Source organism: Bradyrhizobium sp. USDA 4354, assembly GCF_054060315.1.
This window is the reverse complement of sequence record NZ_JBSSDC010000001.1, coordinates 2,733,880-2,791,308: the sequence shown is the minus strand read 5'-3', so window position 1 is coordinate 2,791,308 and position 57,429 is coordinate 2,733,880. Positions and strand designations below refer to the sequence as shown.

Genomic DNA, 57,429 nt, shown 5'->3' with positions numbered 1-57,429 from the left:
TGGCCTCGCGGATGCTGATGGCGCTGGGCTCGGGGCTGTGCATGCCGACGGCACTTGCGGTGTCCGTGGCCGTCGCAGCGCCCGAACGGCGCGGGCGCGCGGTGGCGCTGGTCACCGCGGGGCTCACGGTTGCGACCGTGGTCGGCGTTCCCTTCGGCAACCTCGTCGGCAGCCTGCTCGGTTGGCGCGCGACTTTTGCCATGGTCGCCCTGATCGGCGCGGTCGCGCTCGCCGGCCTGTTGCTCGGCCTGCCCAAAGGCCTGCCGCGCAATACAGCCTCGCTCAGCGAACGGCTGGCGGTAGCGCGCCACGGCCACGTTGTGGTCGCGCTTCTGATTACGATGTTATGGGCGCTGGGCGGCTTCACGGTGTTCACCTATTTCGCGGTGCCGCTGCGCGGCCTCGGCTTCGACGACTCGCAGATCAGCCTTGCTTTGCTGGTGTTTGGCGGCGCGGCCGCGATCGGGAACATGCTTGGTGGCGTCCTGGCCGACCGGCTCGGCACGCTCGCGACCGCAGGCCTCGGGCTCGCCGGCATGGCAGGCGCCCTGATCCTGCATTCGCTGGTCCTGAAGCTGATGCCCGGCCAGGCGCATTACGCGGTGCTGGGCGCGATCTTCCTCTGGGGCCTCTCGGGCTGGGCGTTCTATCCGGCCCAGCTCGCCAGCATCATCCGGATCGAGCCGCAGGCCTCGATGATCGCGCTCTCGCTCAACGCATCGTCGATGTATCTCGGCTTCGCCATCGGTGGAGCGCTGGGCGGCGCGGTGCTGGCCACCCTGTCGCCGACCGACCTCGGCTGGATCGGCGGAACGAGCGTTGCGGCCTCGCTTCTGGTGCATCTCGCCCGTGGCTGGCAGGCCCGGCCAAAACCCGTCAAAATTGCCGGTTGATGGGCATTTTTCGGGGTTTCGCCGCCCCGAAAACTGGTCTAAGACCCACCCGCGCGCGAGGGAGACCCCGCGCTCTCGGCTTAGGGGACGCGCGGCAAGCGCGCCCTTTTTTTGTGCCCAAATTCCACTTCGGCGAGAGTTGATGCCCAAACGTACAGACATCACCACCATCCTGATCATCGGCGCCGGCCCCATCGTGATCGGCCAGGCCTGCGAGTTCGATTATTCGGGCACCCAGGCGGTGAAGACGCTGAAGGAGGAGGGCTACCGCATCGTCCTCGTCAATTCCAACCCGGCCACCATCATGACCGATCCGGAACTGGCCGATGCGACCTATATCGAGCCGATCACGCCCGAGATCGTCGCCAAGATCATCGAGAAGGAACGTCACGTCATTCCCGGCGGCTTTGCGCTGCTGCCGACCATGGGCGGCCAGACCGCGCTGAACTGCGCGCTGTCGCTGCGCCGGCAGGGCACGCTGGAGAAGTTCCACGTCGAGATGATCGGCGCCACCGCTGATGCCATCGACAAGGCCGAAGACCGCCAGCTGTTTCGCAACGCCATGGAGAAGATCGGGCTGCAGACGCCGAAGTCGCGGCTTGCCAACGCCTCCGAGCTGAAGAAGTCGTTCCGCGACAAATACCACGCCGAACGCGAGAAACTGTCAGGCGCGGCGCTCGAAGAGCTCGATCGGCAATGGACTCTCGGCGAAGGCGACCGCCGCAAGCGCTATCAGGAATATGCGCTGGGCCAGGCGATGATGGCGCTGTCCGAGATCGGCCTGCCCGCGATCATCCGCCCCTCCTTCACCATGGGCGGCACCGGCGGCGGCATCGCCTACAACAAGGAAGAGTTCCTCGACATCATCGAACGCGGCCTTGATGCGTCTCCCACCAACGAAGTGCTGATCGAAGAATCCGTGCTCGGCTGGAAAGAGTACGAGATGGAGGTGGTGCGCGACAAAAAAGACAATTGCATCATCGTCTGCTCGATCGAGAACCTCGATCCGATGGGCGTGCACACCGGCGATTCCATTACGGTGGCGCCTGCGCTGACGCTGACCGACAAGGAATACCAGATCATGCGCGACGCCTCGCTGGCGGTGCTGCGCGAGATCGGGGTCGAGACCGGCGGCTCCAACGTGCAGTTCGGCGTCAATCCCGAAGACGGCCGCATGGTCGTCATCGAGATGAATCCGCGCGTGTCGCGCTCCTCCGCGCTGGCCTCAAAAGCCACCGGCTTTCCGATCGCGAAGGTCGCCGCCAAGCTCGCCGTCGGCTACACGCTGGACGAGATCGCCAACGACATCACCGGCGGCGCCACGCCGGCCTCGTTCGAGCCGACGATCGACTACGTCGTCACCAAGGTGCCACGCTTCGCCTTCGAGAAATTCCCGGGCGCCTCGACCACGCTGACCACCTCGATGAAGTCGGTCGGCGAAGTCATGGCGATCGGCCGCACCTTCCAGGAAAGCCTGCAAAAGGCACTGCGCGGGCTCGAGACCGGATTGACCGGCCTCGACGAGATCGAGATCGAGGGCCTCGGCCGCGACGACGACAAGAATGCGATCCGGGCCGCGCTCGGCACGCCGACGCCGAACCGCATCCTTCAGGTCGCCCAGGCCATGCGGCTGGGCTGGTCGAACGAAGACATCTTCAACTCCTGCAAGATCGATCCGTGGTTCCTCGGCGAGATGCGCGGCATCGTCGAGATGGAGGAGAAGGTCAGGAAGAACGGCCTCCCCGGCAACGCCTTCGGCATGCGTACCCTGAAGGCGATGGGCTTCTCCGACGCGCGGCTCGCCGTGCTCGCCGAGACGACTGAGGCCGAGGTCAAGGCGAAGCGCCACGCGCTCGGCGTTCGCCCGGTCTACAAGCGCATCGACACCTGCGCGGCCGAGTTCGCCTCGCCGACCGCCTATATGTATTCGACCTATGAAGCGCCGTTTGCAGGAGCATCGGCGGACGAGAGCACGCCATCCGACAAGAAGAAGGTCATCATTCTCGGCGGTGGCCCCAACCGCATCGGTCAGGGCATCGAGTTCGACTATTGCTGCTGTCATGCCTGCTTCGCGCTGCACGATGCCGGTTACGAATCCATCATGGTCAACTGCAATCCGGAGACGGTGTCGACCGACTACGACACCGCCGACCGGCTCTATTTCGAGCCGCTCACCGCCGAGGACGTGCTGGAGATCATCGCGACGGAGCGCAGCAAGGGCACGCTGCACGGCGTGATCGTGCAGTTCGGCGGCCAGACGCCGCTGAAGCTGGCGCATGCGCTGGAAGCCGCCGAAGTGCCGATCCTCGGCACCTCGCCCGACGCCATCGACCTCGCCGAGGACCGCGACCGCTTCAAGCGCGTGCTCGACAAGCTTCGTCTCAAGCAGCCGAAGAACGGCATCGCCTACTCGGTCGAGCAGGCAAGGCTCGTCTCCGCCGATCTCGGCCTGCCGCTGGTTGTGCGCCCCTCCTACGTGCTCGGCGGCCGCGCCATGCAGATCATCCGCGAGGAGAACCAGCTCAACGACTATCTGCTCGGCACGCTGCCGGAGCTGGTGCCCGCCGACGTCAAGGCGCGCTATCCGAACGACAAGACCGGGCAGATCAACACGGTGCTCGGCAAGAACCCGCTGCTGTTCGACCGCTATCTGTCGGACGCGACCGAAGTCGACGTCGACTGCCTCTGCGACGGCAAGGACACCTTCATCGTCGGCATCATGGAGCACATCGAGGAAGCCGGCATCCATTCGGGCGATAGCGCCTGCTCGCTTCCGCCGCACTCGCTCGAACCTGAGATGATCGAGGAGCTGGAGCGGCAGACCCGCGAGCTCGCGCTCGGCCTCGACGTCATTGGCCTGATGAACGTGCAATACGCCATCAAGGACGGCGAGATCTACGTGCTCGAGGTCAATCCGCGCGCTTCGCGCACCGTGCCGTTCGTCGCCAAGGTGATCGGCACGCCGGTCGCCAAGATCGCCGCGCGCATCATGGCCGGCGAGAGGCTCGCCGACTTCAAGCTGAAGAAGGCGGCGCTCAAGCACGTCGGCGTCAAGGAATCGGTGTTTCCCTTCGCGCGCTTCCCCGGCGTCGACACGGTGCTTGGCCCCGAGATGCGCTCGACCGGCGAGGTCATGGGCATCGACCGCAACTTCGAGGTCGCCTTCGCCAAGAGCCAGCTCGGCGGCGGCACGCGGGTACCACGCAAGGGCACGGTGTTCGTCTCGGTGCGCGAAAGCGACAAGACGCGCATCGCCGACGCCGTCCGCGAATTGCACTCGCTTGGTTTCAGGGTGCTGGCGACCTCGGGCACCCAGCGCTTCCTGACCGACCAGGGCATCCCGACCGAGAAGGTGAACAAGGTGCTGGAGGGTCGGCCGCACATCGTCGATGCCATCACCAATGGCGACGTCCAGCTCGTCTTCAACACCACCGAAGGCCCGCAGGCGCTGGCGGACAGCCGTTCGCTGCGGCGCGCGGCCCTCTTGCATAAAGTGCCATATTACACCACTCTTTCCGGGGCCGTGGCGGCTGCGCAGGGCATCCGCGCGTATCTGGGCGGGGACCTTGAGGTTCGTACGCTGCAGAGCTACTTTTCGGAAACCTGATCGCTAGTGGCGGCGAAGCTTCCGCTAAGTGATTGGCGATGAAGCCACAATGGCCGCAGGAACTGTCCGGCCAGGTGGTGGTTCTGTTCCGGCGCTAAGCCCATATATCTGTCAATGTTCCGGCCGCCCCGCGTATCGGGCCCCGGAAGGACCGACGAATCAAGGTTGGTCGCCCCTCCCTGTTCTGGGGCGCACGACTGAAGGACGAGAGAGAAGATGGAAAAGGTTCCGATGACTTCGGCCGGATTTGCCGCGCTCGGAGAAGAATTGAAGCATCGCCAGTCCGTGGACCGTCCGCGGATCATCGAGCATATCGCGGAGGCGCGCTCGCACGGAGACCTGTCGGAAAACGCGGAGTATCACGCCGCGAAGGAAGAGCAGTCCCACAATGAGGGCCGCATCGCCGAGCTCGAGGACAAGCTCGCGCGCGCCGACATCATCGACATCTCGAAACTGTCCGGCGACACCATCAAGTTCGGCGCCACGGTGACGCTGGTCGACGAGGACACTGAGAAGAAGACGGTGTGGCAGATCGTCGGCGAGGTCGAGGCCGACGCCAAGAAGGGCCGCATCTCCATCACCTCGCCGCTCGCACGCGCGCTGATCGGCAAGAAGAAAGGCGCCTCGGTCGAGGTCAACACGCCCGGCGGCGCCAAGGCGTACGAGATCACCAAGGTGGAGTGGCGGTAAGCATTTGCCGCTGCTGAGACGATTTCAAAAGGCCGCGCGATGCGCGGCCTTTTTGTTTTGGCATGGTGCTGGGGTTTTGATGAACACACGCTCTCACCACACGTCATTGCGAGTGCAGCGAACTCTATCACCGTCACCCTGACGTGGCCGCTTCTTCAGCGGCCCTCGAAGGGCGACGGCCCAACTGTTGCCGCGCGCTGCTACATACGGGCCGTGCATCCTTCGAGGCTCCCCATGGGACGCGTTGCGTCCCATGCCTCGCGCCTCAGGATGACGGAGCTGATAGACCGCTTGGCGCGCCTATCTTCTTCCCTTCACGTCCAGCGGCACCGCCGCCTCGTATTTCGAATTGTGCAGCACCAGCGAGGTACGCACGTTGCGGACATGGGGCGCTGCGGTGAGGTGGGTGACGAAATCCTGGAAGGTCGCCATGTCGGGGGCGACGCATTTCAGGATGAAGTCGACTTCACCCGACAGCATCCAGCATTCCCGCACCAAGGGCTCGGCGCGGACAAACTCCTCGAAGGCGCGCAGGTCCGCCTCGGCCTGGCTGGACAGGTGCACGGCGGCGAACACGGTGACGTCAAATCCGAGCTTTCGCGCATCCAGCAGCCCGCGATAGCCGTGGATATAGCCCTCCTCCTCCAGCGCCCGGACCCGGCGCAGGCAGGGCGGCGGCGAAATGCCGACGCGCTTGGCCAGCTCGACATTCGTGATTCGACCGTCGGCCTGAATCTCGGCGAGAATTTTCAGGTCGATCTCGTCTAGGTTCCGCGACACGTGATTGGAACTCCTGCCCCTTGCGGCGGTATTGGGTGATTTGTCGAAATCCTCATAGCCCAGTCCATACGGTCGGCGCAATTTTATTGCGCGCGCAGCGCAATCGACTTTTGTTCCCTGTTGGAAAAATCCGCCGAGAGGGAATGCAATTCTTGCATGGCTCACCAGAAGGCTTAGATTAGCTCTGACATTTCAGCGCCTCCGCGAGGCCTCCCGGCACGTTCCGCGCCCGCGCTGCAAATCCCCCGTGAAAGGCGTCCATCGAAATGTCCGCTCCTGTTCATGCAAAGGTCGTCATTATCGGCTCCGGCCCCGCCGGCTACACGGCGGCGATCTACGCCGCGCGCGCGATGCTTGAGCCGATCCTGATCCAGGGCATCCAGCCCGGTGGCCAGCTCACCATCACCACCGACGTTGAGAACTATCCGGGCTTCGCCGACGTGATCCAGGGCCCCTGGCTGATGGAGCAGATGGAGAAGCAGGCGGTCCACGTCGGCACCAAGATCGTCACCGACCTGGTCACCAAGCTGGAGACTATGCAGCGACCGTTCCGTCTCACCTGCGACAGCGGCGACGTCTATCTCGCCGACAGCGTGATCCTGGCCACAGGCGCGCAGGCGCGCTGGCTCGGGCTGCCGTCCGAAGCGAAGTTCCAGGGCGGCGGCGTGTCGGCCTGCGCCACCTGCGATGGCTTCTTCTATCGCGGCAAGGACGTCATCGTGGTCGGCGGCGGCAACACCGCGGTCGAGGAAGCCCTGTACCTCACCAACCATGCCTCGCAGGTCACCATCGTGCATCGTCGCGATCACTTCCGCGCCGAGCGCATCCTGCAGGAACGCCTGTTCAAGCACCCGAAGATCAAGGTGATCTGGGACTCCGCCGTCGACGAGATCTGCGGCACCGAGAACCCGAACAAGGTCACCCATGTCCGCCTCAAGAACGTCAGGACCGGCGCGCTCAGGGACGTGAAGGCCGACGGCGTCTTCATCGCCATCGGCCATGCGCCGGCGACCGAGCTTGTTAAGGACCAGGTCAAGCTGAAACCGTCGGGCTATGTCGAGGTCGCCCCGAACTCGACCGCCACGTCGGTGCCCGGCCTGTTCGCCGCCGGCGACGTCGCCGACGAGACCTATCGCCAGGCCGTGACGGCCGCCGGCTTCGGCTGCATGGCCGCACTCGAAGCCGAACGTTTCTTGGCCCTTCGCGCCAGCGAGCGCGCGGCAGCGGAATAGAATCATGCCCCGAACACGCGACGGATTTACGGATATGGACTGGGACAAGCTGAAGGTGTTTCACGCGGCGGCGGAAGCGGGCAGCTTCACGCACGCGGGCGAGCAGCTCGGCCTGTCGCAATCGGCGGTCTCCCGCCAGGTCTCGGCGCTGGAGCAGGAGCTCTCGGTCTCGCTGTTCCACCGCCACGCCCGCGGCCTGATCCTCACCGAGCAGGGCGACCTGTTGTTCCGCACCGCGCATGACGTGTTCATGCAGCTGCAGGCGGCGCGCGCCAAGCTGACCGACAGCCGCGAGCGGCCGAGCGGTGATCTCAAGATCACCACCACGCCCGGCGTCGGCATCAACTGGCTGATCCCGCGGCTCGGCGAATTCACCGCGCTCTATCCCGAGATTCGGATCTCGCTGATCGTCACCGACGAGGAGCTCGACCTGTCGATGCGCGAGGCGGACGTTGCCATCCGTACCCGCAAGCCGACGCAGCCGGATCTGATCCAGCGCAAGCTGTTCGCGATGGGCTTCCACGCCTATTGCTCGCCGGAATACATCAAGCGCTTCGGCACGCCGCGCACGCTGGAGGAGCTCGACTCCCACCGCATCATCACGCTCAGCGACGGCAACTTCGCGCCGCATCTGCAGAACCGCAATTGGCTGATCGAAGCCGGGCGCAACGGCTCCGGCCCGCGCGAAGCCTATTTCAAGGTCAACAACATCCTCGGCCTCGTGCGCGCGTGCGCGCAGGGCCTCGGCATCGCGGCGCTGCCCGACTATCTGGTCGAGGAACAGAGCAAGCTCGTGCAGCTGTTCGGCGAGTCGGACTCGATCCAGCTCGACACCTACTTCGTCTATCCCGAGGAGTTGAAGACGGTCGCACGCGTGCAGGTGTTCCGCGATTTCGTGGTCAGCAAGGCGCAGCGCTGGCCGTCCTGATTTCCGCATGACTGACATGCGGCCTCGGCTGTTGCTGCATGGCACTCGGCAAGCCCATAATGTTTGCACGCTGAGCCTTCGCGTTGCGCATTTGTCCCCCTCCTCCAGTGGCGCGGGAGTTCAGTAATCCCTCTTGGAAGGTGATTGTGTCGGCCTCACGTGGCCAATACCTAAGCCGGGCCCTCGGGTCCGGCTTTTTTTCGTCAAGAATGGGCTTCGCCCTCCGCGTGTATTGACAGTTCCAGGCATACCCCGCATCATTTACACATGATCACGAAGTCGTGCGCAGTCGTCTCGAAAAAATGCCCCCATCCCGGGGCCTCGGATTTTTGCGCGCACTAGCTAGCTTCGTCATCGCTGCAAATCCCGAAAACCCCGCCGCCTGGACGGGGTTTTTTCATGTGCCTCCGTCTCAGGCTTTTTTCCCGAGAAGGAGATGGAACATGACCGGACTACGAGATCACTTGCATGGGCTGTGGCTGCCGCTGGTGACGCCGTTTCAGGGCGGCGCGCTGGACGAGAGATCGCTGCGGCGGCTGACGCGGCACTACAGCGCGCACAGCATCGACGGCTTCATCCTGGGGGCGACCTCCGGTGAAGGCATGACGCTGCGCGAGGCCGAGCTCGAACGTCTCGTCGCCGTGGTGCGCGAGGAGATCGCGGCCAGCGGCCGCACCGTGTCGATCTGCCTTGGGCTCTCGGGCGCGGACACCTCGCGCCTGCAGGAGCGCCTCGACGAGACCGCGGACTGGCCGATCGACGGATACCTGATCGCCAGCCCCTATTACGTGCGGCCGTCGCAACGTGGGCTGCTGGCGCATTTCGAGGCGCTCGCCGACCACGCCGCCTGGCCGCTCGCGCTCTACAACATTCCCTATCGCTGCGCGGTCAACATCACCAACCAGAACATGCTGCGGCTCGCCGAGCACAAGAACATCGTCGGCCTGAAGGATTGCGGCGCCAGCCGCGAGCAGTCGATCGCGCTGCTGCGCGACCGGCCGAAGGACTTTCGCGTGCTCACCGGCGAGGACGCCAACTATTTCGAGGCGCTCAGTGACGGCGCCGACGGCGGCATCGTGCTGTCGGCCCATGTCGAGACCGCGACGTTTGCAGCCGTGCATGCCGAGCTGAAGCGCGGCAACCACGACGCGGCGCGGGCGCGCTGGCACGAGGTCGCCGAGCTGACGCGGCTCCTGTTCACCGAGCCGAGCCCCGCGCCGGCGAAGTACTGGCTGTGGCGCAGCGGCCTGATCGACAGCCCCGAAGTGCGCCTGCCGATGGTGGAGGTGAGCAGCGAGCTCGCGGCCGCGATCGATCGCGAGATCGAGCGACGGACGAGGGTTGCGGCGTAGCGCGTCCACCCTCCCCTGGAGGGGGAGGGTCGGCGCGCGATCGAGCGAAGCGAGATGCGTGACGGGGTGGGGTGATCTCTCGACACGAGCGGTGCCGGACGCCGAGAGACCGTCACCCCACCCCGCTCGCGCTACGCGCGATCGACCCTCCCCCTCCAGGGGAGGGTAAGAGGCGACCGTGGTTAACGTCACCCCAATCCCTTTCGCAGCCGCCGCATCGTGCATCCACGGCTCGTTTACGCAATCGGGCCTATCGTTTCCGCAAAGGACCTTCCACAGAGGGGGAATGACCATGGGGCATCGCATCCGGCCGACGGCCGCGCGGCAATTCGCGCCGGCCGATCTCTTGCAGGGCATTCTGGTGGTGTCGTCGTTCGGGTTCTGGGCGGTGATGCTCGGCCTGATGCCGGTGCTGCTGTTTCGTCTCTGGCTGGTCGGCTGACGGACGGCGAGCGCGGGATGGTTAACCGTAGGTCACGGCTGTGCTCAAATGCGCAGGTCGCGGCGACCCGGAATCTTAAAGCATCCCGGCTAGCGTTGACGCCATAAGCGAAGAAATCGCGGAGGCGTTTTGTGAATAGTCATAATGAACTGGCGTCGCATTGCGACGCCGGACAGCAGGGCTTTACCACCGAGGATATTCTCTGGGCGACCGGCGTCTGGTCGGTGATCCTCACCTTGTCGCCGGTCATCGTGTTCTACATGCTGTTGGTAGCGTAAGGTTTCATTTCGTCATTCCGGGATGGCGCGATAGCGCCAGAACGCAGGTGCGCAATTGCGCACCGGGGAATCTCGAGATTCCGGATTCACCTTTCGGGCGCTCCGGAATGACAGTTGAAGCCGGAAACGCAAAACGCGCGGCTCGTCCGCGCGTTTTTCGTATCCAGGAAATGACCAATGAAAATTAAGCTGCCTGCTTGTGCATTGCGCCGGACGCCGACGCCGTGCCGCGAATGGCCTTGACCGAACGCTCGATCGCTGCCCAGAGCCTTGCGATCTCCTGAGCCGCACGGCTCTCGGCCTGATACTCGCGCGCGCCTTCGCCGTGGCTCAGCGCCATCAGCAAATCCGAACGGTTGGTGATCTGGCCGCCCCACACCGGAGCGCGGAATTTCGCCAGCGCTTCGCGGGCGATGGTGACGATCGGGCTTTCGGCCTCGTCACGGCGCGCCGGCGCACCGTTGAGCACGACCGCGTAGGGCTTGCGCGCGGCGCGGCACATCTGGATGGTTTCCTGCACCGCGTTGACGTCGAACACGCCGGGACGCGCCGGAATGATCACCATGGTCGCGTTGCGGATCGCATCGTCGACGACGGCCGACAGGTTCGGCGGCGTGTCGATCAACACCCATTCATAACCGTCGCGCTTGGCCGCGGAGACGATGCCGCTGACGGAGTTCACGGCAGCCTTGATCGGCGGCTCGTTGGTGCCACGCAGCTTGTGCCACAGCGTGAGCGAGCCCTGCGGATCCGCATCCACGAGCATGACCTGCTTGCTCGCCTTGATCTGCGCGGCGAGATGTGCAGCCAGGGTACTCTTGCCCGAGCCGCCTTTACGCGATGCAAAAACAATAACGTTCATACCTTCGGCCTCCAGATTGACCCCAGGCCGCGAAAATGAATCAGTGCGGTGATTCGGGAAAGAAAAATTTATCAGGGGTTGCGTTGGGGCCACGAAATAACAAGGCGTGTTGGCTTTTGAGTCACACTGCTTCGCAGCAGGGAGACACAGACCGCAACGAAACAGCGCTCGCCGGAGCGGTTTGTGCGCTTTTTGAGCAGCGGACGGGACAACACAACCTTGCCGGGCAAAGCTGCGGGCGACCCTTTTCCGTCACCGGCGCCCGTAACGGCCGCAAGCCTGCGCGGCGTTGCGCGAACAAAACGAGTCCGGTGGCTGTCGCGAGACCGATGTCACCGGCGTGAGGGGTTTCAAAACAGGAACGCGCTTCGCTCTGGGATCAGCCTTCGCTGGATTTCTTCTTCTTCGCTGCCGGCTTGGCGCTCTTCTTCGCGGTCGTTGACGCCTTCTTGGGCGCGATGTTGGTCGGCTTGCCGGCGCGCAGCTCACCCGGCTCGGGCCCGGGGCGGAAGAACACCCGGCATTGCGGCGAGAGCTGCGCCTTCTTCTTGATCATGCAGGCGGTGATGGCATCGACGTTCGGAACGAACTCGCTGCACAGCCGCATCGCATCCGGCGTGCAGGCCTGCTGCTCCTCCTGGGTGTAGGCGAAACCGGCGCGCGGCAGCGCCAGGACGGCCAGGGCAAGGAAGAGGCTTGCGACGGCCAATGACGTCTTGAAGCGAAATGCCGGCATCGATTCCCCCACATGTCGAGTCAGTGGGAATAGTGGGTGAACGGCGGTTCGTTGGCAACCGAGGGGAGATGCGAAAGGTCGGAGCTGTGCGGTCTGGGCAACAGGGTGGTGAGCTAGGTGATCCGGCGGCGCTCGAGGCTCGCTCAACCTCTACCGCTTGCGGGAGAGGTCGCGCTGAAGGCGCGGGTGAGGGCTCTCTCCGCGTCGGGGTCCTCGATTGTGGCGACACCCCCTCCCCAGCCCTCCCCCGCAAGCGGGAGAGGGAGCGCACCAGTGCCTGCGGCAGCGACAAACCTCTTAAACTGCGAAAACAACCCCATGCACAGTAGGCAACTCACTGCAAACACTCAGCATCCCAATTCTTAGGATTTGACGAAGTCGAATTTGACTCGTCGGGCAAAACAGGGGCATGATGGCATCATCAAGAAAATGCGCGTGGGGTGGTTGGCTTGTCTCCTGCGCTGTTGGCGGGAGTGGAGGCGACACATGGAGGGGAATGAGGCGGAGCTGCCGCTGTCGGGCGTGACCGTGGTCTCATTGGAGCAGGCGATCGCGGCGCCGCTGGCCAGCCGGCATCTGGCGGATTGGGGCGCGCGGGTGATCAAGATCGAGCGGCCAGGGGCCGGCGATTTCTGCCGCGACTACGATCATGTGATGAACGGCATGTCGAGCCAGTTCGTCTGGACCAACCGTTCCAAGGAAAGCCTCGCCATCGACATCCAGAGCGCGGACGGCCGCAAGGTGCTCGACGCCCTGCTGCCGCGGGCGGATGTGTTCATCCAGAACCTTGCGCCTGGTGCTGCCGAGCGGCTCGGCCTCGATGCGGCATCGTTGCTGCGCAAATTTCCGCGCCTTATCGCCTGCGACGTCTCGGGCTATGGCACTGGCGGCCCCTACAGCGACAAGAAGGCCTATGATCTCCTGGTGCAGTGCGAGGCCGGCGTGCTCGCCGTCAACGGCACCGAGGCGGAGCCTGCCAAGATCGGGCTGTCGGTGGTCGATATCGCCACGGGCATGTACATCCTCAATGGCGTGCTGATGGCGCTGTATCGTCGGGAGCGCACCGGCAAGGGCACGGCCTTCCAGGCCTCGCTGTTCGATTCCATCACGGACTGGATGAGCTATCCCGCCTTCTACACCGAGAGTACGGGCCGGCCGCTGCCGCGCACCGGCGCGAAGCATGCGACGATCGCGCCCTACGGCCCGTTTCGCGTCGGCGACGGCAGCACCATCTTCTTCGGCATCCAGAACGATCGGGAATGGCGGTCGCTGTGCCGCATCGTGCTTGGAGACGCCGGCTTCGCCGACGACCTGCGCTTCCGCACCAATCCGCTGCGCATGCAGAACCGCGACGATCTGCAGGCGCATATCGAGCAGCGCTTTGCGACGATGACCAGCGAAGAGGTGCTGCGGCTGCTGGATGAAGCCGCGATCGCCAACGCGCATCTGAACTCGGTGGAGGCCTTCCTGCAGCATGAGCAGCTTCGCGCGCGGTCGCGGGTGCAGACGGTGGGATCGCCCTGCGGCCCGCTGATGAGCTTCCTGCCCGCGCTCACCATTCCCGGCGTGAAGCCGCGGATGGATCCGGTGCCTGATGTCGGCGAGCACAACGAGTCCATCCTCGATGAACTCGGGCTGGCCAAGGAGACGTGACGATGGTCTCGCAGCGGCCGAGCCGGGCCTATCTGGCCGTCCCCGCGCATCGCGCCCGTCTCGTCGCCAAGGCAGCGGCTTCAAGCGCGGACGCGGTGTTCATGGATCTCGAAGACGCGGTGCCGCCCGCCGAGAAGGGGCTTGCGCTGGAGGAAGCCGCCGGCGCGCTGTCTTCGCTCGATTGGAGCAACAAGCACGTTACGGTCAGGCTCAACGCCGTCGACAGCCCGTTCATTGCAAACGAGATCCGCACGCTGGCGGCGCTGCCGCGACTGGATGCAGTGATCGTGCCGAAGGCGGAGCGCGCCAGCGACATCGCCGCCATCGCCGATCAGCTGCGCACGGCTGCGCCCAACCGCGTTGCGCCGGTCGCGCTGGAATTGCTGATCGAGACCGCGCTCGGCCTCGTCAATGTCGACGCACTCGCCGCGTGCCACGACAGCGTGGCCGCGCTGCATCTCGGCGTCGGCGACCTCGCGGCCTCGCTCGGCGCCCGCACCTCTGACATCGGGATTTCGCCCGATGGCTACCGCCACGTCGGCTCGGCGCAAAGCGGCTACGCCTCCGCGCCGCTCGACCTGTTCGCCTATCCCATGATGCGCCTGCTCGTCGCCGCTCGCGCGTGCGGCCTGCGCGCGATCGACGGCCCCTGCGGCGCCTTCCGCGATGCCAGGCTGACGGAGGCCAGCGCGCAAAAGGCCGCGGCGATGGGCTTTGACGGTAAGCAGGTGATCCATCCCGACCAGATCGAGGTGACGCTGCGCGCATTCACGCCGTCGGCCGCGGAACTGGCGCAGGCAAGGAGGGTCGTCGAGGCGATGGAGACCGCCGAGGCGCAGGGACAGGGGGCGGTGACGCTGGACGGCAAGATGATCGACTACGCCAATGTGCGGATGGCGCGGAGGATTATTGGGCTGGGGTCGTAGGGGCGCATGGCCACGTTGCTAATCGTGGCGCCGGTGTTTGCGCTGATCGCGGCCGGCTATGCGGCGGTGCTGTTTCGCTTCGTCTCGGAGAGCGCGCACAAGGGCATCAGCGAGTTCGCCTTCAGCATCGCGATCCCCTGTACACCTATAACGCCCTGAAATGTCGGACAAATCTTGGCCAACTGTTGGGGACTGGCCCGTCCAAGCGCTAGTACATCGCAATGCCGACGTGGCGGCCCTTTCAGTGGAGGAGCGATTTAGGGTCGTTGATGGGCGAAAACTTACCTGTTACGGTTGCACTCATTAGCCGGAAAACTTCAATTGGACGCCTATCTCGAAATTGCGAGCCTCGTGCTGCGTGAAGCGCGCGCGCCATTACCCCCGCGCGAGATACTGAGACGGGGCTTGTCAGCTGGCATAGTTCCCTCCTCACTATACGGAAAGACTCAGCACAAAACATTGCAAGCGCGACTGAGCGAAGACATTCTGTTGCGCCGCGAGCGAAGCCCTTTTTTCCGTACGAAACCTGGATATTTTTTCCTGCGCGAGTTTCTTACGGATCCAGCAATTCCATCTGAGTACCGGGTACCTATTGTCGCTCGACGTCGACGCCGCGAGCTAGCCTACCACCACGCTCTGGCATTCGACAAAGACACCGCCCAAGAGATCTGCGACCGCCCAGTCGTTAAAGCAAACGCCGTACTGAAGCTTCTGCATGCTCACCACTATCATTATGCCAAGAGTTCACAGGATCGAGCTCCCAATGATGTGTTGATTTGGTCGTTTGTGGTGGTGCTGCGCCGTAATTGTGCTCTCACCTACCGGCACGGCCGCTTTCGCGAGGATCGAGATACGTTTTTACAGAAGCGTTCAATCGGTTTCTTCTGTCCCGTCGTCCATGATGATTTGACACTGTTTGATCAGGATGACCACGGTATCGTAGCAAGCGGGATGCGCGCCCTTTCCGTCGATTTGCATCTCGATTCCGACGTTCAGTTGTCGCGAGCAGCCGAACTAAAGGCCTTCATCTGCACGAATGAGAATACTACGTCCAACCTGCTTGGCGTCATCGCCTTGCAGGCACCGGATTGGCTCGAACCGATTAGTCGTCGGCTCGCAATTAACGATCTGGCGTGGCACGACCTGCGAACTCAAACCAATCATTTTGAGGATTTCGACCCTTGGTCGCAGCTCATTTTGGAGAACACAAAGTTTGTATTAGAAGATGCTTTGCGGGGTTCATCGGATGCAACCCCGAAGGACTAGCAAGTACTTCGATCTGACTGAGTCTGCGTACGTCGAATTGCTCATTGGCGATAGAGACCCAGAGAGCAAGAAGATCGGTCTGCAGCGCCTTTGCAAATTATACCGGCAGGGTCTGCGGCATCGCGAGCCTGAACGAATAGCCATCCATTTGATGGGACTGCTGCACGACGACGCTCCCAAAGTGAAGCGTTGGGCTTTGAATGCGCTTGCCGCGATCGGCACGCGAAATAACGTGAGAGCCATCGTTGAGGCCATTCAACGAAATCGGAACGACCCTGACATTCTCGGAGCTGGAGTTTCCGCGCTGTGTGCGCTGCTCTCACCGGAAGAAGCCAAAAAGCAGTTAGAGCTAGCGGATCTGCCGATGGCCGGCGCGATCTTGATGGCTGCTGCCCAGCATAGCGGACACTTTCAGAGCAGACTTCGCATCGCCCGCGTTCGGGTCGACTACGCTGAGCCGACGGAACTGCGCCTTGCAGGTATCTTAGTTGGCTTAGATAGAGCTCCTGAACATTTGTTCTCGTTGAGTGCGGGCAACGACGAGGTCATTGGGGAACTAAACTCTCATCCAGATCCGATTGTTGCTCAGTATTCAGTCTGGGCAACATGCGAGAATCCAAATCTCGGAATCAAAAACTTGCGGTTGCCGCTGCACGATGTGGAGGAGAGACCGCCGAATGTCCGGAAGTATGTTTACCAGTTAGCTGTCAAAGACGTCCAAACGGCACAGGACAATTATGACTTCCTTGTTCTTGGCTCGGAGGACTCCGATCCCGAGGCGAGAGCTGGACTAGCTACGGGACTACGTAGCATCTATTTCGATGGATTGGAGACTCTTGTTACCGATTGGTTCAATGACGAAGACATTGATCGGGTCAAGCAGCGACTGCTGGAGCACATGGCTCGCAATGCAGACCACTGCGCGGCTTATGCACAGCCGGCTCTACGTGCCTATCAAGCAGCCAATCCCGGCTCGTTGACACGCGCCCGCCTTGAGGCGGCCGCTCGGAACACCTCGCTATACCCCGCGATGAAACGCATCGAATATGATGCCGATGGACAAGACTTATTCCAAATGGAAACGCAAACCGTCAATCAGTCCCTGGGAGCGCACGCACGAGCGCACGCAGCAAAAGTCCTTATCGTCACTGCGCTCTCTAAGGAAAACGCTGCCGTTCGCGCGACGCTTGACGAGGTCTCGTCGTTGGGACGACCCGATGACAGCAACATCTACTGTGTTGGGAGCTTCAACAAGGACGGAGACCGACGGACTGTCGTTCTCGCTTCGGCCGGAATGGGCAAGGTAAATGCGGCCACAGTCACGACCAACGCACTTAGGTCATTTCCTGACATCGAGTACATTGTGATGGTCGGCATCGCTGGCGGATGTCCTAACCCCGCGAAACCCGACGAGCACGTGCGCTTGGGCGACATCGTGTTCTCTAACCACGCGGGTGTCGTAGAGTACGATTACGTCAAGGAGACGCGCGAGGGGCGGCAAACAAGAAGCTCACCTCAACGTCCTTCCGCTAAGTTGCTCCAAGCCGCGAACCAGCTGACGACACTCGAGCTGATGCGGGAGCGACCTTGGGAGCCGATCCTATCACATGCACTGATAAAGTTGGGTGATCGATTTGCCCGACCAGCCTTAACGAAGGATGTCTTGCACGAGAACGGGATTGTCGTAGCCCATCCGGCAGACCCCGAGCGATCCGAAATACCGCGCGTACACGGTGGCGTTATTGGAACAGCGGATACCCTGCTCAAGCACGACACAACGCGCAATCAGCTTCGCGACCAGTTCAATGTGAGGGCCGTCGAAATGGAGGCAAGCGGTCTTCAAAACGCTGCGTGGTTGCAGGGAAAAGATATCTTTGTTGTACGGGGGATTTGCGACTACTGCGACGAACACAAAAACGATGACTGGCAAAATTATGCAGCGGTCGCGGCGGCTGCCTACACGCGTGCTCTCATCGAAGAAATGCCCATAGAGTGGTTCTAATCTCGTTCTCGTCCACTTTGTCCCCTCCTGGACTGCCGCACAAGACGAGTTCGCTGGAGCTCCGGTGAGATTTCGATGGAGAGCTCGAAGCGATGTATGCTCTAAGTCATTGCCTTCGCTGGTACAGTTGGGTGGGCTCGAACCACCGACCTCCTGTTCCACAGACAGGCGCTCTAACCAACTGAGCTACAACTGCATCCTGGCGAGCCGCGCCTCGGGACGCCCTGAAGGGCCGGTGCCGAGGGGGGCTGGACGGGGCGGAAACTAGGTGCAACGGGGGTTTTTGGCAAGGCCGCAAAACCCGATATTTGCCCCTCTTCAGCGCGAGAAAATGAGGTCGATCGGCTGGGCGTTGCTCACCTCTCCCCGGCGGGGAGAGGTCGGATTGCTCCTGGCGATGCGAAGCATCGTCCGGAGCGATCCGGGTGAGGGGCCGCGTCCCGCAGTGAGACCTGAACCCCTCACCCGGATCGCATCTGCGATGCGATCCGACCTCTCCCTCCGGGAGAGGTGGTCCGAGCCCTTGGCGCTCGCCGATTGAACCCAAGCCGCATCGCCCGCAGCGTCGCTTCCAAAGAAAAACCCGGGCCTTTCGGCCCGGGTTTCTCTAACTCAAACCGGCCTCACCGCTCAGGCGGCGGGCTGGTAGTACTTCGAGGCGCTGGCCTTGATCGGCTCGGCGGTCTCATTGGCGACGCGCTGGGTGAGCTCGACCAGCTCCTTGGCCTGGGACTGGAAGGTCTCGAGCTGCTTGCGGGTGTGGCCGGTCCACAGCTCCAGCGCTTCCGACGGCGACTTGGCGCCGAACAGCTGCTGGGCGAAGTCGAGCTGGGCGCTCGAATTGGCCTTCATGAACTCGACCAGCTTGGCGGTGTACTCGCTCGCGCCCTTGGAGGCCGAGGTGAACACGGCTTCGACGGTGCCATTGTGGGTTTCGGCGGCGTCCTTGAACTTGGCGTAGTTCTCGCGGGCCTGCGACACGCCCTTCTCGGCGAACGCACGCATCTGCTCGGGAACCTCGAACGGGATGATCGAGGCAGAAAACGGATCAGTCGCACCTGTCATGGTTGTCCCTCACGCTAATGTAAAAAAATGGAGTGAGCCTTCTGGCGCGCCCGCCGGCCCCGATTGTGGACCCCAAGCATTGAGCGGGAACGAAAGACTGGAAACGCGAAACAAACGAGATGGCTCGCCCAGCGCCAGCACTATGGCTGCCTATCATGTCAACATTGTGCATCGCAATGCGCCAGGCCGGTGCGCCGCGAAATTTAATCCCGGGGAGGGTGAGGTTCCGGCTAGGGGGAACCGGGGGTTGAGGTAGGCGGGTGTGGCGGCCCTTCACCTCTCCCGCTTGCGGGAGAGGTCGGATCGCGCGAGCGATCCGGGTGAGGGCTCTTTCTTCTGGGGGAGTCTTCGTCGTCGAGACACCCTCTCCCCAACACTCCCCCGCAAGCGGGGGAGGGAGCGCACCTTTGTCGGGACACTCAGCGCGTCTAACTCGCTGCCCCACCGCCCACGAATCCCTTGGATGCAAGATCGGCGTGGCTTGCGGGTTTGGGCACATTAAGGTTATCGCCGCTTGGGGGGCCTTCCGGGCTTGCGGCCGTGGACCTGCCCGCGCCTCTCGGGCGATACTAACCCTTTCTTAAGGCTGCCATTCCGGCAGCCGCCACACCTGATGCGCGAGCGACAAGCCGGCCTGATGACGCGTTCGGATTTCCAGTTGCGAGGGGTGGGCGATCCGCGGCTGGCCGTGCATGCGACCTCTCCCCTGCCGGCCTGGCTGTGGTCGATCGACGGCGCGCGCGTGCTGTGGGCCAATCCGGTCGGCGCAAGGTTGTTCGGCGCGGCGAATAGCGCCGGCCTTTCGGACAAGGTGTTCGGCCCGGCGGACAGCCATCGCCGCCAGGTTATCAGGCTGGCCCGCCAGCTGCCGGCGAACGGCAGCGTGCGGCTCGAACGGCTGCGCGGCTTCGGCGCCCGGCTCGGCACGCTGATGACCTGCGCCTGCGCGCGGCTCGACTTTGCCGATGGCGGCCATCTCTCTGAAAGATCTGGCCTGCTCGTCATCGCGATGGACCCGACGCTGCGCACGATGCCGCTCGTCGAGCGGCTGCATCGGCTGGTCGCCGGCGCCAAGGTGCCGATGGCGGCGTTCGCACCGGACGGACTGTTCGTCGGCGCCAGCGAGGCCGCCCGCTCCCTGCTCGGCTTCCGCGATCTCGGTGAGGCCGGCCTCGACCGTGCCCGCAGCGATGCGCTGGCAACCGGCCGCGCCGCGACGTCGATCGGCATCGGCCAGATGGTGCTGCAACGGGTCGGCGCGGGCGCCGATGTCGGCCTGGTCGCGCTGATCGAGCCCGGCGCCGCGCACGAGGCGCCCGCAGCCGCCGCGCCGAAGAACACGACGGACGCCGACGCGCCGGTTGAAGCCGCGCAGCGGGACGCCGCGGTGACGGGCGAGCCGTCGTCGCGGGATGTGCAGGCCGGGATCGCATTGTTCGACGCCTTCGCAGAGCCGGTCGACGCAAACGAAACAGCCGAGCCCGAAACAGCCGCGCCGATGACGCCCGCGCCCGAACCGGCCGTGAGCGAAGCGGCCGCGGAGGCTGTCCAAGACCCCCTGCCCGACCAGACCAGTGAAGCCACGGCCAAAAACTCCGGTTGAAAACCGCTGCTCAGCCCTTGTGTCGCCGCAGGCTGCGCCGATCACTGTCGGCATGGTCGAGCCGCCGTCGGGCCAAGAGTCGTCGGGCCAGGAGCCCTCGGGCGAGCAAGAGCCGCCCGCACCGCGTCAGCATCCGCTGCGCTTCCTCTGGCAGATGGATGCAGAGGGCCGCTTTGTGCTTCTCTCCGATGAATTCATCCGCCTGATGGGCGCGCATACGGCCGCCGGCTTCGGCCGCCCCTGGCGCGAGATCGCCGAGAAATTCTCGCTCGATCCGGAGGGGCGGGTCGCGCAGGCGCTGGAAAGTCACGACACCTGGGCCGGCATCACCGTGAACTGGCCGGCCGACGGCGGCGAGCACATTCCGGTCGAGCTTGCGGGCCTGCCGGTCTACGACCGGATGCGCAACTTCGCCGGCTTCAAGGGCTTTGGCGTCTGCCGCGATCTCGACGCTCTCAACCGGCTCGAGGCGCTCAGGCGCTTCGAGCTGCTCGCCGAACCGCCAGCGCAGCGGGGCCGTTCCGCTGAGGTCGCCGAGCCCGATGCGGCGCCGGAGGCCAAACCCGAAGCCGAGCCCGAAGCGGCGGCACCACCGCCTCCGCCGACCGAGCCATCCGAGCCCGAGCCGACAGTCGAGCCTGAACTGCCAGAGCCCACACGCGACGCGACTTCACACCCAACCGAACTGGACACGCCCGTGGAAACGCCTCCCAATGTCGTGCCGTTCCGCTCGCCCGGCGATACGCGCCCCCCGACGCTGACACCGGTCGAGAACAGCGCGTTCAACGAGCTCGCCCGGCAATTGTCCGAGCGGCTCGAACGCGAGCGTGAGACCATCGCGACTGACGCGGCCGAGCCGCCGGCGGAGATCTCAGCCGAGCCGGCAGCGTCCGAGCCGCCGCAGGCCGCAGCCGAATGGCTGAACGAGCCTGCCCCGCCGGCGCGCGGGATGAGCGCGCGCGACCGCACGCTGCTCGACCTCCTGCCGACGGGCATCCTGATCTATCGGCTCGACCGCCTGCTCTACGCCAACCCCGCCTTCCTCGCGCGCATGGGCTATGCCAGCGTGAGCGCGCTGGAGCATGCCGGCGGGCTGGACGCGCTCTATGTCGAGCCGGGCGTGTCGCCGGCCAGCAGCACGTCGCAAGGCGGCACGCCTGTCACGATCAGCGCGACGGTCGCCAATGGCGAAGTGCCGCTGGCGACGACCGAAGCGCATCTGCACACGATCGACTGGGACGGCGAGAGCGCGCATGCGCTGATCTGCGCGCCGCCGCTGGCGGCACCCATCGCCGCGGCGCCCGTCATCGCAGAGACGGTGGTCGCGGAGTCCGTTTTCGGCGAGTCCTTCCCCTATGAAGCCGAGTCCGCGGCCGGCGATGCCGATGCCGAGGATCTCGCCGCGATCCTCGACACCACGGCCGAGGGCATCGTCATGTTCGATGCCGAAGGCAACATCCACGCCTGCAACCGCAGCGCGGAAGCGCTGTTCGGCTATGACGGGCAAGCGCTGCTCGAGCAGAACCTGATGACGCTGTTCGCGCCCGAGAGCCAGCAGATCGTCGCCGACTATCTGGAAAGCCTGAAGAGCCAGGACATTTCGAGCCTGCTCGACCACGGCCGCGAGGTGCTGGGACGCGAGAAGAAGGGCGGCGTCATTCCGCTCGCCATGATCATGGGCCGCACGCGGCCCGACGGGCCGAACTTCTTCGCCGTGTTCCGCGATCTCTCCCAGAGCAAGAAGGGCGAGAACGAGCTGACCCAGGCCCGCCGCCTCGTCCACAGTGCGGCCAATGCCAAGGCCGACATGCTGGCGCGGATCAGCCACGAGATCCGCACGCCGCTCAACGCCATCATCGGCTTTGCCGAGGTGATGATCTCCGAACGCTTCGGCGCGCTCGGCAACGAGCGCTATGGCGAATACATGAAGGACATCCGCGCTTCCGGCGAGCGCGTCATCGCCATCATCGACGACCTCCTGGAGCTGTCGCGGATCGAGACCGGCAAGCTCGATCTCAATTTCGCCAACCTCAATCTCAACGACCTCGTCGAGGCCTGCGTCACGGTGATGCAACCGCAGGCCAATCGCGAGCGCATCATCATCCGCACCTCGCTCGCCCATGCGCTGCCGCAGGTGAACGTCGACGCGCGCGCGATGCGGCAGATCACCATGAATTTGATCTCGAACTCGATCCGGCTTGCCAGTGCCGGCGGCCAGGTCATCGTCTCGACCGCGCTGACCGATCGCGGCGAGATTGCTCTGCGCATCCGCGACACCGGCCATGGCCTGTCCGAGCGGGAGGTCGCCGCCGCGATGGAGCCGTTCCGCACCCCGCCGCCCGGGGACGCCGCCGACAACTCGGCGCTGAGCCTGTCGCTGACCAAGGCGCTGGTCGAAGCCAACCGCGCGCGGTTCAACATCAAGAGTGCAGGGAATTCCGGCACGCTGATCGAGGTGGTGTTCGCGCCGGCGCTGGCGCGGGCGTGAGGTGGTCTTAACCTCTCCCCGCTCTTTGCGGGGAGAGGTCGGATCGTCCCCGGCGATGCGCAGCATCGTCCGGTGCGATCCGGGTGAGGGGCCGGGCAATCTGGCGCCACGGCCGATGCGCTATCCGACATCTCCGATCGCCGTCGAGCGCGTCACACCTACGTTTCAAATCCCACCCGCGGAGACAGCCCCTCACCCCACCCTCTCCCCGCAAGAACGGGGCGAGGGAGCGAGAGAGCGTCGCGTCCCTTAATGTTCAGCCAATTCAAATCGCGGCTCCAAGCCCAAACAAAAAGGGCACGGCTTGCGCCGTGCCCCTTCGCATTCATCGCGCCTGATCTCAGTGATAGATCTCGAACAGGCCGGCGCCGCCCTGGCCGCCGCCGATGCACATCGTCACCACGCCCCACTTGGCCTTGCGGCGGGCGCCTTCCTGCAGCAGATGGCCGGTGAGACGGGCGCCGGTCATGCCGAAGGGATGGCCGATCGCGATCGAGCCGCCGTTGACGTTGTACTTGGCGGGATCGATGCCGAGCTGGTCGCGGCAATACAGGCACTGGCTGGCGAAGGCCTCGTTGAGCTCCCACAGATCGATGTCGTCGATCTTGAGGCCGGTGCGCTTCAAGAGCTTCGGGATCGCGAACACCGGGCCGATGCCCATCTCATCGGGCTCGCAGCCGGCGGTCGCCCAGGCGACGAAGCGGCCGAGCGGCTTGAGGCCGCGCTTCTCGGCATCCTTGGCCTCCATCAGCACCACGGCGGCGGCGCCGTCGGAGAGCTGGCTGGCATTGCCGGCGGTGACGAACTTGCCGGGGCCTTTCACCGGCTCGAGTTTTGCCAATCCTTCCATCGTGGTGTCCGGGCGATTGCATTCGTCGCGATCGACCACGTAATCGACGATCGACTCGGCCTTGGTCTGCTTGTCGACGACCTTCATCTTGGTCTTCATCGGGACGATCTCGTCCTTGAACTTGCCCGCCTGCTGGGCCGCAGCCATGCGGCGCTGCGATTCCAGCGAGAACTCGTCCTGGTATTCGCGGCTGAGCTTGTAGCGCTCGGCGACGATGTCGGCGGTGTCGATCATGGCCATGAAGATATCAGGGGCGACCTTGAGCAGTTCAGGGTCGATCGATTCCTTCGGCGAGCCGCCGCCGGGGATCGAGATGCTCTCGACGCCGCCGGCGACGATGCAGTCGGCTCCGTCGGAACGGATCGAGTTGGCGGCCATCGCGATGGTCTGCAGCCCTGAGGAGCAGAACCGGTTCACCGAGACGCCGGCGGTGGTCTTCGGCAAGCCCGCAAGCAGCGCGGCCTGGCGGCCGATGTTCGGCGCGCCATGGGCGCAATTGCCGAGATAGCAGTCCTCGACATAGTCCTTCTCAACCCCGGCGCGATCGACCGCATGGTGGATGGCGTGCGCCGCAAGCGACATCGGCGGCGTGATGTTGAATCCGCCGCGGCCGGATTTTGCCAGGCCCGTGCGCGCATAGGAAACGATGACGGCTTCACGCATGTGTTTCTCCCTTATCGAACGACTTTGAACGGAGCGTGGATACGAGGCGTTCTGGGCGCCATTGGTACACAGTTTGGCGCGCGCGGGGAAAATAAATACGCCGCCTCCAGTGATGGAAGCGGCGTTGTTCCGCGGGTCGGAATATCTGATATGATGACCGTCATTCCGGGGCGATGCGCAAGCATCGCACCCGGAATCTCGAGATTCCGGGTTCTCGCTTCGCGAGCCCGGAATGACGGCGGACCTCAGAACGTCAGCGCCTTGGCCTGCTTGACCTGCGGCAGGGCCTGCACCTTGGCGAGCACGTCGGCCGGAACCGCGCCGTCGACCTCGACCAGCGCAATGGCATCGCTGCCGGGCGCGACACGGCCGAGATGGAAGGTGGCGATGTTGATCTTGGCGTCACCCAGAAGGCCCGCGAACTTGCCGATGAAGCCCGGCTTGTCCTCGTTGGTGACGTAGATCATCGACTTGCCGAACTCGGCGTCGACGCGGATGCCCTTGACGTCGACGAGGCGCGGCTTGCCGTCGTGATAGACGGTGCCGGAGACCGAGCGCTCCTGGCGTTCGGTCGCGACGGTGACGGTGATCAGGCTCTCATAGTCGCTCTGGGCGGCGCGCACGATCTCGTCGACCACCATGCCGCGCTCCTTGGCGACGACCGGCGCGGACACCACGTTGACCTCGCCCAGCATCGGCCGCAGCAGGCCCGACAGCACCGCGGAGGTGATCGCCTTGATCTTCATCTCGGCGACGTGGCCCTCATAGGTGATCTCGACCTTGAGGATGCCGGTCTCGGTGAGCTGGCCGGCGAAGGAGCCGAGCTTCTCAGCCAGCGCGATGAACGGCTTCAGCTTCGGCGCCTCTTCGGCCGTGATCGAGGGGAAGTTGACGGCGTTCGAGATCGCGCCGGTGAGGAGATAATCCGACATCTGCTCGGCGACCTGGAGCGCGACGTTCTCCTGCGCTTCGGTGGTGGAAGCGCCGAGATGCGGCGTGCAGATCACGTTGGGATGGCCGAACAGCACGCTCTTGGTCGCGGGCTCCTCGACGAAGACGTCGAAGGCGGCGCCCGCCATGTGCTTGGAATTGAGCGCATCGACCACCGCCTGCTCGTCGACGAGGCCGCCGCGGGCACAGTTGATCAGGCGCACGCCCTTCTTCATCTTGGCGATCGCGGCTGCATCGATGATGTTCCTGGTCTTCTCGGTGAGCGGCGTATGCAGCGTGATGAAATCGGAGCGCTTCAGGAGGTCGTCGAGCTCGACCTTCTCGACGCCGATGTCCTTGGCGCGCTCCGGCGACAGGAACGGATCGAACGCGATCACCTTCATGCGCAGGCCGAGCGCGCGGTCGGCGACGATCGAGCCGATGTTGCCGCAACCGACGACACCGAGCACCTTGCCGGTGATTTCGACGCCCATGAAGCGGTTCTTCTCCCACTTGCCGGCCTGGGTCGAGGCGTCCGCCTGCGGGATCTCGCGGGCGAGCGCCAGCATCAGGGTGATGGCGTGCTCGGCGGTCGTGATCGAATTGCCGAACGGCGTGTTCATCACGATGATGCCCTTGGCGGTGGCGGCGGGAATCTCGACATTGTCGACGCCGATGCCGGCGCGGCCGATCACCTTCAGCTTGGTCGCCTTCTCCAGGATCTTGGCGGTCGCCTTGGTCGCCGAGCGGATCGCAAGGCCGTCGTAATTGCCGATGATCTCGGCGAGCTTGTCCTTGTCCTTGCCGAGGTTGGGCTGGAAGTCGACCTCGACGCCGCGGTCTTTGAAGATCTGCACGGCGGCGGGCGAGAGCGCGTCGGAAATGAGAACTTTGGGTTTGGTCATGGGATGTGTCCTTCACACCCTCCCCTGGAGGGGGAGGGTCGGCGCGAAGCGCCGGGGTGGGGTGAAGCTGCAACAAAGAAAACTGCCGGTGCGCCGTGTGGAGAGATCACCCCACCCCGCCGCACCTGACGGTGCGTCGACCCTCCCCCTCCAGGGGAGGGTCAGAACATCAGGCCGCCTTGGCCAGCGCGGCCTTGGTCTCGGCGAAGGCCCAATCGATCCACTGTGTCAGCAGCTCGACGTCCTTCGCTTCCACCGTGGCGCCGCACCAGATGCGCAGGCCGGCCGGCGCATCGCGGTAATAGGCGAAGTCGTAGCCGGCGCCTTCCTTCTCGACCAGCGCGACCAGCTTCTTGCTGAACTCGGCTTGCGCGTTCTCGGAGAGCGAGGTGATCGCGGGATCGGTGAACTTCAGACACACCGAGGTGTTGGAGCGGATCGAAGCGTCCTTGGCCAGGAAGTCGATCCACGGCGTCTTCGCCTTCCAGTCGGCCAGCACCTTGGTGTTGGCGTCGGCCCGCGCGATCAGCGCCTTGAGGCCGCCGATCGACTTCGCCCAGTTCAGCGCGTCGAGATAATCCTCGACGCAGAGCATCGACGGCGTGTTGATGGTCTCACCGACGAAGATGCCTTCGTTGAGCTTGCCGCCCTTCGTCATGCGGAAGATCTTCGGCAGCGGCCAGGCGGGCTTGTAGGTCTCGAGCCGCTCCACCGCACGCGGCGACAGGATCAGCATGCCATGCGCGGCCTCGCCGCCGAGTGCCTTCTGCCAGGAGAAGGTGACGACGTCGAGCTTGGGCCAGTCGAGCGCTTGCGCGAATGCAGCCGACGTGGCGTCGCAGATGGTCAGGCCTTCGCGGCTCGCGCTGATCCAGTTGGCATCAGGCACGCGCACGCCAGAGGTGGTGCCGTTCCAGGTGAAGACGACGTCGCTCTTCGGATCGACCTTCGACAGATCGGGGATCTCACCGTAAGCCGCATTCAGCTTGGTGACGTCCTTGAGCTTCAATTCCTTGACGATGTCGCTGACCCAGCCCTCGCCGAAGGATTCCCAGGCGAGCGTGGTGACGGGCCGAGCTCCAAGCAGCGACCACAACGCCATCTCGACCGCGCCGGTATCGGAGGCCGGCACGATGCCGATGCGGTAATCGGCGGGCACCTCGAGCACCTCGCGCGTCAGGTCGATGGCAAGCTTGAGCTTGGTCTTGCCGATCTTCGCACGATGCGAGCGGCCGAGCGCTGCGTCCTTGAGATTTTGGGCGTTCCAGCCGGGGCGCTTGGCGCAGGGGCCGGAGGAGAAATGCGGCACGGTCGGCCGCGAAGCGGGCTTCGCTACAGTCATATTCTACCCTTCCAGATAGTAAGCCTCCCGTTGGGGGGAGGTGTCCCGCCGCGGCTGATACGGGAAACGGGAAGGGCAGTCAAGGAAGTTCCGGGGCCTCACGCGCCAGCGATGGCACTTCCGCTGCAATATCAGGGGATTCGACAACGGTGAGCGCATTCAGCAAGTCCGTGGCATCGCTGATCAATTGCGCGGCCTTGCGGCGGCTGCGGACCTTCAAAATGCATTTGTCATTGGCCTGCACGACGTAGTCGTTGCCGACCTTGATCATTGAATAGCTTGTCATCGAAATCCCCGAACCGACCGAGCTCGGTGTCCGACGCTGCCGTAGCACCGTTCGTTCCTGTGGGAACGTGAACGACGGCTGGGTAGTTTATCAGCTCTTAAGATGAACGAATGCGCGATCCGATTTCGCTGATCGCGCAACGCTCATACCGTCCTGCCTCAAAAGCGGACAGTCATGCCCACATGGCTCGCGGCAAACCCGAGTCGCTTGTAGAAGCGCTGCGCATCGATTCGCGTCTGATGCGTGAGCAGTTCGACCAGATTGCAGCCGCGCGCTTTTGCTTCCGTCACCGCCCATTGCACCAGCTGCTCGCCGATGCCGCGGCTGCGACAATCGGAGGCAACGCGCACGTCCTCGAGCAGGCCGCGTACGCCGCCTTGCGAACTCAGACCCGGCAGGATCGCAAGTTGCAGGCAGCCGACCACCCTGCCCGCGCTCTCGGCAACCACGAGCGTGAGATTCGGATCGCGCTCGACCCGCGCGAATGCGTCGTAATAGGAGGCGGGCAACGGATCCTCCAGGCGCTCGCGCGCGCGGCCGAGATGATCGTCGGCGAGCATCGCAACGATCGCGGCGACGTCCTCGCGGCGCGCGGGACGGATGGAGACGGCTTCGGCGTTCATGTCAGGCCACTCCGGACTCAGCGCGCCGGCGGCAGGCTGAGAAACGCTTCGACTTCGCCGATCCAGCGGCGCACGGACGCATGGCGGCCGAGATCGAAGCCGCCTTCATGCGCGAGGCGGGTATAGGCGAGCAGCGACACGTCGGCGAGCGAAACCTCGTCGCCGGCGAGGAAGCGACCGGCGGAAAGGTGCTGCTCCATACGGTCGAGCGCCGCATAGCCGCGCTTGACCTTTTCAGGATCGAGCTCGGAGGCGTCCTTGCCGAGATAGACCAGGAGGAAGCGGCACACCGCGATATAAGGCTCGTGGCTGTACTGCTCCCAGAACAGCCATTCGTCCATCTTGGCCGCAGTGAAGGCGTCGCGCGGAATGAGCGCACTGTCGCGGGCGAGATAGCGGATGATGGCGTTGGATTGTGCCAGCGTGCGGCCGTCGTCGAATGCAACGGTCGGCACCTGGCCGGCGCCGTTCATCTTCAGGAATTGCGGCGTGCGCGTCTCGCCCTTGCGCGTATCGATCTCGATCCAATGGTAGGGCAATGCGAGCTTGTCGCAGACCCACTTCACCTTCAGACAGTTTCCGGAATTGCTGTCGCCGTAGATCTTCATCGCTGCCGCCCCGCTTTCGGGCGACAGAGCATCAGGAGGCGGGAAAGTTGTCAACCAGACAGGACAGGCTCAAAACTTGTAGCCAAGTCCGACATGCGCGTTGTTCAGCGTCACCGAGGTGTTCATGACGGGCGAGAACTGCACGTACTCATATTCAATTCGCGCGAACAAGCCGCCCCAAAGGCAATATTCGAGTCCGATGCCCGCGGTCCAGCCGACTACGAAGGCGTTGGTCTTGTGCTGGCCCTGCGTCTGCGACTGGGCCGGAACGGGATTTGTCGTTCCCGGCACGATTACGGTGTTGCCTAATAGATCGGTCGTCACCGTATCGGTACGCAGCGTTACGTTGCTGGAAACCGTGCGGGAAACATCCATGCGGCCGATGGCAGCGCCGCCGAAGACATACGGCATGAAGTCACCACCATCCCAACCCATGCGCCCACGCAACGTAACCATATCCTTGACTTGAGCCGTGGCGGCCCCGGTCAGAGTCACGTTCCAATGGTTGTACGCACCCGGGGGCACCGTGTCGCCAGGCGGGTTGATGATGTCGAGAGCGTTGGAGCCAATCGACGCGGCCTTGAGATTGTTGAAGTAGGTGTAGGTACCTTCGAGACCGAGCACGGCATCGTACCATTGCCAGTTGCGGCCAACGAAGCCGCCGAAATTCGTGCTCTGCGCGGTGTTCTTGCTGAGGAGTGACCATGACGAGGTCGGCTCCTGAAGCACGCTGTCACGAAAGATGTAGTTGGTCAGGCCGACCACGCTCTGGCCGAAATCGGATGAGTCGGTCGTGTAGCCGAAGTGACCGCCGGCGTAGAAGCCGTCCCAATTACGGGTCGTCTTCGACAAACCGTCGGTGAAGCCGCCGCGCAGCACGGGCAGGTCCGGCATATCGGCCGCTTGCGCGGCAGACACCGTCCCCAACATCGCCGCTGCCAACACCAGCCTACGCATCACCACGCTCCATCGGACTCGAACTGTTGCGATGATCATCGCCTGTTAACCTTAACCAATGGTTGCGTCGGACGCCTTCGCCGCTGCTCGCCATGAAAAATACGCAAAGCAAAACGGCGCGGGATGATCCCGCGCCGTTAAGAAATCCTAACCGATCGGCTTGCCGATTAGCCCTTGGTGACTAGCGGCGGCGGCACGTAGGCCGGCGGGCTGTTGAGATCCCAGCGCACGCCGAGTTTGACGTCGTGCGAGGTGAGCTCCTTGATCTTGATCGAGGTCGGGCCGGAGGCGCTGTTGTCGAACAAGCGGTAGTTGCCGGGCGCGGCGTCGCCGAGGTTCATGTAGCTGTAGGCCAGTTCGACGGTGAACCCGGGATTGACCTTGTAGGCGAGACCGGCGTGAGCGGCCCAGGCAAAGTTCCACTTTCCGTTATCGGCGAAATAGGCGACGCTGTTGTTGAGCAGCGGGTTGTAGGACACGCCGTCGTCACGGAAGCCGCTGATCTTGTTGTAGGAGCCGCCGACACCAGCACCGATGAACGGCGTAATGCACCACCAGGTGCCGAGGTCGACATAGGCATTGGCCATCACGACCCACTCGGACTTGCTGCCGGAGTAATTGTTGACGCCGACGAAGCCGGGTCCAACGACGTTGTCGCTGCCGTGCAGATTGGCCTTGCCCCGGTACTGGCCGATCACGTCCGCACGAAACCAGTTGTTGAAGCGATAGCCGACGCCGAGATCGAACAGCGGCGAAGAGTCGAAGCCGAGACCCTCCGTCGACTTCGTGTACCCGGCCGGCAGGGCGCTATCGATCGACTTGGCGCTCTGGTTGGTCATGCCGATGTCGCCGCGCAGATACCAGCCGCCGAAGTCGGCGGGCGGGGCGGGCGGCGCGTACATGGGAGGGGGGGCGGCGATCGGCATATCGGCGGCGAACGCCATCGAAGAGATCAGGGTTGCCGCACCCGCGGCAAGGAGAGACTTAACGCTACGCATTGGCTTCGTCCTTATGGCCGGTGAGGCAGAATGCAGACGCCTCACGTTCTGGAAACTCACGACCCGGACGATGGCAGCAAATGTTTAAGCGCCACTTAACCCTAATTTTTAAGGTTGATTTTTTCTCAACCCACACGCGCGCGTCGCGCGAGCGTTGCAAAAATGCCGCGCCAAATGGGCCATCCTCGCCGCATTTCCTAACGATGTGTGAAGCCGCAAGGCGGCGAGTGCGGGTGCGTTAATGCACGTGCCGCGGCAATTTCGGCAGGAACACCGCGAGCAGCCCGATCGCCGGCAAATAGGCGCAGACCTGGTAGACGAACTCGATCGAGGTGTGGTCGGCGAGCTTGCCGAGCACGGCCGCGCCCAGGCCCCCGATGCCGAACGCGACGCCGAAGAACACGCCGGAGATCATGCCGAAGCGGTGCGGCACCAGCTCCTGGGCGAACACGATGATCGACGACGTCGTCGAGGAGATGATGAGACCGATGACGACGCTGAGCACGGCGCTGGCAACGAGACCGGCATAGGGCAGCGCCAGCGTGAACGGCAGCGCGCCGAGGATCGAGATCCAGATCACGACCTTGCGGCCGAAACGGTCCCCCAATGGACCACCGAGAAACGCACCCACGGCGTTCGCCGCAAGAAAAATGAAGAGGTAGATCTGGGCTGCCTGCGTCGACACGCCGAAGCGGCCGATCAGATAGAAGATGTAATAGCTCGACAGGCTCGAGACGTAGAGCTGCTTGGAGAACAACAGCGCGACCAGCACGAGCAGCGCCACCGCGACACGGCGCGAGCTCGGCCCGCCCGGCTGGGTGTGAAGCGGCGCCGTCTTCCTCGCCTTGATCTGCGGCGCATACCAGCGGCCGATACGCCAGAGGATGAGGATCGCGAGGAACGCGATCGAGGAGAACCAGGCGATGCTGCCCTGCCCGAACGGCACCACGATCAGCGCCGCCAGCACCGGTCCCATCGAGGTGCCGAAACTGCCGCCGAGCTGGAACACCGATTGCGCAAAGCCGTAGCGGCCGCCTGAAGCGAGCCGCGCGATGCGTGCGGATTCGGGGTGGAACACCGCCGAGCCGAGGCCGACCAGCGCAGCGGCGAGGAGGATGACGAGATATTGATGCGCGGCGCTGAGCAGCAAGAGGCCGAAAAAGGTCGAGGCCATGCCGATCGCCAGCGAATAGGGCTGTGCCTTCTTGTCGGTGTAGTGCCCGACCACCGGCTGCAGCAGCGAGGCCGTGAACTGGAACGCCAGCGTGATCATGCCGATCTGCGCGAAGTCGAGCGCATAGGCGTCCTTCAGGATCGGATACACCGAGGCGATCAGCGACTGCATGGTGTCGTTGAGGAAGTGCGACAAGCTGATGCCGGCGAGCACGATGTAAGCCGGCCCCGCGGCCTTCGCAGCAGGCTTGGCTGCAGCGGGCGTCACGTCGGCGACAACGACGGGCTCGGTCAGGGTTTCCGCAGGTACGACGACAGACTTGTTCAAGGCAGCGTCCCGGCGCGGCAGATTGCCGCGACATGCTAGGTACGATGCTGGTGGCGCCCAAATCACCGCCAATCGCAAATGGCTGGGATGCGCGGGCGCTCTCGTCGCTTACCCTCCCCTGAAGGGGGAGGGTCGGCTCACATTGAGCGCAGCGAAATGTGAGACGGGGTGGGGTGACGGTCTCTCCACATCCAGCAGTGCCCGAGTGGAGAGATCACCCACCCCGCTCGCGCTGCGCGCGATCGACCCTCCCCCTCCTGGGGAGGGTAAGAAGGGCCTCAAGCCGCGGCGTGCCCCAGTGCCAGGACGATGGTGTCGACGACGTCCTCGACCAGAATGCGGTCCTCGCCTTCGCCCATGACGCGGATCACGGGCTCGGTGCCGGAGGAGCGGATCAGGAGGCGGCCGTGGCCGTTGAGGCGCTTCTCGCCGTCGGAGATCGCCGACTTGACGTCGGAATCGTCGAGCGGCTTGCCGCCCTTGTGACGGACGTTCTTGAGGATCTGCGGCAGCGGATCGAAGCGGTGGCAGACTTCCGACACCGGCCGGCGCAGCTTCTGCACCACGGCCAGCACCTGCAAGGCCGCAACGAAACCGTCGCCGGTGGTGGCGTAGTCGGACAGGATGATGTGGCCGGACTGCTCTCCGCCCAGATTGTAGCCGCCGCTCAGCATCTGCTCGAGCACGTAGCGGTCGCCGACCGGCGTGCGCACGAGCTCGAGCCCCTGCCCTTGCAGGAAGCGTTCGAGGCCGAGATTGGACATCACGGTGGCGACGATGCCAGGCCGCGACAGCCGGCCGTCTTCCTTCCAGCTCTGCGCGATCACCGCGAGCAATTGGTCGCCGTCGACGAGATGGCCGCGCTCATCGACCAGGATGACGCGATCGGCATCGCCGTCCAGCGCGATGCCGATGTCGGCGCGCATCTCGCGCACCTTCTTCGACAGCGCTTCCGGCGAGGTCGAGCCGCACTCCTTGTTGATGTTGAAGCCGTCGGGCTCGACGCCGATCGGCACCACATCGGCACCCAGCTCCCACAGGGCTTCGGGCACCACCTTGTAGGCGGCGCCATTGGCGCAATCGATCACGACGCGCAAGCCATCCAGCGACAGATCGCGCGGCAGCGTGCGCTTGGCGAACTCGATGTAGCGGTCGTGCACGCCGTCGATACGGCGGGCGCGGCCGAGGCTCGCGCTCTGCGCCAGCCGCTTGTCGAGAGATTCGTCGAGCAGTTGCTCGATCTGCCGCTCGACGTCGTCGGAAAGCTTGAAGCCCTGCGGGCCGAACAGCTTGATGCCGTTGTCCTCGAACAGGTTGTGCGAGGCCGAGATCATCACGCCGAGATCGGCGCGCATCGACTTCGTCAGCATCGCGACCGCCGGCGTCGGCATCGGGCCGACCAGCAGCACGTCCATGCCGACCGAGGTGAAGCCTGCGACCATTGCGTATTCGATCATGTAGCCGGACAGGCGGGTGTCCTTGCCGATCACGACCCGGTGGCGGTGGTCACCGCGCTGAAACGCAAGGCCTGCGGCCTGGCCGACCTTGAGCGCGAGCTCCGGCGTGATCAGTCCGTTGGCGCGGCCCCGGATCCCGTCCGTCCCGAAATATTTGCGGCTCATATCGTCCCCCAAGGCGACAACCAGGGGATCCGCTCGATAACCACGGGCTGCCCGACGGGGCCCCGCATCCCTGATGTGCTGGGGGACTTATAATGCCATCGCAGCTAAATTGGTTTCAAAAAATATGATGAATCGTTACGGAACCGGGCCCAGCCGGATCGGTAACGTCTTGTTAACACTATATTTCCTGCCGGAACGCCGCACCAAGGCGGGAACCCGCGCTACCCGGAGCGTTTCACATGGCCGTCCTCACGGCTAGGGGCCGGCTGGGTGACATTGACCGGATCGGAGCCCGGAAAGGTCTCTTCCAGACCCTCTTCCAGCGCCTCCTCGAGATCATGCTTCTCCTTGATCTCTTCCGGCGACGGTCCAGCGTGCGGCCTCGTCATGGCGCCCTCCTGCAAAACGTTCTGCAAACGATTTGGCTGTGCATCCAACCATGCTAGATGACCCCGAAATCTTCCGATGCAAGACTTCCACGTTGGACGGGCCGGGGAAACGACATGAAGCATATCACCTGTATCGACGATCTTCGCACGCTGCATAAGCGCCGCGTGCCGAAGGCGTTCTTCGACTATTGCGACCGCGGCTCCTATGCCGAGGAAACGCTGCGCGCCAACCGCGAGGACATGCAGGCGATCAAGTTCCGCCAGCGCATCCTGGTCGACGTCTCCAAGCGCGATACCTCGACCACGATCCTCGGCGAGCCCTCGACCATGCCGCTGATCCTCGCGCCGGTGGGCCTGCTCGGCATGCAGCACGGCGACGGCGAGATCCACGCCTGCCGCGCCGCGCAGGCCGCCGGCATCCCGTTCACGCAATCGACCATGTCGATCTGCTCGATCGAGGACATCGCCGCCAATGTCGAGAAGCCGTTCTGGTTCCAGCTCTACGTGATGAAGGACCGCGGGTTCATCAAGGAATTGATCCAGCGCGCGATGGACGCCAAGTGCAGCGCGCTGGTGCTGACCGTCGACTTGCAAGTGATCGGCCAGCGCCATGCCGACATCAAGAACGGCATGACGGTGCCGCCCGAGTGGTCGCTGTCGAAGCTTCTGGATTTCGCCAGCAAGCCGGCCTGGGTCTCGGGCGTGCTGCAAGGCAAGCGCCGCACCTTCGGCAATCTCGCCGGTCATCTGAAGGTCAGCGACGACATCACCTCGCTGTCGACCTGGATCAGCTCGCAATTCGACACCTCGCTGAACTGGAACGACATCGACTGGATCCGCTCGATCTGGCCAGGCAAGCTGATCCTGAAGGGCATTCTCGACGTCGAGGACGCCGAGCTCGCCGCCAAGACCGGCGCACAGGCGATCGTGGTCTCCAACCATGGCGGCCGCCAGCTCGACGGCGCGCCGTCCTCGATCGAGGTCCTGCCCGAGATTGCGGACGCGGTCGGTGACAAGATGGAGATCATGTTCGACGGCGGCATCCGCTCCGGCCAGGACGTGATGCGCGCGCTCGCGCTCGGCGCCAAGTCCTGCATGATCGGCCGCGCCTATGCCTATGGCCTGGGCGCCGGCGGCCAGGCCGGCGTCGCCAAGGCGATCGACATCATCCAGAAGGAGCTGCTCACCACCATGGGCCTGTGCGGCGTCAACCGGATCGACGAGATCGACGATCACGTCATTGCGGTGTGAGTGCTAACCTCTCCCGCCCTCCTGCGGGGAGAGGTCGGATCGCCCCGGCGATGCGAAGCATCGTCCGGCGCGATCCGGGTGAGGGGCAAGGCACGCTGATGCCAAGATGGTAGTCCCTCCGACTCCTCCGATGACCTTGGAATCGGACGCTCAAAACAATTGAAAGCCGAATTCGCGGAGACAGCCCCTCACCCCACCCTCTCCCCGTAAGAACGGGGCGAGGGAGCGAGAGGCCGATGCGTCCCTAACTTGCCTCTCACATCGGCGGCGTCAGGCCGTCGCGGCCGACGCTGACGCGGTTGGTCTCGAACGAGCCGTCCGGCAATTGCTTCATGAAGGCGATGACCTTGGCGCCGGGCTTCAACTCGGATTTGCCGCCGGGCACGAACGTCACCACCGGCGTGTCGTCGGCGACGAACACCTTCTTCTCGCCGTCCTTGTACTTGACCAGCAGCGTGTGACCGTCATTGCCGACCACGCTCTCGGCCACCGTCGCATTGGTCATGCTGGAGTTCGGCTTGAGGTCCCAGGGCCGAGAGCCCTCGCCGGTGCCGCGCATATCTTCCGGAAACACGTGCACCTCGACGGCGTTCTGGCTGCCGTCCGGTCCCGGCACGGTGGTCGCGCCGATGAACGAACCCGGCTTGATGTCGGCGAGTGAAATCCTGGTGACGCCCGACACGTTCACGTCAGAGGCGAGGTGAAGCTTGACCTCTTCACCGCTGCGCGACTTGACCTGCATGGTGTCGCCATTGACGCTTTCGATGGTGCCGCGCACGCGCGTCGGCACCGGCGCCTTCTGGGCGAAGGCGCAGTAAGTCGAGACGGCCACCATCGCGACGGCGATCAGTGGACGTGTGAAAGTTGCACGTTGAACAGTCATGACGGTCTCCGATTGTCCCCACGGATGGAGAACTCCGAAAGACCCCTGCTATTCTCTCAAGTCTTTGTGAGATCGGCCTCGACCAATGCACGCAGTTCGGAGGTGACCTCAGGCCGCCGGCCGAACCACAGCTCGAAGCCGCGCACCGCCTGATGCAGCAGCATGCCGAGCCCGTCGGCGGTCTTCAGGCCGCGCGCCGTTGCTGCGGCGAGCAGCGGCGTCACCAAGGGAACATAGACGAGGTCGGCAACGACGGCCGCTTGCGGCAGGCGTGCAACATCAACATCGAGTGAAGGCTGCCCGTGCATGCCGAGCGAGGTCGTGTTCACGAGAAGTTTTGCGCGCGGCAGCACGTCGTTGATCGCGTCCCACGGCAGCGCGTGCACGTTCGGCCCGAACTGCTTTGCCAGCGTCTCGGCCCGCGCGACGGTGCGATTGGCAACATGCACGCACTTGATGCCGCGCTCGAGCAGGCCGAACACGACCGCGCGCGAGGAGCCTCCGGCACCCAGCACCAGCGCTTCCTCCGCCGCGCCCCAGCCGGGCGCGCTGGCGTCGAGATTGTTGATGAATCCTTCGACATCGGTGTTGGTCGCGCGCAGCTCGCCATCCGCGAACCACAGCGTGTTGGCGGCACCGACGGCCTTTGCGCGCGCATCGGGCCTCGACAGCGCCAGCACGGCTTCCTTGTGCGGAATGGTGACGTTGGCCCCGACGAAGCCGCGCAGCGACAGCCGCAGCACGAAGTCGCGCAGATCCTCGGGCGGAACCGCCTCGATGACATAGCCGCCCTCGATTCCGAGCGTACGCAGCCAGTAATGATGAATCAGCGGCGAGCGCGAATGCGCCGCCGGCCATCCGATCAGACAGGCTGCGGGAGTTCTTGGCGCGGTCATCTTTTCCTCGGGTCGTTTCCGAGGCGATCCATTTCGCGTCGCGCCCGCCGTGTCAAGCGCGCGCCGTCAGCTCGCAGCAGCCTCGTCGGCGGCTCGGCCCTTGATGTCGGCGATGGCGCGCTCGAGGGTCGTGCGATAGCGTGCGCGCGGGGGCGTCACGCCATGGGTGAGCAGCGCGCGGCGGACCGTGGGCGAGGCCCCCGTGATGAACAGCCTGATGCCCTGGCGGTGCGCCTTGGCCGCGACCCGGCCGAGCACGTTGGCCGCGGTCGAATCCAGGAACGGCACCGCGGCGAAGTCGACCACGAAGGCCTTGCGCCGGTCGGCGATGCCGTCGAGCACGCCGCCGATCGCCGAGGCCGCGCCGAAGAAGAACGCACCGGTGATGCGATAGACCAGCACGTCGGGGTCGAGCGCAAGCGCGGAATCGTAGGGAACGCGATCGCCGTTACCGTCGTCGGGACGATCGGCAACCACCAGCGGCGTGCGTTCCTCGATGCCCGTCATCTCCGCCATGCGATGGATGAACAGCACCGCGCCGAGCGCGAAGCCGACCAGGATGCCTTCGGTAAGATCGCGGAAGATCGTGAGCAGGAAGGTCGCGAGCAGCACCACGGCATCGCCCCAGGATGAGCGCAAGAGCGTGGCGAACTCGTGCTTCTCCGCCATGGTCCAGGCCACCACGACCAGCACCGAGGCGAGCGCGGCCAGCGGGATGTAGCTCGCCAGCGGCGCAGCGATCAGCATGAACAGCAGCAGGAACACGGAGTGTAGCATGCCCGCCATCGGTCCGTGCGCGCCGGCGCGGATGTTGGTGGCGGTGCGAGCGATCAGGCCGGTGACGCAGATGCCGCCGAACAGCGCCGAGCCGATATTGGCCGCGCCTTGCGCCACCAGTTCGCAATTGGAGCGGTGACGGCGGCCGGTCATGCCGTCGGCGACCACCGCCGACAGCAGCGATTCGATGGCGGCCAGCAGCGCGAAGGCGATCGCATCCGGCAGCACGGCCCGCGTCTTCTCCAACGAGAACGCGGGCAGCGCCGGCGTGGGCAGCTCGCGCGGAATGCCGCCGAAGCGCGAGCCGATGGTCTCGACCGGGAGCGACAGCACGCTACTTGCGACCGCCGCAAACACGACCGCGATCAGAATGCCGGGCCAGGACGGCCGCCAGCGGCGCAAGCCGGCGATGATGGCGATGCTGACGATGGCGACTGCGACGGCGGACGGATTGATGGTGTTGAGGCCGCCGGCGAGCGCGACGAGCTTTGGCACGAACTCGCTGGGCTCCCTCCCCGCGAGCGTGATGCCTGAGAGATCGCGGAGCTGGCTGGCGAAGATGATCACGGCGATGCCGGCGGTGAAGCCGACCGTCACCGGATAGGGAATGAACTTGATGTAGGTGCCGACCCTGAGCAGGCCCGCAGCGATCAGGAACAGGCCCGCCATCATGGTGGCGAGGATGACACCGTCGACGCCGTGACGCTCTGCGGTCGCTGCGACCAAGACGATGAACGCACCGGCAGGTCCTCCGATCTGGAACCGGCTGCCGCCGAGCAGGGAGGCGATGAAGCCGCCGGCGACGGCGGTGTAGAGGCCGCGGTCCGGCGTCACGCCCGAGGCGATCGCGATCGCCATCGACAGCGGCAGCGCGACGATCGCAACCGTCAGGCCGGCGAAGACGTCGGCGCGGAAACCCGCGAGGCCGTAGCCTTCACGCCAGACGGTGACGAGCTTTGGCAAATACAGCTCGGCGAAGGTCGGCTGACGCAGCTGGTGCAGCCGGCTCGCCTGATCACTGGTGATGCTCATTTCAGCAAAGTGCTCCGCTGCCCCACAACGCTCCGAAGCATCGTGCGTCCCGTGTGGCCGAGGTGCGACGATGCGCTAGCCCATCTTGATCCCGGGCATGATCCAGCGCGCGATCATGCTCCGACCCGGCGCGGCGGCCCGGGCTCCTTCAGGCGAACGCCACGCCCGCCGCCGTCGCTGCGGGCCTGTTCGCCGATCAGCTCGATGCCGGCCCGGTCGAACGCCTCGACCACCTTGATCAGGGTCTCGACCACGCCACGAACATTGCCGGTCGAGGCCTCCATCCGCTGGATGGTCGGCAACGAAACGCCGGCGAGCTCGGCCAGGGTCTTCTGGTCAATGCCAAGCAGCGCGCGGGCTGCCCGCATCTGGAACGACGTGATCACCTTGGCCTCACATATCAGAACTTATATCTGATATTTAGAACATATACAATGATGTATTGTACATCATCCAAGGGCGAACGCAAGCAGCTTCACGTCTTCCCGCCTGCGGGGAGAGGTCGGATCGCGTCAGCGATCCGGGTGAGGGGCAAGGCACTCTGCCGCCACGAGCGAATGCCCATCCGACTCGATTGTCTGCCTGCAATTCAGATCGCTCGCGTGGATACAGCCCCTCACCCCACCCTCTCCCCGTGAAGAACGGGGAGAGGGAGAGAGAGATTTGCGTCCCTCACTGCGCGAGAGACAGGCTCACGCCGCGTGCTGATGCGCGGCGATGATCTGGTCGGCGGCGCGGCCTGTGACCTCGGCCATGTGGTCGAACTGGCGTGTGAAGCTGCCAGCGCCTGCTGTCGCGGAGCGCAGCTCGACGATGAGCTCGCCGATCTCAGCCTCCGGCATCATGGCGCGGACGCAGTCCCAGCCGCTCCAGCCGTCACGGGTGTCGAAGCCGAGAATCTGGCCGCGTCGCGCCGACAGGATCGCGTTGATCTTGGCCGTGGCGTCGGTCGGGCAGACGATCTCGACCACGTGGATCGGCTCCAGCAGGACCGGCTGGCATTGCGGCAAGCCTTCGTTCAGTCCGACCCGCGCAGCGGTGCGGAAGGCGAGGTCGGAGGAGTCGACACTGTGATAGGAGCCGTCGGTCAGCGTCACCTGCACGTCGGTGACGGGAAAGCCGAGCGGGCCGCGCGCCAACCCGTCGACGACGCCTTCCTCGACCGCCGGGATGTAGTTGCGCGGCACCGCGCCGCCCACGACCTTCTCGGCGAACTTGAAACCGTCACCGCGCGGCAGCGGCCTGATGTCGAGCACGACATCGCCGAACTGGCCATGGCCGCCGGACTGCTTCTTGTGCCGCCCGCGCTGGGTGATCGGCTTGCGGATGGTCTCCTGATAGCCGATCGCGGGCGGATGCGAGGTGACCTTGACGCCGAAACGGTCGCGCAGCCGCTCGCCGGCGACGCGCAGGTGCATCTCGCCCTGCCCCCACAGCACGGTGTCGTGGGTCTTGGCGTTCTGCACGACGACCAGCGACGGATCCTCCTCGTGCAGCCGCGTCATCGCCTGGCCGAGCTTGACGTCATCCTTGCGATCGGTTGCCGCGATCGAGATCGCGAGCACCGGCGGTGTCGGCTCGATTGCAATCAACGCCGCGGGCGGCGTCTTGCCGTTCGACACCGTGTCGGCAGTCCTGACCGGATCGAGCTTGGCGAGCGCCACCGTGTCACCGGCTTCGGCCGAGGCACGCTTGGTGTCGTAGGCGCCGTTGACGGCGAGGATGCCGGAGATGCGCCCCAAGCCTCCGGAGGAGGATTGCAGCGTGGCGCCGTCGTCGAGATGGCCCGCGAGCAGCCGCGTCAGCGACAGCTTTCCGCCATGCTGCGAATGCAGTGTCTTGAAGACGTAGCCGAGTGCGTCCTTGGTCTCGCGAACGCCGAGACGTTTTGCCGTCTCCGCGACACCGGGCGCCTCGTGACGCAACGCCTTCATCAGGCGCAACACGCCGTTCTCACGGGCGGCAGCGCCCAGCAGCACCGGGCAAATCAGTCCCTCGCGCAATTCGCGGGCGAGATCGTCGAACACGGCATCGCGCGGCGGCTGGATGTCCTCGAGCAGCTGCTCCATCAGCGCGTCATCGTGGTCGGCGAGCTTCTCCAGCATCGAGAAACGGGCTTCCTTCTCGCGATCGATATCGCCGCCTTCGAGCGCGACCACCTCGGAGGCCTTGTGCTCGCGATAGATGAAGGCGCGCTCCAGCGCGAGATCGACGAAGCCCTCGATCAGCTCGCCCTTCCAGATCGGGATCTGGCGCAGCACCAGCGGCACACGGGAGGCGGGCTGCAGCATCGCGAGGGTTTCGCGGATGCGCTGGCTGGCGCGGTCGATCTTGTTGAGGAACAGGAAACGCGGGATCTTCAGCTCCTCCAGCTCGCGCAGGATGATCTGAAGCTGCGGCAGCTTCTTCTCGTCGGCCTCGCAGACCACGATTGCGGCGTCGACCGCAGGAAGCGCGGCGCGCATGTCGTGGGCAAACTCGACGGAACCGGGACAATCGAGAAAGGTGTAGCTGTCGCCCATGAAACTCGTGGTGGCGGCAGTCAGCCCGACGGTCATCTTGTGTTGACGGGCCTCTGGCGTGGCATCGCCGACGGAAGTTCCGGCGTCGACGCTGCCGGCGCGCGGGATTGCGCCCGTTCGCGCCAGGATTGCTTCGAGAAGTGTGGTTTTACCGCTTTGGAAAGGGCCCACCAGCGCAATGCACCGTGGACCTCGGGGACTTCTGACGTCTTGTCCCATTCGCCGCCTCCTTGGTGTGGAGCTCGGCCCGTGATTGGGTCGGCAAACGCAGATGCTCTGCCCCTCCCTTAGATTTGGCAAGCATCAAACGTCGCTGCGGTGCGTCGTCGGCAAAATCGCGCCGCTTCGCGCGCCGCGATCACACGCGAAAGTGTTAGCGGCCCGGACGGAGTTCCAGGCTTTCGAGGCCGGCGGCGATGTTGAGGCCGACCTGGCCCTGCACGCTGAGCGGCTGGAGCGCGATCGAATTGTTGGAGCCGCCGACCAGCACGTTGCCGCCAAGGCCGACGCCGATCGAGGCGCTGCCCTGCGCGCCTGCGTAATTGCCGGAGAGATCGCCCGGGCCGAGCCGGTCGACCGGTGCGAACACGCCCCAGGCCAAAGCCGTCTCCTGGGTGATGCCAATGTCGAGACCGACTTTACGGATGGTTGCGACGTAGCGGTCGTCGGGCAAGCCGTCGGCGCGCAGCACGCAGCCGAGATGCGTCACCGATCCCACGATGAAGCCGACACTGGCGCCGCCGCGGCATTCGAGCACGCCCACCCGCGCCATCCGCTGCTGCGCACTGCCGCTGACGCTGGAGGCAACGAGGCTGGCGACGGCGAGCCCGGCGAAGATGAACGAACGGCGCATGAATGTCTCCGGCGATGATGTGATGCGAGCAGGAAGGACGCGGCACACGCCGCGCGATGGTCTATGCCATAAGAGACGTGGTGGTGCCAGATCCTCCGTCATTGCGAGCGCAGCGAAGCAATCCAGCATCTTTCCGCGGAGGGATTCTGGATTGCTTCGCTGCGCTCGCAATGACGGGGATAGAGCGGTGCGCCGCTTACCCTGAGCAAATCTTCACCTGCCACGAACAAAAAAGGCCCGCGCGAAGCGGGCCTTTTTGAATTTGCGATGTCGCAATCAGCTTACCGCAGATTGCCGCAGAAGCGCTGGATGCGCTTGCAGGCGTCTTCGAGGTCCGAGGTCTTGGTCGCGTAGGAGATGCGGAAGGCCGGGCCGAGGCCGAAGGCCGAACCCTGCACTACGGCGACGCCTTCGGTCTCCAAGAGCTCGGTGACGAACTGCTCGTCGTTCGAGATCACGTTGCCCGACGGCGCTTTCTTGCCGATGGTGCCGGCGCAGGACGGATAGACGTAGAACGCGCCCTCAGGGCGCGGGCATTCGATGCCGCTGGCCTGGTTGAGCATGGAGACCACGAGGTCACGGCGCTCCTTGAACACCTTGTTGTTGGCCGGAATGAACTCCTGCGGACCGTTCAGCGCCTCGACCGAGGCCCACTGCGCGATCGAGCACGGGTTCGAGGTCGATTGCGACTGGATCGTCGACATCGCCTTGATGAGATGAGCCGGACCGCCGGCATAGCCGATACGCCAGCCGGTCATGCAATAAGCCTTGGAGACGCCGTTCACCGTGAGCGTGCGGTCGTAGAGGCCGGGCTCGACCTGCGCGACGGTGGTGAACTGGAAGTCGTCATAGACAAGATGCTCGTACATGTCGTCGGTCATCACCCAGACATGCGGATGCTTGACCAGCACGTCGGTGAGCGCCTTCAGCTCGGCCTTGGTGTAGGCCGCGCCGGTCGGGTTCGACGGCGAGCACAGGATGACCCATTTGGTCTTCGGCGTGATCGCCCGCTCGAGCGCCTCGGCCCCGAGCTTGAAGCCGGTCGCGGCGGTGCAGACTACCGGCACCGGCTCGCCGCCGGCGAGCGCCACCATTTCAGGATAGCTGACCCAGTAGGGCGCGGGGATGATCACCTCGTCGCCCGGATTAATGGTCGCCATCAGCGCGTTGTAGAGCACCTGCTTGCCGCCGGTGCCGACGATGATCTGGTTCGGCTTGTAGACGACGCCGTTCTCGCGCTGAAACTTGGCGATGATGGCGTCCTTCAGCTCGGGGATGCCGTCGACCGCGGTGTACTTGGTCTTGCCGGCCTCGATGGCGCGGATCGCCGCCAGCTTGATGTTGGCGGGCGTGTCGAAATCGGGCTCGCCAGCACCGAGGCCAATGACGTTGCGCCCCGCCGCTTTCAGCGCGCGTGCTTTATCCGTGACCGCGATGGTCGCGGACGGCTTCACACGGTCGAGCGCAGCGGCAAGGAAGGACATCATCATCTCCTGACAAGCGTCGTGAAGCCTTTCGCCTCACGACTCTGATTGTGGGAATGAGCCACCCTAAAACGTGTGCCGCTGCGCTGCAAGAAACTTCGGCCCGATCTCGGAAAAGTTTACGATTTTCGAGCGTTTCGAAGTGCGATTTCCCGCAATATTGCGCAACTTTGCCGCCCAGATCCCTCATATCCGGCAAGGCCTGTCCTCGGAGCAATTTTGCGTGGTCGACAGGTGGTTCGTCATGCCCGGGCTTGACCCGGCCATGAAGATGCGGAGGTTTTGGCGGCCAACGTTGGCAGCTAAGCCGTCTCACACCGGTGCCTAGCACACTGCTTCAACGCGTTGACGCAAGCGTGAACTGAATTGCATCGCCGCGCGGAAATGATCTTCCGCAGCATTGCAGTGCGGTAGGGCTTTCGAGTTTTTCTATTGGCTGGCTCTTGCGGCGGATTCGCATCGGCATCATTGTTTAGCCGCCTCGCGGGCAACGAGCGCCGCGTCTTCCCGTCCTCGGATTCGAATCCCAGAATGTACAAGCTCTACTCGATGCAACGCTCGGGCAACAGCTACAAGGTCCGCCTTGCGCTGGCGCTGCTCAACCTGCCTTACGAAGCAGTGGAGGTGGACATTCTGCGCGGCGAGAGCCGCACGCCGGACTTTCTGAGCAAGAACCCGTCGGGGCAGGTGCCGCTGCTCGAGGTCGGCCAGGACCGCTATCTCGCCGAGTCCAACGCCATCCTCTGGTACGTCGCCGTCGGCACGCCGCTCGCGCCGGAAAACCGCATCGATCGCGCCGAGGCGTTGCAATGGATGTTCTTCGAGCAGCACGCGCTCGAGCCGAACATCGGCGCGGCCTATTTCTGGCTGTCGCTGGTCAAGGGCGGCCGCGACCTCCAGACCCATTCGCTGGAGGACTGGATGGAGCGCGGCTATGGCGCGCTCCAGGTGATGGAGAACCATCTCAAGACCAACGCCTATTTCGCCGCGCGCCAGCTCACGGTCGCCGACATCGCGCTGTACGGCTACACCCACCTCGCCGACCGCTGCGATTTCGATCTGTCCACCTTCCCGGCGATCCGGGACTGGCTCAAGCGCGTCGAAGCTGCGCCCGGCTTCGTGACGATGGACTGGCGCCCGGCCGACATCGACGACCCCGCCAGCATCGCGGCGGGAGCCTGACGGCGCGACCGGCTCCGGCGAATAGCGGGCATAAGGACCATCCTTGCCGCAATCCCGCCACTTTCAGCGCGGTAGCCGCCGCAATATTGCCGGTTGAAACTGGGAAATTCTGGAAAGTCGCGGGTGATTCGCTCGCGTGTTGAAGGATTTAGACCATGATGCGGGCGTCCGGCACGGAAGGCTTTCAGAGCCAATCCGCTACCGTCGCGTCTTCCCGGCTCACCCATGCGGTCGCGGCCTCGCTCGCCGTCGCCGCACTCTCGCTGTGCCTGATCGTCACCCTGACGGTGCTGTCGACCAAGGCGACCATGGCGATGGGCCTGCCGGTCTGATTCCCGTTTCATCCTGGACCAGCCTTCAGGGCGCCGCGCGGCCCGCGCCGACCGGCATCGCGACGGGACGTCGATGAAATCACCTGTGGTAGTCGTTGCAATCACCCTGACTGCGGCCATCCTGGTCGCGGCATCGCTGTTGATCATCGTCGGCACGCGCAAGGGCACGGGGACGTCGACGCTGAATGCGCCGACGCTGCAGCAGCGCGTCAAGCACGCGCACATGGTCTAAAATCATCCGAAAGCCTTACGCTTGCACGCAAGCGCGCCTTAAGCACGCCGCGCGAAACTGTATCGCTATGGCGCAACAATCAGTCAGTGTTGCGGCGTTCCCTCGTTCGGAAGGAGCGAGACTGGTCCCATGCGGTTCGGATGGCGTGCGATCTCCGGTCCGGCGCTGACGGCAGCAGCCCTGCTGCTGGCCATGCTGTTCGACCGCATTATCCCCACGCCCTCGCCGGCGCCGCTGTTCGTCTGCATCGTGGCTCTCGCCGGCGCGCTCGCGGGTCTCGCCTCCGCGATGACGACCGCGGTCGTCGCGGTGATCGGCGCGGCGCTGTTCTTCCTCAACCACCACGGCGTTTCCGGCTATGGCAGCGCCGATCTGGTCCGGCTCGGTCTCCTGGCCATCACGGCTGCCGGCACCGCCGGCATCACCGGCCTGATGCGCGAGCGGCTGCTCGGCACGTTCGCGGCCGAGCGCCGGAGCCACGCCACGGCCGCGCGGCTGTCGGCCGCGCTCGACCAGGTCGATATCGGCGTCGTGCTGCTCGATGGCGAGACCCGGGCCGAATTCATCAACCGCGCGTTCCGCGATTATTTTGCGGTGCCGGACGAGATCGCCGACGGCAAGCCGCCCTTCATCGCGCTGATGTATCACGGCCGCGACACCGGCGCGTTCGAGCTGCCCGAGGACGAGCTCGGCACCTTCATCGCGCAGCGCATGGAGATGGTGCGGATTGGCGATGCCACTCCGATCAACATCAAATTGCGAAACGGCGAGGTGCTGCGCTTCGTCTGCACCGCGCTGCCCGACGGCGGGCGGATGCTAAGCTACACCCCGGTGACCGACCTCGTGCGCCACACCGACGCGCTGTCGCGCGCCGACTACTACCGCTCCCTGCGCGACCCCGCGGACCGCAAGCTGATGCGGTACTTGCGCGTCGCGGATTGACGCGAGTGCAAACTGCGCCCGCGGAAATAGCCCCTCACCCCACCCTCTCCCCGCAAGAGCGGGGCGAGGGAGTGATAGAGCGGTGCGTCCCTCACTTGAGGACATCGCGCGCTGCGCGTCTTAACCTCTCCCCGCTCTTCTGCGGGGAGAGGTCGGATCGCTCCGGTGATGCGCAGCATCGTCCGGTGCGATCCGGGTGAGGGGCATGGCACACTGTTGCCACGACTGCATATCCATCCGAATGTTGAGACAATTGATCGCCTCGCCCATCATCGCGTATGAAGGAGACTTCATCGATCGCGGAAACTCACATGTCTCTCACCATTCGCGCCGTCACCAGGCAGGATTACGACCAATGGCTGCCGCTATGGGACGGCTACAATGCCTTCTACGGCCGCTCCGGTCCGACGGCGCTCGCGCCCGAGATCACGCGCATGACGTGGCAGCGCTTCTTCGACGCCTATGAGCCGATGCACGCGCTGGTCGCCGAGGACGGCGGCCGCTTGCTCGGGCTGACGCATTATCTGTTTCATCGCAGCACCACCGCGATCGAGCCGTCCTGCTATTTGCAGGACCTGTTCACGTCCGAGGCGGCGCGCGGCAAGGGCGTCGGCTCGGCGCTGATCCATGGCGTCTACGAGCGGGCGAAGCTCGCGGGATCGCCGCGCGTCTATTGGCAGACGCACGAGACCAATGTCACGGCGCAGCACCTTTACGACAAGGTCGCGGAGCGGTCCGGCTTCATCGTCTATCGCAAGATCTTCTGAGTCCTGCGCCCTGGAGCCCTGTGGATAACTCCGCCTGTCACCCGCGCGTAACATAGCAAGGCTACGCTGGCCTTGCGTCTGGTCAGGCCCCCGTCACCGATCAAGCGCCCCAAGCGGTCCCCGTCAGTCGCCGCGTCTGACAGGGGCCGCATTTTTTTGCGGCAGCGTCACTTCGCGCCGCGCCCCACCGTCTGCATCACCTCGAAGCCTTCGAACTGGGGATGGCCGAGATAAAGCGGCTTGTTGTCGCCCGCCCGGTGATGCGCCGCGCGAAACGCCTCCGACTTGGTCCAGGCCTCGAAGGCGGCGTGGTTCGCCCAGACGGTGTGCGAAGCGTACAGCGTGTGGTCCTCGGCTTCCGGCCCACGCAGCAGATGGAATTCGACGAAGCCCGGCACCTTGTCGAGATGGGTGTCGCGGGTGAGCCAGACCTGCTCGAAGGCAGACTCGGAGCCCTTGGCGACGCGGAAGCGGTTCATGGCGATGTACATTGGGGGGTTCTCCTGTAGGCGAGAAGGGACGCATCGCCCTCTCGCTCCCTCGCCCCGTTCTTGCGGGGAGAGGGCGGGGTGAGGGGCTGCTTCCGCGAGCTCGGTCTCGATTGTAGGCGATGTGCGCGATGCACGCACGGTCAATGTGGGAATCGGATATACTGCCCTCTTGGCAACAGTGTGCGCTGCCCCTCACCCGGATCGCTCAGGCGCGCAATTGCGCGCCATAGCGATCCGACCTCTCCCCGAAGAGCGGGGAGAGGTTAAGCCACAAGCCCCTTCATCGGCCTTGCACTTGTGCTGTCGGGAAACACCGTCTCCGCCAGCACGCGATCGGACAGGCCGAACTGATCCTGCAGCACGCCCTTGATCACGGAGCGCAAGTCCGTGGTCGGCTTCAGGTCGCGGCCCTCATACAAGTTCGCGACCTTGAGGCCCGGCCAATCTGAGATGACTCGGCCGCCTTTCACCGCGCCGCCGGCGAGCAGTGCGACGGTAGCCGTGCCATGATCGGTGCCGTCGGTGCCGTTGATGCGCGCGGTGCGGCCGAACTCGGTGGCGATGACGACGACGGTATCGCGCCAGCGATTCCCCAGGCCGCCTTCGAACTCGGCGAGCGCGCCGTCGAGGCCGCCGAGCAGGAAGGCGAGACGCCCCACAGGGCCGCCTTCATTGGCATGCGTATCCCAGCCGTCGAAGGCGAGCGCGGCGATGCGCGGGCCGTCGTCGGCCGCCATCAGCTTTGCGGCGCCGCGCGCGACCTGGCGCATCTGTGCGACGGCGTTACCGCGCGTCGCTTTCATGTCGTCGCCACTCGCGACCTTGTCGAGCTGGAGGCCTTGCGACAGCACCGAGGCCAGCGCGGGATCGCGGTGTCGATAGAGCTCGATGAGCCGCATCGTGGTGTCGTCATCCGCCTGCGGCAGCGCTACCGGCGCCCAGCCGACGGTCAGCGCATTGCCGCGCAGCACCAGCGGCGTGGTGGGGCCGACCGCAAGACCGCTCGACACCCGCTCGCCGCGCGGCAGCGCTTCCAGCGCGCGGTTGAGCCAGCCGGACTGCACGCGGCCGGGACCGGCATAGCCGCTTTCGAGCACATCCTGGCCATCGAAGTGCGAGCGGTCGCGATAGGGCGTTGCCACCGCATGAATCACCGCGGCATGCCGATCCCTGTACATGCGCGCGAACTCCGGCATCGACGGATGCAGCCCGAAGAAGGAATCGAGCATGATCGCGGGATGCGCGCCATCGGCCGTGAGCGCGATCGAACCGTGCAGGCCGGAATAATCGGCGTCGCCAATCGGCGCGACGGTCGAGAGCCCGTCGAGCGCACCGCGCAGGATCACGACGACCAATCGCGGGTCGCGCCCGTCGGCCGCGCGGGCGAATTTCGGCAGGTAAGCCCAGGCTGCAAAGGAGGCGCCGCCGAGCAGGAGACCACGGCGCGATGTGAGGAGCCGGTTCTCGACGCAGTCGATCATCATCATCTCCTCTGCATTTCCGGCGACATCAGCAGCAGCGCCAGCGCCTGCTGGCGCGACTCCGCGCGCTCGATGGTGCGGCGCGTTTCGCTCGAGGCGGCGTCGGCCGCGGCGAACTCCAGCAGATCGAGCGGATCGATGTTGTTGCCGAGCCGCGCGCCGATCTGCGCGGCGATGTCGAGCCTGAGCTTGATGCCTTCAGGCGCGGCCCAGGCGGCATTGGTATCGGGAAAGCCGTTCGGGCCCGGCGGTGACCATAGCGGCTGGCCGAGCAGATTGAGATTGTTCAGATAGGCGCCGGGATCCTCCGGCACGCGCGCCAGCAGCCGGCCGCTCGCAACCAGGAAATCGTAAGGCGAGCGCATCTTGGCGAGCGGCGCGCGCCAAGCCTCGTCGGAATCGACGAGCGTGGTCGCCATCGCCTTGAGATCGCCGTCGGTCTTGACGAAGACGTCGCGCAGGCGCGCAACGAGCGCCGGCGGCGGATCATCTGCGACGAAGTGACGGACGAATTTGGTGGCGATGAAGGTCGCGGTCGACGGATGTCGCGCGAGGTCGGCGAGCGCGGCTTCGCCCTGCGCGAGCCCGGTGGCCTCGTAGCTCTTGCCGAGCAGGACTTGCGGCCCAGGCTGATGCGCATTGACGTTGAAGACGAAGGAGCCGGGGATCCCTAGCTGCCCCTGCCTTCCGGCAAAGGTCCAGCCCGTGATGATGCGCGCGAGCGAGGTGACGTCGCCTTGCGTGTAGCCGCCGCCGACGCCGAGCGTATGCAGCTCCATGATCTCGCGCGCGAGATTTTCGTTGAGACCGCGCTTGCGGTTCTGCCCGGCGCGCGAATCCGGACCGAGCGATTGCTGGTTGTCGAGGAAGAACAGCATCGCCGGATGCTGCTCGACCGCCTTCAGCATGTCCGCGAAACGCCCGAGCACGTGCGGCCTGATCGCCTCGCGCTCGAACGCGCCCGCCCAGATCCGCGCCAGCTCGCCCTTGCTGGCGGAGATGCAGAAATGGTTGGACCAGAACACCACGAGACGTTCGGTGAAGCCGCACTCGGCCAGCGTCGCGCGCTGCAGGCGCGCCAGCGCCTCGGCGCGAAAGGTCTTTTGAATCACGTTGAGCGGTTGCGGTGCCGGCTTTGCGGCAGGCGGCGTGGCCGCATTCGGCTGCATGGTCTCGGGCTTGGCCGGCGCAGCAGCCGGCTTCGCCTCGGCCATCCGGCCGGCGATCTCGGTCGCGGCTGTGTTCAGCGAGAGATTGCGGCGCAGGGCGGGCCTCTGATCGGCAGGCGCTTGAGCCGGCGTCTCGGCGGGCGCCGCGGCCTTCGCGGCCTCACGCGCCTGCTTGACCTGGTCCTGATAGACAAACACGGCCTGCCCGAGCTGCGGCGTCGATTGCAGGCCTGGCGCCTCCAGCAGCACGCCGTTGGGACGCGCGAGCTCCGCCTTCACGAAGCCGCGCGGATCGGAGGCTGCGTTGATGAGATCGCCCGATGCACCGCCGCGGGCGCCGAGGCCAAAGCGGTTGAGCGCGACGAGGGCGGCTTGCGAATCGCGGGCCATCGATTTGTCCTTCGCGCGTTGGGAGCCGCTTTCCTGATACGTGCGCGGCGCGTAATATACCGCAGCGACAGATGAACCCGACATGAAAATGACGGCGAAGCTTCGACGTAAATCATGACAAATCCGAAAGAAATGCCGTCAGCGCCGGCATTCGCGCGCCGTCTCACCTGCTCCCGTTGCGGCAGCGAATTCGGCTGCGATCCCTCCGGCAATTGCTGGTGTGCGGAGGAGACGGCACGGCTGCCGATGCCGATCGAGGGCGAGGACTGCCTGTGCCGGGAGTGTTTGCGGAAAGCGGCGGCGGAGGCAGTATCGTAGGGTGGGCAAAGCGAAGCGTGCCCACGCATTTTTGGCGATCGAGAGAGATGGTGGGCACGGCGCTTTGCGCCTTTGCCCACCCTACGAAGCGACGTGTGTTACACCGCATGCCCCGGCGACTTTCGCGCCATGCCGTCGAACGCATCGAGCAGCTTTTCCCGCCAGGCATAGACCGGATCATCCGCCTCCAGCAGCTTGAACGGGCTGACCACGCGCGCCCATTGGAAACCGCCGAAGATGATGTAGTCGGCGTAGTTCGGCGCGTTGCCGCCGATGAAGGGCTGCGTCTTGAACGTCTGCCGCATCACCTCCAGCGACTTGCGGAATGCGACGACGCCGGCATCGCGGCTCGCCATGATCTCTTCGAGAGTCTTGCCGCCGAAGCGCGTCTCGCGGGACTTGCGGAAATAGGCTGCGTCGACCTCGGCCAGATTCTTCGGGATGTCGGCGATGACGAGCGGAAAGATGCCGCCGACGATGGCGATGTCGCCCCATGCATTGATCATGCGCGCCATGGCGCGGCCGCCATCGCCGCCAAACAGCGACGGGCGATCCGGGAAATTGTCCTCGAGATAATTCGCGATGGTCCAGGAATCGACCACCGGCTTGTCGTGATGCAGCAGCACCGGCACCTTCTCCGAGCCGTGCGGGGCAAGCGCGCTCTTCTCGGTGAAGCGCCAGGGCAGCGTCTCCGCCGATAGTCCCTTGTGCGCCAGCGCCATCCGGGTGCGCCAGCAATACGGGCTGAACGGGCGCGCGGGATCGGTGCCGACGAGTTCGTAGAGCTTGAGCGAGATTGGCGGCCTCCTCATGCTCCGTCATTGCGAGGAGCCCTTGCGACGAAGCAATCCAGACTGCTTCCGCAGCGACATTCTGGATTGCTTCGCTGGCGCTCGCAATGACGATGTAGAAATAGTCGTGAAAATCACCGCCCGTTGGTGCGCAGCAACCTCTCGCCGCCTTCCGTCACCGCGATGACGAGCCCGACACCGGGCAGCGTCTCGCGCGCGACGTAACCCCGCTCAGTGGCGTCTTCCCAGATGGTGAGGCGCGGGCACGAGGTCTTCCAGGTCGCGATCACCTCGGCATAGGCGCGCGGCTCGCGCGCGACCCATTCGACGAAGTCCAGCACCAGCGGATCGGCCGTCTCGCTCATTGCAAACCTCCCCTGTCGAAAGCTGCGAGCACCGGGGTCCGAACCAGGAGCCAGCCGCCATGGGCGATGTAGTAGCAGGCGATGGTGGTGATCAGCTTGTTGGACCAGGCGATGAATTGCTGGTCGGTCATGGCCTCGAGGATGCGCCGCGCCAGCGTGGTGCCGAGCATCGACGCGAGTATCGCGACGCCGGCGAGCACGGGATCGAGGCTGGCGGCCTGATCGATGATGCCGCCGAAATAGACCAGCTTGGTGAAATGGCTGACGAGCTGGCACATCGCCTTGGTCGCGACCTTCTCGCGCCGGCCGAAATCGCCGCCGAGGAAGAAGGTGTCGAGCAGCGGCCCCGACACGCCGGTCATCAGCATCAGACCCATGCAGATCGTGCCATAGACCGTGCCCTGCCAGAGCCTATCAGGATCCGGCTTGATGTTCGCGGGAAGCAGCCGCGCCATGAACGGGGTGATGCCGAGCAAGAGCAGCGCCGTCGGCTTGTCCGGCACGTAGCGGGTGAGCGACCAGGCCGCGAGCGCGACGGCAGCGCCCACCATATAGTTCGCGACCGGCCGCCAGCGGATATGCGCCCGCCACAAGAACGCGCGCCAGCCGTTCGAGGCCATCTGCGTGATCGCATGCAGCACCATCGCGGTCGGCAGCGGCATCAAGGCCAAGGCCAGGAGCACGCCGATCAGGATCAGCCCGCCCGCCATGCCGAACAGCCCCGACAGGAACGCGGTTGCCACCATCAGCAATCCGAGGGCCGCGATCATGATGGGCGTCACGAGGGAGTTCTCCGGTTGGTCGGTAAGGGACGCAGACTGCTCATTCCCCCTCGCCCTGCTTGCGGGGAGAGGGTGGGGTGAGGGGGAGTCTCCGCGGGGACGGCGGCAGTTGGACGGAGAGTCCCCCTCACCCGGAATTTGCCCTCGCAAATTCCGGCCTCTCTCCGCAGGCGGGGGAGGCGAAGAAGCCGCGGCGTTCCCGACAAGTCAGCCTAAAATCGACGCTGCAAGTTGTGCCTCGCTTGCTTCTCTCGCGCAAACTGAGTTATCTTGCCCTGGCATCAGCTTTCCTGAGGGTCGGGCATTTGCGGCGGCTGCTGTTTCTCAACGGCATCAAGGCGTTCGAGGCGGCGGCGCGGACCGGCAGCTTTGCTGCGGCCGGGCAGGAGCTGAGCGTGTCGGCAGCCGCCGTCAGCCGCATGGTGCACCTGCTGGAAGAGCGGCTCGGCGTCGCGTTGTTCGAACGCAAGGCCAACCGCCTGGTGCTGACGCAGGCCGGCCGCGCCTATCAGGGCGGGCTGACCCCGATCTTCGATGCGCTGGCGAGCCTCACGGCGCAGGTGACGGCGCCTGCCAGCGTGCGCGTGCTCACCATCGGCGTCGGTCACACCTTTGCGATGCGCTGGCTGATCCCGCGCCTGTCGGAGTTTCGCAGCGAGGAGCCCGACATCGAGGTGCGCTTCACCACCGGCGGCGCCGCGGTGCCGTTTGGCGAAGACTGGAGCTGCGGCATCAAGCTCGGCACCGGCGACTGGCCCGGCCTCGTCGCCGAGCCGCTGTTCGCCGGCGACCTCACCCCCGTCTGCGTGCCGCGCTTGGCGGGCGGCCTGAAGCGCCCGGCCGACCTGAAGGGACCGAGCCTGATCCGCGTTGCGCATTCACCCGACGACTGGCCAATCTGGCTGAAGGCCGCGGGCGCTACGCGGATCAACGCGCGTGGGCCCGAGTTCCAGTTCTACGGCCAGGCGCTGCAGGCCGCGGCCGACGGGCTCGGCATCGCCATGGGCATCCGCCCCTATATCGACGACGATCTCGCGGCCGGCCGGCTGGTGGCACCCTTCGACCTCTCGGTGCCCAAGGGCATGCGCTGGTATCTGCTCTATCGCAGCTTCCAGACCGAGCAGCGCGACTTTGCCGCCTTCCGCCGCTGGATCATGCGGGCGGCATCGGAGCCCGCGGCCCGCCCCGTGCGCCGGGCCGGCCGCAGTTCCGCGCGGAACTGAAGCCTCTTCGATTAGCCCTGATGGATAAGTCCTGGGCAAAAAATCGCAGCGCTTGTGAACGGCTTCACATCCCAGAATCCGCAAACGTGGTCCCCTGACCCTCCGAAAAGAAACGTGGGACCTACACTCATGACGACCCTTTACGACGGCTTTGACATCGAATCCTTCGAAGCTGGCAAGGGGCTGTGGCACGCGCGGATCCGGCGTGCCGATTTCAGCCCGGTGGCCATCGACGGCGTGCTGTTTCCTGCCATGGAAGTCGGCTTCGCCTGGCCCGATCGTGATGCCGCGATTGCCGATGCCAAGCACCACATCGATCGTTTCCGGCTACGGGCCGGCAGCGACGACGAATAGGCGGTCCGCAGGCGGACCAGAGACAGGGCGGCACAAAGGGGGGAACCGGTCATGTCCATCATCGAAACCGATGCAGCGCAGCCGCGGATCTACGCCCGCGCAGTGCTCTCCAACTGCCCGGAATGCGACGGCGATCTCGCGGTGCTCCGCGTGATCGGCGGCCGCGCCGGATGCGAGTACTGGACCATGCGCTGCACCGATTGCGGCGGCATTCACCTCGACATCCTCGAGCCGAATGTCACCGCTGGGGACGACGAGGGGCCGCTGCCGGCGGCGTGAACCGCACGGCTGCTGCCAACCTGCTGTCAGCAGCCTGAGCATGGCGGGTCATTCGCCCTTTATTGAGGGGCGGACTCGTCCCATATTCGCCCCATGGCGAAGAAACCTGCATCTCCCGAAAAATCCGGCAAATCCCCCAAGACCAAGGCCCCGAACTCGAAGGCACCGAATTCTAAAGCGCACCGCCCTGACGTGCAGCCGATCGGGCCGGCGCTGGCCGAATTGCTCAATCCCGCGATCAATCGCGGCGATGCCGGGCTTGGCTCGGGCACCGGGCTGCAGCCGCCGCCGGATAATTCGCGCGACCGCCGCGCCGGAGGCGAGGCTGCGGCGCATCGCGCGCGGGCTTCGACGCCTAAGGACTTCCCCAGCGACCGCCCCGCGGGACTGGAGGAGGCACCACAGGCCAATTACGGCACTGCGGCCACGATCCCGACACTCGATCCGGAACTGGCGCGGCAGCTCGGACTGCCGACCGAGGAGGACGATGCGGAGGCGCTGGCGCGTCCGCCGCGTTCCAAGATGGAGGCGCTGGGCGTCAAGGCGACCGCCGACGCACTGGAATCGTTGATCCGCGAGGGCCGTCCCGAGTTCCGCAAGGACGACGGCTCCATGAAGGTGTGGACGCCGCACCGGCCACCGCGCCCGGAAAAGTCCGAAGGCGGCGTCCGCTTCGAGATCAAGTCAGCCTACGAGCCCAAAGGCGACCAGCCGACCGCGATCGCCGAGCTGGTCGAGGGCATCCAGCGTAACGACCGTTCGCAGGTGCTGCTCGGCGTCACCGGCTCGGGCAAGACCTACACCATGGCCAAGGTGATCGAGGCGACGCAGCGCCCGGCGCTGATCCTGGCGCCGAACAAGACGCTGGCCGCCCAGCTCTATGGCGAGTTCAAGAACTTTTTTCCTGATAACGCGGTCGAGTATTTCGTCTCGTATTACGACTACTACCAGCCTGAAGCCTACGTCCCGCGCACCGACACCTACATCGAGAAGGACTCCTCCATCAACGAGCAGATCGACCGCATGCGCCACTCGGCGACGCGCGCGCTGCTGGAGCGCGACGACGTCATCATCGTCGCCTCGGTGTCCTGCATCTACGGTATCGGCTCGGTCGAGACCTACACCGCGATGACCTTCGCGCTGAAGAAGGGCGAGCGCATCGACCAGCGCCAGCTGATCGCCGACCTCGTCGCGCTCCAGTACAAGCGCACCCAGGCCGATTTCACCCGCGGCACGTTTCGCGTGCGTGGTGATGTGATCGATATTTTCCCGGCGCACTATGAAGATCGCGCTTGGCGCGTGAACCTGTTCGGCGACACCATCGAGGCCATCGAGGAATTCGATCCGCTTACCGGCCACAAGCAGGACGAGCTCGAATTCATCAAGATGTACGCCAACTCGCACTATGTGACGCCGCGGCCGACACTGGTGCAGGCGATCAAGTCGATCAAGTTCGAATTGAAGCAGCGGCTCGACCAGCTGCACGACCAGGGCCGCCTGCTCGAAGCCCAGCGGCTGGAGCAGCGCACCACCTTCGACCTCGAGATGATGGAGGCGACCGGAAGCTGCGCCGGCATCGAGAACTATTCGCGCTATCTCACCGGCCGCCGCCCCGGCGAGCCGCCGCCGACGCTGTTCGAATACGTCCCCGACAACGCGCTGATCTTCGCCGACGAGAGCCACGTCACCATTCCGCAGATCGGCGCCATGTTCCGCGGCGACTTCCGCCGCAAGGCGACGCTGGCGGAATACGGCTTCCGCCTGCCCTCCTGCATGGACAACCGCCCGCTTCGCTTCGAGGAATGGGACATGATGCGGCCGCAGACCGTCGCGGTATCGGCGACGCCGGGCGGCTGGGAGCTGAACGAGAGCGGCGGCGTGTTCGTCGAGCAGGTGATCCGCCCGACCGGACTTATTGATCCTCCCGTTGATATCCGCCCCGCCCGCACGCAGGTCGACGATCTCGTCGGCGAGGTCCGCGCCACCGCGCAGGCCGGCTATCGCTCGCTGATCACCGTGCTGACCAAGCGCATGGCGGAGGACCTCACCGAATATCTGCACGAGCAGGGCATTCGCGTCCGCTACATGCATTCCGATATCGACACCATCGAGCGCATCGAGATCATCCGCGATCTGCGTCTCGGTGCGTTCGACGC

52 protein-coding genes, 1 tRNA gene and 1 pseudogene (2 of these 54 cut by a window edge) are annotated in these 57,429 nt (G+C 64.8%); 25 read left to right on the top strand and 29 right to left on the bottom strand.

The features are described 5' to 3' along the window. The 3 genes from ACVIIV_RS13090 to greA all read left to right on the top strand — a co-directional run. Positions 1–893, top strand: the 3' portion of a protein-coding gene (locus ACVIIV_RS13090) for an MFS transporter (RefSeq protein WP_456744551.1). 277 nt of this gene lie to the left of the window's left edge; the window shows 893 of its 1,170 coding nt (coding positions 278–1,170); its start codon lies off the left edge, out of view; the stop codon is at positions 891–893. Between the two features lie 142 nt (positions 894–1,035). After that, positions 1,036–4,500 carry a carbamoyl-phosphate synthase large subunit gene (gene carB / locus ACVIIV_RS13085; RefSeq protein ID WP_456744550.1) on the top strand — a complete coding sequence of 1,155 codons (3,465 nt, stop codon included), beginning with the start codon at positions 1,036–1,038 and terminating at the stop codon, positions 4,498–4,500. Positions 4,501–4,716: 216 nt separating this feature from the next. Then, on the top strand, positions 4,717–5,190 hold the full coding sequence (gene greA / locus ACVIIV_RS13080) for a transcription elongation factor GreA (RefSeq protein WP_027525218.1): 474 nt from the start codon (positions 4,717–4,719) through the stop codon (positions 5,188–5,190). 300 nt (positions 5,191–5,490) lie between these two features. Here greA and ACVIIV_RS13075 read toward each other — a convergent pair whose 3' ends face one another. Then, positions 5,491–5,970, bottom strand: a complete 480-nt coding sequence (locus ACVIIV_RS13075) for an Lrp/AsnC family transcriptional regulator (RefSeq protein ID WP_027534298.1) — start codon at positions 5,968–5,970, stop codon at positions 5,491–5,493. 266 nt (positions 5,971–6,236) lie between these two features. On the opposite strand from ACVIIV_RS13075, the gene trxB reads away from it, so the two are divergent. The 5 genes from trxB (at position 6,237) to ACVIIV_RS13050 (ending at position 10,202) form a co-directional block, all read left to right on the top strand. After that, the gene (gene trxB, locus ACVIIV_RS13070) at positions 6,237–7,202 is read left to right on the top strand and encodes a thioredoxin-disulfide reductase (protein ID WP_456744549.1); all 966 of its coding nucleotides are present in this window, start codon (positions 6,237–6,239) and stop codon (positions 7,200–7,202) included. Between the two features lie 4 nt (positions 7,203–7,206). Continuing rightward, complete coding sequence (locus tag ACVIIV_RS13065) at positions 7,207–8,130, top strand: LysR family transcriptional regulator (RefSeq protein ID WP_025032176.1); 924 nt, start codon at positions 7,207–7,209, stop codon at positions 8,128–8,130. 443 nt (positions 8,131–8,573) lie between these two features. Beyond that, a complete protein-coding gene (locus tag ACVIIV_RS13060; RefSeq protein WP_456744548.1) occupies positions 8,574–9,482 on the top strand; it encodes a 4-hydroxy-tetrahydrodipicolinate synthase family protein in 909 nt (302 codons plus the stop codon). Positions 9,483–9,774: 292 nt separating this feature from the next. Then, positions 9,775–9,924, top strand: coding sequence for a hypothetical protein (locus ACVIIV_RS13055; protein WP_165935876.1), 150 nt, complete (start codon positions 9,775–9,777; stop codon positions 9,922–9,924). Between the two features lie 131 nt (positions 9,925–10,055). Continuing rightward, positions 10,056–10,202, top strand: a complete 147-nt coding sequence (locus ACVIIV_RS13050) for a hypothetical protein (protein WP_456744547.1) — start codon at positions 10,056–10,058, stop codon at positions 10,200–10,202. A gap of 184 nt (positions 10,203–10,386) precedes the next feature. Here ACVIIV_RS13050 and ACVIIV_RS13045 read toward each other — a convergent pair whose 3' ends face one another. Continuing rightward, positions 10,387–11,064: a ParA family protein gene (locus ACVIIV_RS13045; protein WP_027575286.1), complete on the bottom strand. Its 678-nt coding sequence runs from the start codon at positions 11,062–11,064 to the stop codon at positions 10,387–10,389. A gap of 379 nt (positions 11,065–11,443) precedes the next feature. Then, a complete protein-coding gene (locus ACVIIV_RS13040; RefSeq protein WP_456744546.1) occupies positions 11,444–11,800 on the bottom strand; it encodes a hypothetical protein in 357 nt (118 codons plus the stop codon). A gap of 486 nt (positions 11,801–12,286) precedes the next feature. Here ACVIIV_RS13040 and ACVIIV_RS13035 point away from each other — a divergent pair, with 486 nt between their 5' ends. The 5 genes from ACVIIV_RS13035 (at position 12,287) to ACVIIV_RS13015 (ending at position 17,647) form a co-directional block, all read left to right on the top strand. Next, positions 12,287–13,453, top strand: coding sequence for a CaiB/BaiF CoA transferase family protein (locus ACVIIV_RS13035; RefSeq protein WP_456744545.1), 1,167 nt, complete (start codon positions 12,287–12,289; stop codon positions 13,451–13,453). A 2-nt stretch (positions 13,454–13,455) separates the two neighbouring features. Then, a complete protein-coding gene (locus ACVIIV_RS13030) occupies positions 13,456–14,379 on the top strand; it encodes an HpcH/HpaI aldolase/citrate lyase family protein (RefSeq protein ID WP_456744544.1) in 924 nt (307 codons plus the stop codon). Positions 14,380–14,385: 6 nt separating this feature from the next. Beyond that, on the top strand, positions 14,386–14,538 hold the full coding sequence (locus ACVIIV_RS13025; RefSeq protein ID WP_456744543.1) for an AEC family transporter: 153 nt from the start codon (positions 14,386–14,388) through the stop codon (positions 14,536–14,538). A 162-nt stretch (positions 14,539–14,700) separates the two neighbouring features. After that, positions 14,701–15,645, top strand: a complete 945-nt coding sequence (locus ACVIIV_RS13020; protein ID WP_456744542.1) for a winged helix-turn-helix domain-containing protein — start codon at positions 14,701–14,703, stop codon at positions 15,643–15,645. A 37-nt stretch (positions 15,646–15,682) separates the two neighbouring features. After that, positions 15,683–17,647 carry a 5'-methylthioadenosine/S-adenosylhomocysteine nucleosidase gene (locus tag ACVIIV_RS13015; protein ID WP_456744541.1) on the top strand — a complete coding sequence of 655 codons (1,965 nt, stop codon included), beginning with the start codon at positions 15,683–15,685 and terminating at the stop codon, positions 17,645–17,647. Between the two features lie 119 nt (positions 17,648–17,766). On the opposite strand, the gene ACVIIV_RS13010 is transcribed toward ACVIIV_RS13015, so the two are convergent. Next, positions 17,767–17,843, bottom strand: a tRNA-His gene (locus ACVIIV_RS13010). A 434-nt stretch (positions 17,844–18,277) separates the two neighbouring features. Further along, positions 18,278–18,712: a phasin gene (locus ACVIIV_RS13005; protein ID WP_456744540.1), complete on the bottom strand. Its 435-nt coding sequence runs from the start codon at positions 18,710–18,712 to the stop codon at positions 18,278–18,280. A 637-nt stretch (positions 18,713–19,349) separates the two neighbouring features. Here ACVIIV_RS13005 and ACVIIV_RS13000 point away from each other — a divergent pair. After that, positions 19,350–22,803, top strand: a pseudogene (locus ACVIIV_RS13000) (PAS domain S-box protein). Between the two features lie 340 nt (positions 22,804–23,143). On the opposite strand, the gene ACVIIV_RS12995 reads toward ACVIIV_RS13000, so the two are convergent. From ACVIIV_RS12995 to ACVIIV_RS12945, 11 genes are all read right to left on the bottom strand, one after another. Next, positions 23,144–24,316 (bottom strand): thiolase family protein, encoded by a 1,173-nt coding sequence (locus tag ACVIIV_RS12995; protein WP_456744539.1) that lies wholly within the window; start codon positions 24,314–24,316, stop codon positions 23,144–23,146. A gap of 245 nt (positions 24,317–24,561) precedes the next feature. Then, entirely contained in the window at positions 24,562–26,151 is a 1,590-nt protein-coding gene (gene serA, locus ACVIIV_RS12990; protein WP_456744538.1) for a phosphoglycerate dehydrogenase, read from the bottom strand. A gap of 169 nt (positions 26,152–26,320) precedes the next feature. After that, complete coding sequence (locus ACVIIV_RS12985) at positions 26,321–27,493, bottom strand: phosphoserine transaminase (protein ID WP_456744537.1); 1,173 nt, start codon at positions 27,491–27,493, stop codon at positions 26,321–26,323. Positions 27,494–27,572: 79 nt separating this feature from the next. Then, positions 27,573–27,764 (bottom strand): hypothetical protein, encoded by a 192-nt coding sequence (locus tag ACVIIV_RS12980; RefSeq protein ID WP_456744536.1) that lies wholly within the window; start codon positions 27,762–27,764, stop codon positions 27,573–27,575. A 173-nt stretch (positions 27,765–27,937) separates the two neighbouring features. Further along, the gene (locus ACVIIV_RS12975; RefSeq protein ID WP_456744535.1) at positions 27,938–28,402 is read right to left on the bottom strand and encodes an N-acetyltransferase family protein; all 465 of its coding nucleotides are present in this window, start codon (positions 28,400–28,402) and stop codon (positions 27,938–27,940) included. Between the two features lie 17 nt (positions 28,403–28,419). After that, positions 28,420–29,010: a glutathione S-transferase family protein gene (locus ACVIIV_RS12970; protein WP_456744534.1), complete on the bottom strand. Its 591-nt coding sequence runs from the start codon at positions 29,008–29,010 to the stop codon at positions 28,420–28,422. 69 nt (positions 29,011–29,079) lie between these two features. After that, a complete protein-coding gene (locus ACVIIV_RS12965; RefSeq protein WP_456744533.1) occupies positions 29,080–29,967 on the bottom strand; it encodes an outer membrane protein in 888 nt (295 codons plus the stop codon). A 167-nt stretch (positions 29,968–30,134) separates the two neighbouring features. Next, positions 30,135–30,965: an outer membrane protein gene (locus ACVIIV_RS12960; protein WP_456744532.1), complete on the bottom strand. Its 831-nt coding sequence runs from the start codon at positions 30,963–30,965 to the stop codon at positions 30,135–30,137. A gap of 238 nt (positions 30,966–31,203) precedes the next feature. Beyond that, positions 31,204–32,466, bottom strand: coding sequence for an MFS transporter (locus tag ACVIIV_RS12955; protein WP_456744531.1), 1,263 nt, complete (start codon positions 32,464–32,466; stop codon positions 31,204–31,206). A 278-nt stretch (positions 32,467–32,744) separates the two neighbouring features. Next, a complete protein-coding gene (gene glmM, locus ACVIIV_RS12950) occupies positions 32,745–34,088 on the bottom strand; it encodes a phosphoglucosamine mutase (protein ID WP_456744530.1) in 1,344 nt (447 codons plus the stop codon). Positions 34,089–34,309: 221 nt separating this feature from the next. Further along, positions 34,310–34,477 carry a hypothetical protein gene (locus ACVIIV_RS12945; protein ID WP_456744529.1) on the bottom strand — a complete coding sequence of 56 codons (168 nt, stop codon included), beginning with the start codon at positions 34,475–34,477 and terminating at the stop codon, positions 34,310–34,312. 114 nt (positions 34,478–34,591) lie between these two features. Between ACVIIV_RS12945 and ACVIIV_RS12940 the strand changes: the two genes are divergently transcribed. Continuing rightward, a complete protein-coding gene (locus tag ACVIIV_RS12940; protein WP_456744528.1) occupies positions 34,592–35,728 on the top strand; it encodes an alpha-hydroxy acid oxidase in 1,137 nt (378 codons plus the stop codon). Between the two features lie 256 nt (positions 35,729–35,984). Here ACVIIV_RS12940 and ACVIIV_RS12935 read toward each other — a convergent pair whose 3' ends face one another. The 7 genes from ACVIIV_RS12935 to ACVIIV_RS12905 all read right to left on the bottom strand — a co-directional run bounded on the left by ACVIIV_RS12935 (position 35,985) and on the right by ACVIIV_RS12905 (position 44,175). Next, complete coding sequence (locus ACVIIV_RS12935; RefSeq protein ID WP_456744527.1) at positions 35,985–36,611, bottom strand: hypothetical protein; 627 nt, start codon at positions 36,609–36,611, stop codon at positions 35,985–35,987. A gap of 56 nt (positions 36,612–36,667) precedes the next feature. After that, complete coding sequence (locus ACVIIV_RS12930; protein WP_456744526.1) at positions 36,668–37,507, bottom strand: shikimate dehydrogenase; 840 nt, start codon at positions 37,505–37,507, stop codon at positions 36,668–36,670. 66 nt (positions 37,508–37,573) lie between these two features. Continuing rightward, positions 37,574–39,316, bottom strand: coding sequence for a SulP family inorganic anion transporter (locus ACVIIV_RS12925; RefSeq protein WP_456744525.1), 1,743 nt, complete (start codon positions 39,314–39,316; stop codon positions 37,574–37,576). Between the two features lie 113 nt (positions 39,317–39,429). Then, positions 39,430–39,702, bottom strand: coding sequence for a helix-turn-helix domain-containing protein (locus ACVIIV_RS12920; RefSeq protein WP_456744524.1), 273 nt, complete (start codon positions 39,700–39,702; stop codon positions 39,430–39,432). 306 nt (positions 39,703–40,008) lie between these two features. Continuing rightward, entirely contained in the window at positions 40,009–42,057 is a 2,049-nt protein-coding gene (locus ACVIIV_RS12915; protein ID WP_456744523.1) for an elongation factor G, read from the bottom strand. Positions 42,058–42,211: 154 nt separating this feature from the next. Beyond that, positions 42,212–42,691: a DUF992 domain-containing protein gene (locus ACVIIV_RS12910; RefSeq protein ID WP_456744522.1), complete on the bottom strand. Its 480-nt coding sequence runs from the start codon at positions 42,689–42,691 to the stop codon at positions 42,212–42,214. 281 nt (positions 42,692–42,972) lie between these two features. Beyond that, the gene (locus tag ACVIIV_RS12905; RefSeq protein ID WP_456744521.1) at positions 42,973–44,175 is read right to left on the bottom strand and encodes a pyridoxal phosphate-dependent aminotransferase; all 1,203 of its coding nucleotides are present in this window, start codon (positions 44,173–44,175) and stop codon (positions 42,973–42,975) included. 531 nt (positions 44,176–44,706) lie between these two features. On the opposite strand from ACVIIV_RS12905, the gene ACVIIV_RS12900 reads away from it, so the two are divergent. The 5 genes from ACVIIV_RS12900 (at position 44,707) to ACVIIV_RS12880 (ending at position 47,630) form a co-directional block, all read left to right on the top strand. Continuing rightward, on the top strand, positions 44,707–45,357 hold the full coding sequence (locus ACVIIV_RS12900; protein ID WP_456744520.1) for a glutathione S-transferase family protein: 651 nt from the start codon (positions 44,707–44,709) through the stop codon (positions 45,355–45,357). A 155-nt stretch (positions 45,358–45,512) separates the two neighbouring features. Then, on the top strand, positions 45,513–45,689 hold the full coding sequence (locus ACVIIV_RS12895; RefSeq protein WP_456744519.1) for a hypothetical protein: 177 nt from the start codon (positions 45,513–45,515) through the stop codon (positions 45,687–45,689). A 73-nt stretch (positions 45,690–45,762) separates the two neighbouring features. Further along, complete coding sequence (locus tag ACVIIV_RS12890; RefSeq protein ID WP_061877464.1) at positions 45,763–45,921, top strand: hypothetical protein; 159 nt, start codon at positions 45,763–45,765, stop codon at positions 45,919–45,921. Between the two features lie 129 nt (positions 45,922–46,050). Beyond that, the gene (locus tag ACVIIV_RS12885; RefSeq protein ID WP_456744518.1) at positions 46,051–46,863 is read left to right on the top strand and encodes a PAS-domain containing protein; all 813 of its coding nucleotides are present in this window, start codon (positions 46,051–46,053) and stop codon (positions 46,861–46,863) included. 311 nt (positions 46,864–47,174) lie between these two features. Further along, positions 47,175–47,630, top strand: coding sequence for an N-acetyltransferase family protein (locus ACVIIV_RS12880; RefSeq protein WP_456744517.1), 456 nt, complete (start codon positions 47,175–47,177; stop codon positions 47,628–47,630). Positions 47,631–47,797: 167 nt separating this feature from the next. On the opposite strand, the gene ACVIIV_RS12875 is transcribed toward ACVIIV_RS12880, so the two are convergent. From ACVIIV_RS12875 to ACVIIV_RS12865, 3 genes are all read right to left on the bottom strand, one after another. Then, complete coding sequence (locus ACVIIV_RS12875; protein ID WP_080134740.1) at positions 47,798–48,121, bottom strand: antibiotic biosynthesis monooxygenase family protein; 324 nt, start codon at positions 48,119–48,121, stop codon at positions 47,798–47,800. A 263-nt stretch (positions 48,122–48,384) separates the two neighbouring features. Next, on the bottom strand, positions 48,385–49,602 hold the full coding sequence (locus ACVIIV_RS12870) for a DUF1501 domain-containing protein (RefSeq protein WP_456744516.1): 1,218 nt from the start codon (positions 49,600–49,602) through the stop codon (positions 48,385–48,387). 2 nt (positions 49,603–49,604) lie between these two features. Then, positions 49,605–51,161, bottom strand: coding sequence for a DUF1800 domain-containing protein (locus tag ACVIIV_RS12865; protein WP_456744515.1), 1,557 nt, complete (start codon positions 51,159–51,161; stop codon positions 49,605–49,607). A gap of 114 nt (positions 51,162–51,275) precedes the next feature. Here ACVIIV_RS12865 and ACVIIV_RS12860 point away from each other — a divergent pair, with 114 nt between their 5' ends. Beyond that, complete coding sequence (locus ACVIIV_RS12860; protein WP_456744514.1) at positions 51,276–51,479, top strand: cysteine-rich CWC family protein; 204 nt, start codon at positions 51,276–51,278, stop codon at positions 51,477–51,479. Positions 51,480–51,577: 98 nt separating this feature from the next. Here the strand turns inward: ACVIIV_RS12860 and ACVIIV_RS12855 are convergent, their stop codons facing one another. The 3 genes from ACVIIV_RS12855 to ACVIIV_RS12845 all read right to left on the bottom strand — a co-directional run bounded on the left by ACVIIV_RS12855 (position 51,578) and on the right by ACVIIV_RS12845 (position 53,417). Beyond that, entirely contained in the window at positions 51,578–52,276 is a 699-nt protein-coding gene (locus ACVIIV_RS12855) for a glutathione S-transferase family protein (RefSeq protein ID WP_456748713.1), read from the bottom strand. A 128-nt stretch (positions 52,277–52,404) separates the two neighbouring features. Continuing rightward, positions 52,405–52,635 (bottom strand): hypothetical protein, encoded by a 231-nt coding sequence (locus tag ACVIIV_RS12850; RefSeq protein WP_453949749.1) that lies wholly within the window; start codon positions 52,633–52,635, stop codon positions 52,405–52,407. Beyond that, complete coding sequence (locus ACVIIV_RS12845; protein WP_456744513.1) at positions 52,632–53,417, bottom strand: sulfite exporter TauE/SafE family protein; 786 nt, start codon at positions 53,415–53,417, stop codon at positions 52,632–52,634. Before ACVIIV_RS12845 ends, ACVIIV_RS12850 begins: the two co-directional genes overlap by 4 nt. A 305-nt stretch (positions 53,418–53,722) precedes the next feature. Here ACVIIV_RS12845 and ACVIIV_RS12840 point away from each other — a divergent pair, with 305 nt between their 5' ends. From ACVIIV_RS12840 to uvrB, 4 genes are all read left to right on the top strand, one after another. Then, positions 53,723–54,640, top strand: coding sequence for a LysR substrate-binding domain-containing protein (locus tag ACVIIV_RS12840; RefSeq protein ID WP_456744512.1), 918 nt, complete (start codon positions 53,723–53,725; stop codon positions 54,638–54,640). A gap of 129 nt (positions 54,641–54,769) precedes the next feature. Then, positions 54,770–54,994 carry a hypothetical protein gene (locus ACVIIV_RS12835; RefSeq protein WP_456744511.1) on the top strand — a complete coding sequence of 75 codons (225 nt, stop codon included), beginning with the start codon at positions 54,770–54,772 and terminating at the stop codon, positions 54,992–54,994. 51 nt (positions 54,995–55,045) lie between these two features. Next, positions 55,046–55,273, top strand: coding sequence for a hypothetical protein (locus ACVIIV_RS12830; protein ID WP_456744510.1), 228 nt, complete (start codon positions 55,046–55,048; stop codon positions 55,271–55,273). Positions 55,274–55,366: 93 nt separating this feature from the next. Continuing rightward, on the top strand, positions 55,367–57,429 hold the 5' portion of the coding sequence (gene uvrB / locus ACVIIV_RS12825; RefSeq protein WP_456744509.1) for an excinuclease ABC subunit UvrB. 868 nt of this gene lie beyond the right edge of the window; 2,063 of the gene's 2,931 nt are visible here — the first part of the coding sequence; it begins with the start codon at positions 55,367–55,369; its stop codon lies beyond the right edge, outside the window.

Bases quoted from the DNA above. Each gene is read 5' to 3' on its own strand.
- ACVIIV_RS12835 (WP_456744511.1), top strand. From the start codon at position 54,770: ATGACGACCCTTTACGACGGCTTTGACATCGAATCCTTCGAAGCTGGC.
- trxB (WP_456744549.1), top strand. From the start codon at position 6,237: ATGTCCGCTCCTGTTCATGCAAAGGTCGTCATTATCGGCTCCGGCCCC.
- ACVIIV_RS12870 (WP_456744516.1), bottom strand. From the start codon at position 49,602: ATGATCGACTGCGTCGAGAACCGGCTCCTCACATCGCGCCGTGGTCTC.
- glmM (WP_456744530.1), bottom strand. From the start codon at position 34,088: ATGAGCCGCAAATATTTCGGGACGGACGGGATCCGGGGCCGCGCCAAC.
- ACVIIV_RS12935 (WP_456744527.1), bottom strand. From the start codon at position 36,611: ATGACTGTTCAACGTGCAACTTTCACACGTCCACTGATCGCCGTCGCG.
- ACVIIV_RS12970 (WP_456744534.1), bottom strand. From the start codon at position 29,010: ATGAAGATCTACGGCGACAGCAATTCCGGAAACTGTCTGAAGGTGAAG.
- ACVIIV_RS13035 (WP_456744545.1), top strand. From the start codon at position 12,287: ATGGAGGGGAATGAGGCGGAGCTGCCGCTGTCGGGCGTGACCGTGGTC.
- ACVIIV_RS12895 (WP_456744519.1), top strand. From the start codon at position 45,513: ATGATGCGGGCGTCCGGCACGGAAGGCTTTCAGAGCCAATCCGCTACC.
- ACVIIV_RS13045 (WP_027575286.1), bottom strand. From the start codon at position 11,064: ATGAACGTTATTGTTTTTGCATCGCGTAAAGGCGGCTCGGGCAAGAGT.
- ACVIIV_RS12995 (WP_456744539.1), bottom strand. From the start codon at position 24,316: ATGCGTGAAGCCGTCATCGTTTCCTATGCGCGCACGGGCCTGGCAAAA.
- ACVIIV_RS12880 (WP_456744517.1), top strand. From the start codon at position 47,175: ATGTCTCTCACCATTCGCGCCGTCACCAGGCAGGATTACGACCAATGG.
- ACVIIV_RS13055 (WP_165935876.1), top strand. From the start codon at position 9,775: ATGGGGCATCGCATCCGGCCGACGGCCGCGCGGCAATTCGCGCCGGCC.
- ACVIIV_RS13030 (WP_456744544.1), top strand. From the start codon at position 13,456: ATGGTCTCGCAGCGGCCGAGCCGGGCCTATCTGGCCGTCCCCGCGCAT.
- ACVIIV_RS12925 (WP_456744525.1), bottom strand. From the start codon at position 39,316: ATGAGCATCACCAGTGATCAGGCGAGCCGGCTGCACCAGCTGCGTCAG.
- ACVIIV_RS12905 (WP_456744521.1), bottom strand. From the start codon at position 44,175: ATGTCCTTCCTTGCCGCTGCGCTCGACCGTGTGAAGCCGTCCGCGACC.
- ACVIIV_RS13005 (WP_456744540.1), bottom strand. From the start codon at position 18,712: ATGACAGGTGCGACTGATCCGTTTTCTGCCTCGATCATCCCGTTCGAG.
- ACVIIV_RS12965 (WP_456744533.1), bottom strand. From the start codon at position 29,967: ATGCGTAGGCTGGTGTTGGCAGCGGCGATGTTGGGGACGGTGTCTGCC.
- ACVIIV_RS12875 (WP_080134740.1), bottom strand. From the start codon at position 48,121: ATGTACATCGCCATGAACCGCTTCCGCGTCGCCAAGGGCTCCGAGTCT.
- carB (WP_456744550.1), top strand. From the start codon at position 1,036: ATGCCCAAACGTACAGACATCACCACCATCCTGATCATCGGCGCCGGC.
- ACVIIV_RS12980 (WP_456744536.1), bottom strand. From the start codon at position 27,764: ATGATCAAGGTCGGCAACGACTACGTCGTGCAGGCCAATGACAAATGC.
- ACVIIV_RS13025 (WP_456744543.1), top strand. From the start codon at position 14,386: ATGGCCACGTTGCTAATCGTGGCGCCGGTGTTTGCGCTGATCGCGGCC.
- ACVIIV_RS13065 (WP_025032176.1), top strand. From the start codon at position 7,207: ATGCCCCGAACACGCGACGGATTTACGGATATGGACTGGGACAAGCTG.
- ACVIIV_RS12975 (WP_456744535.1), bottom strand. From the start codon at position 28,402: ATGAACGCCGAAGCCGTCTCCATCCGTCCCGCGCGCCGCGAGGACGTC.
- ACVIIV_RS12915 (WP_456744523.1), bottom strand. From the start codon at position 42,057: ATGGGACAAGACGTCAGAAGTCCCCGAGGTCCACGGTGCATTGCGCTG.
- ACVIIV_RS12885 (WP_456744518.1), top strand. From the start codon at position 46,051: ATGCGGTTCGGATGGCGTGCGATCTCCGGTCCGGCGCTGACGGCAGCA.
- ACVIIV_RS12960 (WP_456744532.1), bottom strand. From the start codon at position 30,965: ATGCGTAGCGTTAAGTCTCTCCTTGCCGCGGGTGCGGCAACCCTGATC.
- serA (WP_456744538.1), bottom strand. From the start codon at position 26,151: ATGACCAAACCCAAAGTTCTCATTTCCGACGCGCTCTCGCCCGCCGCC.
- ACVIIV_RS12865 (WP_456744515.1), bottom strand. From the start codon at position 51,161: ATGGCCCGCGATTCGCAAGCCGCCCTCGTCGCGCTCAACCGCTTTGGC.
- ACVIIV_RS12985 (WP_456744537.1), bottom strand. From the start codon at position 27,493: ATGACTGTAGCGAAGCCCGCTTCGCGGCCGACCGTGCCGCATTTCTCC.
- ACVIIV_RS13060 (WP_456744548.1), top strand. From the start codon at position 8,574: ATGACCGGACTACGAGATCACTTGCATGGGCTGTGGCTGCCGCTGGTG.
- ACVIIV_RS12860 (WP_456744514.1), top strand. From the start codon at position 51,276: ATGACAAATCCGAAAGAAATGCCGTCAGCGCCGGCATTCGCGCGCCGT.
- ACVIIV_RS13040 (WP_456744546.1), bottom strand. From the start codon at position 11,800: ATGCCGGCATTTCGCTTCAAGACGTCATTGGCCGTCGCAAGCCTCTTC.
- ACVIIV_RS12930 (WP_456744526.1), bottom strand. From the start codon at position 37,507: ATGACCGCGCCAAGAACTCCCGCAGCCTGTCTGATCGGATGGCCGGCG.
- ACVIIV_RS12850 (WP_453949749.1), bottom strand. From the start codon at position 52,635: ATGAGCGAGACGGCCGATCCGCTGGTGCTGGACTTCGTCGAATGGGTC.
- ACVIIV_RS12830 (WP_456744510.1), top strand. From the start codon at position 55,046: ATGTCCATCATCGAAACCGATGCAGCGCAGCCGCGGATCTACGCCCGC.
- ACVIIV_RS12910 (WP_456744522.1), bottom strand. From the start codon at position 42,691: ATGCGCCGTTCGTTCATCTTCGCCGGGCTCGCCGTCGCCAGCCTCGTT.
- ACVIIV_RS12890 (WP_061877464.1), top strand. From the start codon at position 45,763: ATGAAATCACCTGTGGTAGTCGTTGCAATCACCCTGACTGCGGCCATC.
- ACVIIV_RS12940 (WP_456744528.1), top strand. From the start codon at position 34,592: ATGAAGCATATCACCTGTATCGACGATCTTCGCACGCTGCATAAGCGC.
- greA (WP_027525218.1), top strand. From the start codon at position 4,717: ATGGAAAAGGTTCCGATGACTTCGGCCGGATTTGCCGCGCTCGGAGAA.
- ACVIIV_RS12945 (WP_456744529.1), bottom strand. From the start codon at position 34,477: ATGACGAGGCCGCACGCTGGACCGTCGCCGGAAGAGATCAAGGAGAAG.
- ACVIIV_RS12900 (WP_456744520.1), top strand. From the start codon at position 44,707: ATGTACAAGCTCTACTCGATGCAACGCTCGGGCAACAGCTACAAGGTC.